A 56,434-nucleotide genomic window follows, 5' to 3' on the forward strand; every position below is an offset into this window, starting at 1 on the left:
GATCTTGATCTACAACCAGGAGCGCCCGCACCTGTCCTTAAAATACAAAACGCCCGATGCGGTGCATCGGGCGTTAGAGTGAAACAGGTGTAAACCTATTTCAGGACTAGACACTACAAACCCAGTCTTACAACTTAGGCCCGGCAGCCTTGATCGCGTCGCTCACTTCGAACTTCTTGAAGTTCTCGATGAACAGACCGGCCAGTGCTTTTGCAGCTTCGTCGTACGCAGCCTTGTCAGCCCAGGTGTTGCGCGGGTTGAGCAGGTTGGTTTCGACGCCCGGTACGGCCAGTGGCACGTCCAGGTTGATGGTGTCCAGGTGCTCGGTGGCTGCGCCGATCAGCGCGCCGCTCTGGATCGCTGCGATCACTGCACGAGTGGTCGGGATGTTGAAGCGTTTGCCGACGCCGTAGCCGCCGCCGGTCCAGCCGGTGTTGACCAGGTAGACCTTGGAGCCGAAACCGCGGATGCGCTTGATCAGCAGCTCTGCGTATTCGCCGGCCGGACGCGGGAAGAACGGTGCGCCGAAGCAGGTGGAGAAGGTCGACTTGATGCCGCTGCCCGAACCCATTTCGGTCGAGCCCACCAGAGCGGTGTAGCCGGACAGGAAGTGGTAGGCCGCTTGTTCTTCGTTGAGGATCGACACTGGCGGCAGCACGCCGGTCAGGTCGCAGGTCAGGAAGATCACAGCGTTCGGCTCGCCGCCCAGGTTCTTCTCGGAACGCTTGGCAACGTGCTCCAGCGGGTAGGCCGCGCGGCTGTTCTGGGTCAGGCTGACATCGGCGTAGTCGGCGTGCTTGGCATCGTCAATCACGACGTTTTCCAGCACCGCGCCGTGCTTGATGGCTTTCCAGATGACCGGCTCGTTCTTCTCGGACAGGTCGATGCACTTGGCGTAGCAGCCGCCTTCGATGTTGAAGACAACGCCTTCGCCCCAGCCGTGTTCGTCGTCACCGATCAGGTAACGGCTTTCGTCGGCGGACAGGGTGGTCTTGCCGGTGCCCGACAGACCGAAGAACAGGGTAACGTCGCCTTCTTCGCCGATGTTGGCAGCGCAGTGCATTGGCAGCACGTCAGCGGCCGGCAGCAGGAAGTTCTGCACGGAGAACATGGCTTTCTTCATTTCACCGGCGTAACGCATGCCGGCGATCAGCACTTTCTTCTGGGCGAAGTTGATGATCACGCAACCGTCGGAGTTGGTGCCGTCACGCTCAGGTACGCACTCGAAGTTGGCGACGTTCAGCACTTGCCACTCTTCGCGACCGGCCGGGTTGTACTGAGCCGGGTTGATGAACAGGCAACGACCGAACAGATTCTGCCAGGCAGTCTGGGTGGTCATCTTCACGGCCAGGTAGTGATCTTCGGCCGCGCCTACATGCACGTGGGAAACGAAATGCTCTTGCGCGTTGTTGAATGCTTCAACACGAGCCCACAGCGCGTCGAACTTGTCGGCCGGGAACTTGCGGTTGATCGGGCCCCAGGCAATGGCAGCCTGGGTGGAAGGCTCTTCAACGATGAAACGGTCGACTGGCGAACGGCCGGTGCGGTGACCAGTGCGAACAACCAGAGCGCCGGTATCGGCAAGCTCGCCTTCACCGCGGTTCAGGGCTTCTTTTACCAGATCATCAACACTCAGATCGGTGTACACGGCGTTATTGGCTTGCGTCATGAGGTTCCCCGTCGGCCAGTGGCCGAGTGTGCTCCAAACGTTTTGTAGTAGAAAGTCGTGCACTACTACCGCGAAAAAAGTGGGCCGGATTATGCCAGAAAAGCCCAAAAAGAGTAGGGCCCTCCCGTCGTAACGGCGTTATTCCGTCGTTGAGCAGTGAATTTACCTGCGCTGAACCGTTTTAGTGCCGGGTATCTGACGGCGTCTCGACGCCCGCGCCAGCGAACAATTGAGCGATATCTGCCGCGTCGAACAGGTAGCGCTGGTTGCAGAACTGGCAATCGATCTCGACTTTTCCACCTTGCTCGGCCACGAGCGCCTGCGCATCTTCCAGACCCAGGCTGACCAGTGCATTGCCCGAACGCTCGCGGGAGCAGCTGCAGTGGAAGCGCAGTTTCTGCACATCGAACAGACGAACCTGCTCTTCATGGTAGAGGCGATGCAGAACCGTTTCGTTGTCCAGGCTCAACAGTTCATCAGCGGTCAGGGTGTTGCCTAACGCGGTGATGTGCTGCCAGCTGGCGGCGCGTTCTTCTTCGTCTTTCAGGCGATCGGCCGGCAGTTGCTGCAGCAAAAGGCCACGGGCACGACGGCCATCGGCGCAGAGCTTGAAGCGAGTGCCGACCTGCTGGGACATGACGAAATAGTTGGTAAAGCAGTCGGACAGGGTTTCGCCGTCGAGGTCGACGATGCCCTGATAACGCTGGCCGGCGATCGGGTCGACGGTCAAGGCCAGGACACCGTTCGGCATCAGGTCGCCGAGGGTCGCGTCGGCCGGAATCTGCTCGGCGTGATAGCGCGCCAGGCCACGGATTTCGCGCTCGCTGGAGCATTCGATCATCAGCAGCGGGATCGGGCCTTCGGAACGGGCCTGAAGAATCAGCAAGCCATCGAATTTCAGGGTGCCCACCAGCAACGACGCGGCAGCCATCAGTTCGCCCAGCAATTGCGCAACCGGTTCCGGGTACGGGTGCTTGGCGAGCACTTCGGCATAGCTGCGCTCCAGCGACACCAGTTCGCCGCGAGTGTCGCTGTCATCGAAGATGAAGCGTTGGGTGTAATCGGTATCGAGGAAATCGGTCATAGGTCTGGGTATCTGAATGTGATGACAAAATGGTTACAAAGAATGAAAATTCCGCGCTTCTGGCATCCTTTTTGATGCCGATGTTCAGCCACGGGAGGCATTTTATGAACAATCCGGGTTTGTTCCAATCAAGGTGGAACCTCGGCCGGCTGGTTCTGTGCAACATCGTGCCATTGGCACTACTGGCTTTCTGGTTATGGCCTACGGGTCAGATGCTGTGTGTGATTTTCGACGAGTGGCTATTCCGCACACTCAACGCACCGCTGGCCAGCAACCCCATATGGCTCCACATCTGGGCAATTGCAAGTCTGCGACCGTTCGACATCGTCGTCGGCCTGATTCTGCTGACGCTGCTGATCAAGGGTGATTGGGTGTTCAGGGCGATTGACGTGCGTCGCGCCTTTTTCGGATTTTTCTCGATCCTGCTGCTGATGGTGGTGATCCGCGCGCTGTTTTCCAAGTTCTCCGATCACATGGGCTGGCAGCACAGCAGTCCGTCGATGGTGCTCGAAGGCGCGGTGCATATCAGCGATTACTTCCCGCATATGGAAAAAACCTGGGAACTGAAGGATCGCTCGAGCCAGAGCTTCCCCGGTGACCACGCTTCGGTGCTGCTGATCTGGGCGCTGTTCATGGGCGTGTTCAGTCGCACGGTTGGCCAGTTCCTGGTGATCTGGGGCCTGGCGCTGCTGTTCATGTTGCCGCGCCTGGTCGCCGGTGCGCATTGGGGCCAGGACGATTACATCGGCGGCATGCTGCTGGCGGTGTGGGCATTGGGCTGGGGTTACTACACGCCGTTTGCTTATCACGCGGCGAATTTCTGGCTGAAGGTCACGGCGCCGGTTTTCCGGCTACTGGGCAAGCTGCCGATGGTTTCGCGGATGAGTGTGGTGTCCGCGCAGTAATCACCGGTTACTGAAAAAAACGCAGCCGCCGGCGGGTCTTGAACCCAGGCCGGCAGGCTGCGTTTTTTTTATTCGCCGCTACTGTTCCCACGAAATTTAAACAGATCCCGACGCTGCTTCTTGCTCGGTTTACCGTCGGTGGTCACGCCCAGAGCGCCTGCCTTGCGCATCGCCGCAGCCGCTTCACGTTTGGCAATACTCGCCTCGGTCTCGGCATACAGCGTCTGCGCCTCAGGTGCACCGCGACGCACGATCGACAGGGCCTGAACCACAACGGTCTTCTCGTCGAAGCCCGTGCGGATCTCGAACTCATCGCCAATGCGTGGCTCTTTGCCAGGCTTGCAGCGCTCTCCCCGACAATGCACCTTGCCGCTCTCGATGGCAGCCTTGGCCAAAGCGCGAGTCTTGAAAAAACGCGCAGCCCACAGCCACTTGTCGAGACGGACCTTGTCGTCCTCTTCCTGTTTTTGCGCCATATGAATTCCTCGTTCAGCCAGTAGTCGGAACTGTACTACCGATTCTGTCGGGCGCAAGAATCCGGCCCTCCAGATAAACTGTGATCTTCGCCGGTTCAACGGCATGGAGTGATCGAGTGACCAAATTTCCGTCTTCATTGACCTCGCCCAAGTCCGGGTGCCTGGGCTGCCAGCAAAGCGAGCCGCTGGGCTTCGATTTTTCGTTCGCTTATCAGCCCATCGTGGATCTGCGTGACGAGTCGGTGTACGCCTACGAGGCACTGGTTCGTGGTGCGGCCGGTGAAGGCGCTTTAACCGTGTTGGATCAGGTTACAGAAGATAACCGCTACCGTTTCGACCAGCTCTGCCGGACTCGCGCCATCGAAGGTGCAGCCCAGCTTAATATGCAGACACACTTGTCGATCAACTTCATGCCCAACGCCGTCTATCGTCCAGAGTTATGCATTCGCAGCACCCTAGAAGCCGCTAGGAAACACAACTTCCCGATCGACCGGCTGATTTTCGAAACACTGGAAAGCGAGCACGTAGATAACTATCGCCATTTGACCAATATTCTGCGTGAATACCGCGAATTCGGCTTCAAGACGGCCATCGACGATTTCGGTGCCGGTTATTCGGGGCTGAATCTGCTGGCCGATTTCCAACCGGACCTGATCAAGCTCGACATGGCGCTGATCCGCGATATCGACCGTGACCGTGTTCGTCAGGCTATCGTTCGGGGGATTGTCACAATCTGTGCGGAGTTGGACGTTACAGTCATCGCCGAAGGCATAGAGAGTGCCGGTGAACGGGATTTCCTGGCGGACTGCGGAATTTTTCTGATGCAGGGTTACTGGTTTGCCAGACCCGCATTCAAAGCGTTAGCCCAGGTGTCCCCTGAAGCGTGGACGCGTTAATCGTTGGTTTTTTCCATTGAAGACATTTGACCATTTGACCGTTATCGGTCTGCGCGAGTGGGTGGCGCTTCCGGATCTGGGAGTCGCCGGCCTTCGGGCAAAAATCGACACCGGCGCCAGCACCTCCAGCCTGCATGCCACCGACATCGAGCCGTTCGAACGTGACGGCGAGAAGTGGGTGCGCTTCACCGCGCACCTGGGCACCGTCGTGCAGTTGCGTCATCGGCGATGCGAAGCGCCGCTGGTCGCCCGCAAGACCATCAAGAGTTCCAATGGCCAGGCCCAGGTGCGCTACGTGATCAGCACCACCCTGGCCCTGGGTGATCGGGTCTGGCCGATCGAGTTCACCCTCGCCTGCCGCAAGTCCATGCGCTATCGCCTGTTGCTCGGTTCCAAAGCCCTGATCGACGGCCAGCTGGTGGTCAATCCGGGCATCAAATATGTACAAGACAAGCCGGTGTTCCCGGTATCTACCTCCTCCACAGGTGTTGCATGAAGATCGCTGTGCTGTCGCGGAACCCGCGTCTGTATTCCACCCGCCGTCTGGTCGAAGCCGGAACCGAACGCGGGCATGAAATGGTGGTGATCGACACCTTGCGCGCCTATATGAACATTGCCAGCCACAAGCCGCAGATCCACTACCGTGGCAAGCCGCTGGAGGGTTTCGATGCAGTGATCCCGCGGATCGGTGCGTCGGTGACGTTTTATGGCTGCGCAGTGTTGCGCCAGTTTGAAATGATGGGCGTGTTCCCGCTCAACGAATCGGTGGCCATCGCCCGCTCGCGGGACAAGTTGCGGTCGTTGCAGTTGTTGTCACGTCGGGGCATCGGCCTGCCGGTGACCGGGTTCGCCCACTCGCCGGACGACATTCCCGACCTGATCGACATGGTCAACGGCGCACCGCTGGTGATCAAGGTGCTGGAAGGCACCCAGGGCATTGGCGTGGTGCTGTGTGAAACAGCGACGGCGGCAGAGTCGGTGATCGAGGCCTTCATGGGCCTGAAGCAGAACATCATGGTGCAGGAGTACATCAAGGAAGCCGGCGGTGCCGATATCCGCTGCTTCGTGGTGGGTGACAAGGTGATCGCGGCGATGAAGCGTCAGGCCAAGCCCGGCGAATTCCGCTCCAACCTGCATCGGGGCGGCAGCGCCAGCCTGATCAAGATCACCCCGGAAGAACGCATGACCGCGCTGCGTGCGGCCAAGGTCATGGGGCTGGCGGTGGCGGGTGTGGATATCCTGCGCTCCAACCACGGGCCGCTGGTGATGGAAGTGAACTCGTCACCGGGTCTGGAAGGGATCGAAACCACCACAGGCAAGAACGTGGCGGGGATCATCATCGAGCATCTCGAGAAGAATGGCGGGCCGAACATGACCCGCACAAAAGGCAAGGGTTGAACCTTGATTCAGGCGGCCGCAAGGCCGCCTGAAACTTAAACCGCGTCTCGCGGCAGCATCAATCCCAGCGGCAACCGAACCCGTGCTTCCAGCCCGCCACCGGAGCGGTTGCGCAGTTCGACATTTCCGCCGTGCATCGAAGCAATCCGCTTCACAATCGCCAGTCCCAGTCCGGTGCCCTTCCCGCCCCGGGCACGATCGCCACGGGTGAACGGGTTGAAGATCGCCTCAAGTTCGGAAGGATCGATCCCCGCCCCACGGTCCATCACGCTCAGCACTACGTACGGCGCACTGGTGTCACCGGACACATAGGCCGCGACGTCGACGCTGCCGCCGGCATGATTCAACGCGTTGCCGATCAGGTTGTTCAGCAGACGCTTCATCGACACCCGACGCAACGGGAACGGCTGGATCGGTTCCAGGCGCAGGCGCACTTTCTCTTCAGTCTGGTTGTAGGGCGCCGCCACTTCACGCACCAGATCGCTGAGGTCTACCTCTTCCACCGACTCGTCCCGACCATCGCGAATGAACGCGAGGAACTGGTCGAGAATCGCGTCCATGTCTTCGATGTCGCGCACCATGTCGTCGGTCAGGTCGGTGCGGTCGCCCATCAACTCCAGTGACAGCCGCAAACGGGTCAGCGGCGTCCGCAAGTCATGGGATACCCCCGCGAGCATCAGCTCACGCTCGCGACCGGCCTGCTCAACGTCTTCGGCCATCTGGTTGAAGGCACGATAAACCTCGGCCATCTCGCTGGGGGTGTCGCTGATCGGCAGGCGCACGCTGCGGCCCTGGCCGAGTTGCCGGGCGGCGTAGACCAAACGCTTCAGTGGTTGGTTGAGCTGGCTGACGAAAATCCACGCAGACGCCGTGGACAGCAGACCGATCGCCAGGAACCAGCCGAGCACGTTCCAGATTTTCTGGCCACGCAACGGGTGCGGGTACAACGGCACTTTCAACCAGCCATCACCGAGGCTCGGCGCGCGAACCCACAAGGCCGGTGGCGAGTGCATGCGCAAGCGCACTTCGGTGTCGGCACCCAGTTCCGCCTGCATCTGCCGCTGGTAGATTTCGCTGTACGGCCAGTGCTGTTCGCCTTCCGGCACACCGGCACCGACCACCCGGATCAGGGTCGCGGCATCGGCGATTTTCGCGCGGTTCTCTTCGTCGGCGGCCCAATAGGCGCGCAGCGTCAGGGCGACGCCGTGGCTGTATTGGCGATCCACCAGCACGTCCTCGTTCATCAACAGATAAACCAGGGTCAATGCCTTGGAAAACAATACGACGATGAGCACCAGCCACAGGGTGCGGGAGAAAAAACTTTGGGGGAACCAGACGGGGGTTTTCATGGATAACCGCTACACACTTGCAGGAGCGAGCAATGCTCGCATATTGCGGATTGCGAGTCTGCGCGGACGGCGTTTCCGACCGTTTCCCGCAGACCCGCTCCTACAAATCACCCATCACTTGGTGGAGTTGCCATCCGGCACGAACACGTAACCGACACCCCAGACAGTCTGGATGTAGCGCGGCTTGGACGGATCAGGTTCGATCATCCGGCGCAGACGGGAAATCTGCACGTCGATGGAACGCTCCAGGGCATCCCACTCACGGCCACGGGCCAGGTTCATCAGCTTGTCGCGGGTCAGCGGCTGACGGGCGTTCATCACCAGGGCCTTGAGTACCGCAAACTCACCGGTGGTGAGCATGTGCACTTCGTCGCCGCGTTTGAGTTCGCGGGTGGCCAGGGACAGCACGTAGTCGCCGAACGTGACGTTTTCTTCTTCACTGCCCGGCGCGCCTGGCACCGGCGCGGCCTGACGGCGCAGCACGGCTTTGACGCGAGCCATCAGCTCGTCCGGGTTGAACGGCTTGGCCAGATAGTCGTCGGCGCCCAGTTCCAGGCCCTTGATACGGCTCAGCTCGTCGCCCTTGGCGGTGAGCATGATGATCGGAATCTGATTGTTCGCGCCACGCAGGCGGCGGCAAGCGGTCAGGCCGTCTTCGCCCGGCAGCATCAGGTCGAGGACGACCAGGTTGAACACTTCACGCGACAGCAGACGATCCATCTGCTCGGTATTCGGTACGGCGCGGGCACGGTAGCCCTTGCTGACGAAAAAGCGTTCCAGCAGGCTGCTCAGCCCCGGATCGTCGTCAACGATGAGAATTTTTTCGCCTTCAGCAGTTTGTGCAGTGCTGCTCATTGGATGCTCCTTTTAGCTCGGCGCGCATTATGGCGTAGCTGTCGTTATACGCACCGTGTGCATTGTTAGCAGATTTTTCCTTCACTGCCAGAAAACCGGGGCTTGTGCCTACAGACTGCGTCGCCCCCGAATGACAGAACGCTGGTTATAATGCGCGGCCTTTTGTGTCAGGCAACGTCTGAATCGTTACCGCAGGTGGCCGTCCTTTATTTTCATGGGCGCCGCAGTAATTGTTCGATTTCACGGGTCAATGGGATGCCTTTTGACCCAGGCAGCGGCCAGCATCAAGCCGCCCCACCAGACTCCGGGCCTTCATTTACGCGCCTGCGAGCCTGCTTTCACAATTTGTCAGGTGGTTTTATGGACAGCATCAACAGCCGCATCGCCGAGGAACTCGGCGTACGCCCACAACAGGTCGAAGCGGCCGTCGCGCTACTCGATGAAGGCTCTACCGTTCCCTTCATCGCCCGTTACCGGAAAGAAGTGACCGGCAGCCTCGATGACACCCAATTGCGTCATCTGGAAGAGCGTCTGCGCTACCTGCGAGAACTCGACGAACGGCGCATCAGCATTCTTTCCAGCATCCAGGAGCAGGGCAAACTCACCCCTGAGCTGGAGCGCGAAATCAAACTCGCCGACACCAAGACCCGCCTCGAAGACTTGTACCTGCCGTACAAGCAGAAGCGCCGCACCAAGGGCCAGATCGCCCTGGAAGCCGGCCTCGGCGAACTGGCCGACGGCCTGTTCAACGACCCGAGCCTGGCCCCGGAAGCCGAAGCCGCACGCTTCGTCGACGCCGAAAAAGGTGTGGCCGACGCCAAGGCAGCGCTGGAAGGCGCCAAGTACATCCTCATGGAGCGCTTCGCCGAAGACGCCAACCTGCTGGAAAAACTGCGCACCTACCTGAAGCAGGAAGCCACCCTCAGTGCCCGCGTGATCGCCGGCAAGGAAGAGGAAGGCGCGAAATTCCGCGATTACTTCGAACACGACGAACCGCTGAAAAGCATGCCGTCGCACCGCGCGCTGGCGATTTTCCGTGGCCGCAACGAAGGCATTCTCAGCTCCGCGCTGAAAGTCGGCGAAGAGCTGCCGGGCACCCTGCACCCGTGCGAAGGCATGATCGGTCAGCACGTCGGCATCCAGAACCAGAACCGTCCGGCCGACAAATGGCTGGGTGAAGTGGTGCGCTGGACCTGGAAGGTCAAGCTCTACACCCACCTGGAAACCGACCTGCTCGGCGAGCTGCGCGACGGCGCCGAAACCGAAGCGATCAACGTGTTCGCCCACAACCTGCACGACCTGCTGCTGGCCGCCCCGGCCGGCCCGCGCGCCACTCTGGGCCTCGACCCGGGCCTGCGTACCGGTTGCAAGGTCGCGGTGGTCGACTCCACCGGCAAGCTGCTGGATCACGCCACGGTTTACCCGCACGTGCCGCATAACAAATGGGATCAGACCATCGCCATTCTGGCCGCTCTGTGCGCCAAGCACTCGGTCGACCTGATCGCCATCGGCAACGGCACCGCCAGCCGTGAAACCGACAAGCTGGCGATCGAACTGATCAAAAAATACCCAGCGATGAAAATGACCAAGGTCATGGTGTCCGAAGCCGGCGCATCGGTGTATTCGGCATCGGAGCTGGCAGCCAAGGAATTCCCGGATCTGGACGTATCGATCCGTGGCGCTGTGTCCATCGCCCGTCGCCTGCAGGATCCACTGGCCGAGCTGGTGAAAATCGATCCGAAATCCATCGGTGTCGGCCAGTACCAGCACGACGTGTCGCAGCTGAAACTGGCGCGCGGTCTGGACGCCGTGGTCGAGGACTGCGTGAACGCCGTGGGCGTGGACGTGAACACCGCGTCCGTGGCGCTGCTGGCGCGGATCTCCGGCCTCAATGCGACCCTGGCGCAGAACATCGTGACTCACCGTGACGAACACGGCGCGTTCAAGACTCGCGCCGCGCTGAAGAAAGTCGCGCGCCTGGGCGAGAAAACCTTTGAACAGGCCGCTGGCTTCCTGCGTGTGATGAACGGCGACAACCCGCTGGACTCCTCGGCCGTTCACCCGGAAGCCTATCCGCTGGTGCAACGCATCGCCGCTGAAACCGACCGCGACATTCGCTCGCTGATCGGCGACGCCTCGTTCCTCAAGCGCCTGGATCCGAAGAAATTCACCGACGAGACTTTCGGTCTGCCAACCGTCACCGACATTCTGCAAGAGTTGGAAAAACCGGGCCGCGACCCGCGTCCGGAGTTCAAGACCGCCGAGTTCCAGGAAGGCGTCGAAGACCTGAAAGATCTGCAACTGGGGATGATCCTCGAAGGTGTGGTGACCAACGTGACCGCGTTCGGTGCGTTCGTCGACATCGGCGTACATCAGGACGGTCTGGTGCACATCTCGGCGCTGTCGGAGAAGTTCATCAAGGATCCACGCGAAGCGGTGAAGGCCGGTGATGTGGTGAAAGTGAAGGTCATGGAAGTCGACATCCCGCGCAAACGCGTCGGCCTGTCGATGCGCATGAGCGACACCCCGGGCGAGAAGATCGACGGTGCCCGCGGCTCGCGTCCGGGCTCGGCGCCACGCCAGTCGCAGGGTTCGGCTCCGCGCAAGGAAAGCACCCCCGCGGCTCCGGCGAACAACGCCATGGCGTCGCTGTTTGCCAACGCCAAGCAGTTGAAGAAACGCTGATGGACATTCCGGCCGGGCTCGTCGAGAGCGCGTTTTTCAAGCTGTTGGGCTGCCGCCTGCACAGCCTGGAAACCGGGGTGGCGCAAGTCGCCCTGGCGCTGGAACCCGAACTGCGCAACCGCGGCGGCAAGCTGCACGGTGGCGCGCTGTTCAGTCTGGTGGATATCGCCATGGGGCTGGCCTGTTCCAGCACCCACGGTTTTGACCAGCAGAGCGCGACCATCGAGTGCAAGATCAACTACATCCGCGCCGTCTCCGAAGGCGAGGTGATGTGCACGGCGCGGGTGATCCACCCGGGCCGGCGCACGCTGGTGGTCGAAGCCGACGTGATGCAGGGCGACAAACTGGTCGCAAAAGCGCAAGGCACGTTCGCTGTCCTGTAGATGTTGTTCATCATTTTGAGTTAATTTCGGCGCTGTGATCGCAGCGTCGGAGTTTTCCTCGCCCGCGTCTGCCAGATTCAGGGACTGAAGTTGGCGTTTCCAATGGGGCTTTCATGGCCCGAAAACCAGGCGAAAACGCCAGTTTCAACTTCACCCTTGTAGACCGTCCTGCCCACCCCCATATTGGGGCGACTGACGCGTGAAGGAATCCAAATTGAGCGAACTTCTCAACCGCCGCCTGGCTCTGCTCGGCGAGCGCGCTAACCTCTCTCTGCTTGAGCAGTGCCTTCACGGTATCGAACGTGAATGCCTGCGCGTGACCGGCGAAGGCCGCCTGGCCCAAACGCCACACCCTGAAGCACTGGGTTCCGCGCTGACCAACGAACAGATCACGACCGACTATTCCGAGTCGCTGCTGGAGTTCATCACGCCCGCCCTGCCAGACCCGGCCGACACCCTGGCCAGCCTGGACAAGATTCATCGCTTTGCCTACAGCAAGCTCGGCAACGAGTACCTGTGGAGTCCATCGATGCCGTGCCCGTTGCCGGCCGAGGAAGACATCCCGATCGCCTATTACGGCACCTCCAACATCGGTCAGCTCAAGTACGTTTACCGCAAGGGCCTGGCCCTGCGTTACGGCAAGACCATGCAGTGCATCGCCGGGATTCACTACAACTTCTCCCTGCCGGAAAAACTCTGGCCGCTGCTGAAAGAAGCCGAAGGCTTTGTCGGCACCGACCGGGATTTCCAGTCGTCATCCTATATCGCGCTGATCCGCAACTTCCGGCGCTACAGCTGGCTGCTGATGTACCTGTTCGGTGCTTCGCCGGCGCTGGACGCGGGTTTCCTGCGCGGTCGTGCGCACCAGCTGGAACAGCTGGATCCGGACACCCTGTACCTGCCCTACGCCACCAGCCTGCGCATGAGCGACCTCGGTTACCAGAGCAACGCCCAGGCCGGTCTGACCCCTTGCTACAACGACCTGGCGAGCTACACCGACAGCCTGCGCAAAGCGGTGGCGACGCCGTACGCGCCGTACGTCGAAGTCGGCACGCATCAGGATGGCGAGTGGGTGCAACTGAACACCAACATCCTGCAGATCGAAAACGAGTACTACTCCAACATCCGCCCGAAACGCGTGACTTACACCGGCGAGCGGCCGATCCAGGCCTTGATGGCCCGTGGCATTCAGTACGTCGAAGTACGCTGCCTGGACATCAACCCGTTCCTGCCGATGGGCATCGACCTCACCGAGTCGCGCTTCCTCGACGCGTTCCTGCTGTACTGCGCGTTGAACGAAAGCCCGCTGCTGACCAACAATTCCTGCGGCAACGCCACCTCCAACTTCCTCAGCGTGGTCAAGGAAGGTCGTCGTCCGGGCCTGCAATTGCAGCGCGACGGGCAACCGGTCGAGCTGAAGGAATGGGCCGCCGAACTGCTGGAAAAAATCGCTCCACTGGCGGCGCTGCTGGATCAAAGCCATGGCGGCGATGCCCACAGCAAGGCACTCGATGCGCAGTTGGCCAAGGTCAAGGATTCGTCCCTGACACCTTCGGCCCAGGTGCTGGCGGCAATGGCTGCGCACAAGGAAAGCTTCGCGCAATTCTCCCTGCGCCAGAGTCAGGCTCACGCGGAGTTCTTCCGCAGCGAGCCGTTGGCGGCTGAGGAACAGGCGAAGTTCGAAGAACTGGCGCGGTCTTCGCTGGCGCAACAGGCTGAGCTGGAGCAGAACGAGGTGGGCGATTTCGACGTGTTTGTCGGGTCGTATCAGGCGAGTATTCTGGCGATCAGCAACTGATCGTTTGTCCTTGATCGTTCCCACGTCGAGTCGTCGAACCGTCCGCGTGGTAACGCCTCCCGACGATGATCGTTCCCACGCTCCGCGTGGGAATGCCTCAAGGGACGCGGAGCGTCACAAGCCGAATTCCCACGCAGAGCGTGGGAACTATCACCTTCTCTCCCAACTATCACGTTCTCTCCCTTAGATTTTTCCGCTCATAAGCTCATTCTAAAAAGTTATTTATTTTTAGATTCTTAGATCATTTAGTCTCCTTTCACGCCGACGCTCGGTCGCCTGATATGGAGCTCTTCAATGAAACTGAATTTCCCGCTTCGCCTGCTGGCCGTGGCCTCTCTGGCTGCCGCGAGTTTCCTGGCTCAGGCCGCCGACCTCACCGTCGCCTACCAGACCACCGTTGACCCGGCGAAAGTCGCCCAGGCCGACGGCGCCTATGAAAAAGCCACCAAGGCCGACATCAACTGGCGCAAATTCGATAACGGTGCCGACATCATTGCCGCCATCGCCTCCGGCGACGTGCAGATCGGCTACCTCGGTTCCAGCCCGCTGACCGCCGCGATCACCCGCAAAGTCCCGGTGGAAACCTTCCTCATCGCCACCCAGATCGGCGCCGCCGAAGCGCTGGTCGCCCGCGACGGCTCCGGCATCAAGACCCCGCAGGATCTGGTCGGCAAGAAAATCGCCGTGCCGTTCGTGTCCACCGGTCACTACAGCCTGCTCGCTGCGCTGAAGCACTGGAACATTGATCCGTCGAAAGTCACCGTCCTCAACCTCGCCCCGCCAGCGATCATTGCCGCGTGGAAACGCGGTGACATCGACGCCACTTACGTTTGGGATCCGGCGCTGGGTGTGGCCAAGGAAAACGGCAAAGTGCTGATCACTTCCGGCGAGCTGGCCAAGTTCGGCGCACCGACCTTCGACGCCTGGATCGTGCGCAAGGACTTCGCCGAGAAGCACCCGGAAATCGTCACCGCATTCGCCAAGGTCACCCTCGACGCCTACGCCGACTACCGCAAGGATCCGAAAGCCTGGCTCGCCAACCAGAGCAACGTCGAGAAGCTTGTGAAGCTTTCGGGCGCCAAGGCCAGCGACATCCCATTGCTGCTGCAAGGCAACGTCTACCCGCTGGCGGCGGATCAGGTCAGTGACCTCGGCGCGCCGACCACCAAAGCCATCACCGACACCGCTGCGTTCCTCAAGGAGCAAGGCAAGGTCGAAGCGGTACTGCCGGACTACGCGCCGTACGTCAGCGCCAAGTACATCACCAACTGATCGGGAGTTAATTGCGATGGCCTTGCTACAGCTGGAGCGCATCAGCGCACAGTATCCCGGCAGCCCGGAACCGGTACTGTCCGACATTTCCCTGACCCTCGGCCCTCAGCAATTGCTGGTGGCCCTCGGCCCGTCCGGCAGTGGCAAGACTTCGCTGTTGAACCTGATTGCCGGCTTCGTCGAACCGAGTGCCGGCCGTATCACCCTCGACAATGTGCCGGTCAAAGGCCCGAGTGCCGAGCGCGGCGTGGTGTTCCAGGACGATGCCCTGCTGCCCTGGCAGGACGTGCTGGCCAACGTGGCTTTCGGTCTGGAACTGGCCGGTGTGGCCAAGGACAAACGCGAACAGCGCGCGCGGGAAATGCTCGCGCTGGTCGACCTTTCCGGTTTTGAACATCGTCGGATCTGGCAGCTTTCCGGCGGCCAGAAGCAGCGCGTTGGCCTGGCCCGCGCCCTCGCAGCCGATCCGCGTGTGTTGCTGATGGACGAGCCATTCGGCGCCCTCGATGCCTTCACCCGCGAGCAGATGCAGGAGCTGTTGCTGCAAGTCTGGCAACGCACCGCCAAACCGGTGTTCCTGATTACCCACGACATTGAAGAAGCGGTGTTCCTCGCCACTGACCTGATTCTGCTGGCACCGAATCCGGGGCAGATCGTCGAGCGTCTGCATCTCGACTTCGGCCAGCGCTACGCCGCCGGCGAATCGGCGCGCTCGATCAAGTCCGATCCGCGCTTCATCGAAACCCGCGAACACGTGCTGGCCAAAGTGTTCTCGCAACGCAGCGCCGTTCAGCGGCAGGAGCGCGCATGAGCAGTTACGACGTTTCCGCTACCGCCGTGAAACCCGCCGCCACGTCGGTGGTGATTCCCGTGCGCCGCAGCCTCAGCACCCGCTGGATCAGCCTGCTGACCCTGTTCGCGTTGCTGGTGATCTGGTGGGCCGTCACGGCCACCGGCCTGATCGAACCGCTGTTCCTGCCGCCACCGTCCGCCGTGCTGCAAAAAGGCTGGTTGCTGGCGACCACGGGCTACATGGATTCGACGCTGTGGCAGCACTTGGGTGCGAGTCTGAGCCGCATCGGTCTGGGCCTCGGTTTTGCGATTCTGACCGCGGTGCCGGTGGGCATTGCCATCGGCGCCAACCGCATCGCCCGTGGCGTGCTCGATCCGCTGATCGAGTTCTACCGGCCGATTCCGCCGCTCGCCTATCTGCCGCTGATCGTGATCTGGTGCGGCATCGGTGAGTTGTCGAAAGTGCTGCTGATCTACCTGGCGATTTTTGCCCCGATCGCGATTGCCACTGCCACCGGCGTGCGCACCGTCGACCCGGCCAAATTGCGCGCCGCGCAGTCGCTGGGCGCCACTCGCGCACAACTGATCCGCCATGTGATTTTGCCAAGCGCCCTGCCGGATATTCTGACCGGTGTGCGCATCGGCCTCGGTGTGGGCTGGTCGACTCTGGTCGCTGCCGAATTGATCGCGGCCACCAGCGGCCTGGGCTTCATGGTGCAGTCGGCCGCGCAGTTCCTGGTCACCGATGTGGTGGTACTGGGGATTCTGGTCATCGCCCTGATCGCCTTCGCCATGGAAATGGGCCTGCGCGTCCTGCAACGCAAACTGGTGCCGTGGCACGGCCAGGCCCACTGATTTTTCAGCACTGACTACCCCGACAGTTTCGGGGCCCCGGAATTGAAGAGAACCACCATGAGCAGCCTGAACATCACCCCTCTAAGCTCGGCCCTCGGCGCACAGATCAGCGGCGTCGACATCAGCCAGCCGCTGAACCTGGAACAGCGCGACGCCATCGAGCAGGCACTGCTCAAATATCAGGTGCTGTTCTTCCGCAACCAGCCGATCGAGCCGGCGCAGCAGGCGCGTTTCGCCGCCTACTTCGGGGACCTGCACATTCATCCGATCTACCCGAACGTGCCGGAACAGCCGGAAGTGCTGATCCTCGACACCGCCGTTACCGACGTGCGCGACAACGCGATCTGGCACACCGACGTGACCTTCCTGCCGACCCCGGCCATGGGCGCGGTGCTCAGCGCCAAGCTGCTGCCGGAGTTCGGTGGCGACACATTGTGGGCTAGCGGGATTGCTGCGTATGAGGCGCTGTCGGCGCCGATGAAAGCGCTGCTTGAAGGGCTGACTGCGACTCACGATTTCACCCGCTCGTTTCCGCTGGAGCGCTACGGCAACACGCCGGAAGCACTGGCGCAGTGGGAAGCGGCACGGCGCAAGAATCCACCGCTGTCGCACCCGGTGATTCGCACGCATCCGGTGAGCGGACGGCGTTCGCTCTTCGTCAGCGAAGGGTTCACGTCGAAGATCAATGAGCTGTCGGAGACCGAGAGCGAAGCGGTGTTGAAGTTCTTGTTCGCGCATGCGACGCGGCCGGAATTCACCATTCGCTGGCGCTGGCAGAAGGATGACATTGCGTTCTGGGACAACCGCGTGACGCAGCATTACGCGGTGGATGACTACCGGCCGGCGCGGCGGGTGATGCAGCGGGCTACGGTGTTGGGGGATGTACCGTTTTTTCGCTGAACAACTGAGCGTTCCCACGCACTGCGGACGCGGAGCGTCCCGGGCTGCATTCCCACGCAGAGCGTGGGAACGATCAGTGTGTCGTTTATTCCGCCGTCGAAGGCTTCTCCCAAAGATTAATCCCGCCCTCCTGGGCAAACCGGTCAATCTCCGCCAGCTCTTCCGCACTGAAGCTCAGATTTTTCAACGCCCCGACGTTCTCGATAATCTGCTCCGGCCGACTCGCGCCGATCAGCGCCGAAGTCACTCGCGGATCCCGCAGCGTCCACGCCAATGCCAGTTGCGCCAGGCTCTGGCCACGGCGTTTGGCGATTTCATTCAACGCCCGCACATGAGCAATGTTCGCCTCGGACAAGTGCGAAGCCTGCAACGAACCACCGCCCGGACGATTGATCCGCGCATCCGCCGGCACGCCGTTGAGGTATTTGTCGGTCAGCAAACCCTGCGCCAGCGGGGTGAACGCAATCACGCCGGTGCCGAGTTCGTCAGTGGTGTCGAGCAGGTCCTTTTCCACCCAGCGGTTGAGCAGGTTGTAGGCCGGTTGGTGAATCAACAGCGGCACTTTCCACTCTTTGAGCAACGCGGCGATCTCGCGGGTTTTCACCCCGGAGTAAGACGAGATGCCGATGTACAACGCTTTGCCCTGCTGCACCGCAGTGGCGAGGGCGCTCGCGGTTTCTTCCAGCGGGGTGTCCGGGTCGAAGCGGTGCGAATAGAAGATGTCCACATAGTCCAGGCCCAGGCGTTGCAGGCTCTGGTCTAGGCTGGCCAGCACGTATTTGCGCGAGCCGCCGCCCTGGCCGTAAGGGCCGGGCCACATGTCCCAACCGGCCTTGCTGGAGATGATCAGTTCGTCGCGATATTGCTTGAAGTCTTCGCGCAGCAAACGACCGAAATTGGTCTCGGCGCTGCCGTAGGGCGGGCCGTAGTTGTTGGCCAGGTCGAAGTGGTTGATCCCCAGATCGAACGCTGTGCGCAGCAACGAGCGCTGGGTGTCGATCGGCGTGCTGTCGCCGAAGTTGTGCCACAGGCCGAGGGACAGCGCCGGCAGCACCAGACCGCTGCGTCCGACGCGGCGGTAAGGGATGGAGTTGTAGCGATTCTTGGCAGCGGTGTAAGTCATCGAATCCTCTCTTGTCGGTCTTGAATCGGGTGTCGATTGCTACGCAAATCTGTTGCCGGGCCGGGCGAGGCCAAGGTTCTGGCGCAAGGTCCGGCCCTCGTATTCGGTTCTGAACAGCCCGCGCCGTTGCAGTTCCGGGACCACGCCATTGGCGAAGTCTTCGAGCCCGCCGGGCAGGTGCGGCACCAGCACGTTGAAGCCGTCCGCCGCGCCCTGCTCGAACCATTCCTGCAAACGGTCGGCAATCTGCGCCGGTGTGCCGACGACGCTGTAATGCCCGCGACCACCGGCGATTCTGCGGCCCAGTTCGGCCAGGGTCAGATGCTCCCGGCCGGCCAGTTCGGTCAGCAGTTTCTGTCGGCTTTGCTGACCGCTGTCAGTCAGCGGCAACTCCGGCAGCGGCCCGTCCAGCGGGTACTTCGACAGATCGAAGTTGCCCAGCATACGCCCAAGAAGGGCAACGCCAACCTCGGGTTCGACCAATTGCTGAAACGTTTCAAATTTTTCCTGTGCTTCGGCTTCCGTCTGCCCGACCACGACGAACACGCCGGGCATGATTTTCAGCGAATCGGCGCTGCGTCCGTACTTCGGCAAGCGCCCCTTGAGGTCGGCGTAAAACGCCTGGGCGTTGGCCAGCGAGGTCTGCGCGGTGAACACCACTTCGGCCGTCTGCGCCGCCAGTTCACGCCCGGTTTCCGACGAGCCGGCCTGCACGATCACCGGCTGCCCCTGTGGCGAACGCGCGACATTCAGCGGGCCTTTGACCTTGAAGTGCTCGCCGACATGATTCAGCACGTGCAGCTTTTCCGGGTCGTAATACGCGCCGCTGGCCTTATCGCGGATGAAGGCGTCGTCCTGCCAACTGTCCCAGAGCCCGGTGACCACCTGATGAAATTCCCGGGCGCGGCTGTAGCGTTCGGCATGGCCGATGTGTTCATCGCGGCCGAAGTTCTGCGCTTCGGCGGCGTTGTCCGAGGTCACCAGGTTCCACCCCGCTCGCCCGCCGGACAGGTGATCGAGCGAAGCGAACTTGCGCGCCACGTGGTACGGCTCGTTGTAGCTGGTGGTGGCGGTGGCGATCAGGCCGATGTGCTCGGTCACTGCGCTCAACGCCGAGAGCAGCGTCAGCGGCTCGAAGTGATCCGAACGGGCCATGCGGCTGGCGATGTCCTGGGTCGGCGCGGCGACGCTGTCGGCGACGAACAAGGTGTCGAACTTCGCCGCCTCGGCAATCTGCGCCAGGCGTTTGTAGTGGGTGAAATCCAGTCCGGCGTTGGCCGGCACATCCGGATGGCGCCACGCGGCGACGTGGTGCCCGGTGGCCATGAGGAACGCGCCGAGTTTCAGCTGTCTGCTCATCTCAGAAGTCCTTGCGCAGTTGCACGCCGAAGTAGCGCTCGTCGTCGCGTGGCACAGCGCGGTAGATGTAGTTGCCACCGCTGGCGAGCAATGGCGAATACGACTTGTCGGTGAGGTTCTTGCCGAGCAATGCCACGCGCCAGCCGTTGGTGTAATCGGCCAGAGCGACGCTGGCGTTCCAGAGGCCGTAGGCGCCCTGCTTGGTGTCGGCGTTCTGGCTGATGTCGTACTGCACTTCGCTCTGCCAGCTGTAATCGGTGCCGAGTTCGATATCCAGGCCGTTTTCCAGCGGGATCGTGTAGTCGGCCCGCACGTAGCTTTTCCAGTCCGGGCTGAACGGCAACGGTTTGCCGTTGACGTTGCACGACGCCGCCGCGCCCGCCGGGCAGGCGAACTCGTCAATGCGGGCGCGGGTGTAGGCCAGCGCGCCGGAGAACTTCAGTTGCTGGGTCGCCTGCAAGGCGTAGTCGAGCTCCACGCCCTCGGTGCTGACGCTGCCGGCGTTGATCAGGCGCGTTACGACTTGCCCGGCGACGGTGTCGAAAAAGTTCGCCTGATAGTTGTCGTAGTCGCTGTGGAAAACCGCGAGGTTGGTGGTGAGGCGATTGTTCCAGCTTGAGGCTTTGATCCCCGCCTCCCAGGTGTTGGAGGTTTCCGGTTTCAAGGCTTCGGTATCACGCGGCTGCATGTTGAAGAACACGTTGTAGGCAGGGCCTTTGTAGCCACGCGAGTAGGTCAGATAAGTGGTGACGGTATCGCTCAGGTCGTACTGCAAACCGAGCCGGCCGGACCAGCCGTCCTCGTCCACCGAGCCGGAACTGCTGGTCGCCGGTTGAATGCCGCTGACGGTGGTGGCGGAAGTGGAGACGCGACGGTGATCGTATTCGAGATCGTCGTGGGTGTAGCGCAGGCCGGCGATGCCACGGAAGTCCGAAGTGAAATTCAGCGTGCTCTCGCCGAACACTGCGTAGCTGTCGCTGGTGGTGCTGTAATCGGCGACGCCGCGGTCAGTTCGTGTGGTGGTGGTCAGCGTGCGCTGATAGGTTTCCTCGTCCTTGCCGTGCATGTAGAACAGGCCGCCGACGTATTCGAGGAATTCACCTTTCGGCGACGACAGACGCAGCTCCTGCGAGTACTGGTCGAAGGCCAGATCACCTTTGTCCGCCGTGCCGGGGAACGCCGCCGTCACCGTGCCGAGGCGATCGCCGTCCTGATACTGAGTGTTGTCCCAGCCGCGCCACGCGGTGATCGAGGTCAGGGTGTAATCGCCCAGTTTCCAGTCGAGCTGGCCGGACAGGCCCTTGTTGGTGTCCTCGACGTGGGTGCGGGTGTCGGTGTTGATGTCGCGGTTGTGGCCGGTGGCGCTGACCGGGCTCAACGCATTGGCGAAGGCCGGGGTCAGAGCCTTGGTCACGACGCCGTTGGGGCCGTCATCGTGGGACTGCATGTAGTCGGCGATCAGGGTGAAGGTGATGTCGTCGTTCGGGGTGAATTCCAGTTTGCCGCGCACGCCGCGATGGTTGTAGCCGTTGAGCTCCTGACCGTTGTGCTTGTTGTCGACGTTGCCGTCGTAAGTGCCGAACAAGGTGCTGATCGAGCCCTTGAGCGTGTCCGGAATCAGGCTGCCGCCGATGCCGAAACGGGTGCGGCTTTCGTTGCCGCTGTAGTACGACTGATCGATGTAGCCGTGGGTCTCGGCGGTCGGCGCCTTGCTGGTGATGTTGAGCACGCCGGCCGAGGCGTTTTTGCCGAACAGCGTGCCTTGCGGGCCCCGCAGGACTTCGACGCGTTCCAGGTCCAGCAGATCCAGAGTGGATTGGCCGGGGCGGGCATAAACCACGCCATCGATTACTGTGGCCACGGTTGGCTCGACGCCCGGCGAGGTGGAAATCGTCCCCACGCCACGCACGAATAGCGAGGTGTCCTTGTTCGACGCGCCAGTGCGGAAATTCAGCGACGGCACTTGCTGGACGATGCTCGCCACGCTGTTGCGGTTGTCGCGTTCCAGCTGCTCGCCGTCGATCACCGACACCGCCACCGGGACCTTTTGCAGCGACTCTTCGCGGCGGGTAGCGGTGACCGTGACGGACTTGAGTGTCGGCTCCTGATCGGTGCTGTCGGCGGCGAACGCGGCAGGCAGCGGCAGCGCGGCCAGCCCGGTGAGTAGCCAGCCCGCAGCGCGGATCGATTGCGCCAGTTTGTGTGTCGCCCCAGGAATGTTGTGCATGTTTGCCCGCTCGAAAAGTTGCCCTGAACCGCTGCCGTTCTGCGACGACAGCGCCTGTCTCGGTGTCTTGGGCATTCGCTCGAGCGAGTAGCAGACAACGCGCTTTGTTAGCGCTAACATCGCCAGTATTGGCAAGCCGGACATAGACCGTCCAATACTGAAAAATTACTTTTATATGCGTTTTGGTTTTTAAGAAGGATCGAGCCTTGAGCGAAGAAAAGCCCCGCAAACGCCGTGGCGCCGGTCGCGTGACCCTCAACGCGGTGGCGCGCCAGGCCGGTGTTTCGGCGATTACCGTGTCGCGTTACTTCAACCAGCCGGAACAGGTCTCGCCCGAACGCCGCGAACGGATTGCGGCGGTAGTCGCCGAACTGGGTTACGTGCCGAATCTGGTGGCCGGCGGGCTCGCCTCGGCGCGGGGGAAAATCGTCGGCATGGTGATCCCGAACATCTCCGGGCCGATCTTCGCCAACACCATTCAGGGCTTCAGCGACACCCTCAGCCGTCACGGTTATCAGTTGCTGCTGGCCTCGAGTTACTTCAGCACCGAGCAGGAAGAAAACGCCGTGCGGGCGTTCCTCGGCTGGTCACCGGCGGCACTGGTGGTGACCAGTCACTTCCACAGCCCGGGCACGGAAAAGATGCTCGCCGAGGCGGATATTCCGGTGATCGAAACCTGGGATTACCAGCCCGATCGAGAGCCGATGCAGATCGGCTTTTCGCACTTTGAAGTAGGCGTCAGCGCCGCTCGTTATCTGCACGACAAAGGCTATCGGCGCATCGCCTTCGTGCAGAACAGCGCACCCGGCGACTTCAGCGCACTGGAACGCCGCGACGGTTATGCGGCGACCGTGCGCGAGTTGGGCCTGGAACCGTGGGTATTCGCACCGGATGCCGATCGCGCCCCGTTCGAGGCCGGCAAGCAAGCGATGGAAGCGCTGATGAATGCCTCACCGCGCCCCGACGCCATCATCTTCGCCAACGACAACCTCGCCGCCGGCGGCCTGCTCGCCGGGCAACGGGCCGGCCTCAAGATCCCCGAAGACTGCGCCGTCCTCGGCTTCGGCGACTACCCGTTCGCCGAGATGCTGCTGCCAAGCCTGAGCACCATCAAACCGCCGGCGCTGGAGATTGGCGTGCTGGCGGCAACGCGGGTGCTGGAAAGCCTGGGCGTATTGCCGAGCGATGAGGTGCAGCGACTTAATTTGCTGCAGTGCCAAGTCATCGAGCGGGAAAGCACCTGACGAATGTGGCGTGGGCTGGTTTGGCTATGCTCTAAATGAAACCGAGGTGGCGCCTTCGCGGGCAAGCCCGCTCCCACAGGTTCTGTGTTGCGTACAAAATCTGTGGACGACGGAGAACCCTGTGGGAGCGGCGGTGCGACGATTCGACTTGCCCGCGAAGGCGCCCGACCAAACACCGACTATGCCGCAGGCCTCCCCATGCACACCGCAATCATCATCTTCTTCGGCCTGATCCTGCTGGCGCTGATGTTTTACATCGGCGAGCGCATCGGCTTCAGTCGGCAGACGCTGGCCTACGGCTTCGCGGCGTTGTGGCTGGCGTTGACGGTGATCAATGGTGCGGTCGGCGTGGTGCATGCCGGGCAGCCGTTGGGGTCGGAGATTGCGATCGGCAGCGCCGTGTATGGCGTGCCGCTGGCGGCGATGGTGTTGTTCATGGTGCTGAGCGCCGAGACCTGAAGCCGTCCCGGCGCCCTGCCCCGATCAACGCACCAGATGCAGAAACTGCATGTGCCGTTCGTACTGGTCGAGGATGTCGTTGATGATCTGCTCTTTCGTGTAACCGACCAGATCGTAGTCCTGACTGCCCTCGCTCAGATGCACTTCGGCGCGATAGTAACGACGATTGTTGAGCTGCTTGGAGCCCATACCGCCACGAGCAAACGACGGCGTGAAGTAGCCGCGCATCTGCACTTGGTAGATGAACGGGTGCTGCTCGCCGTGACCGATTTCCAGACTGACGCTGTCGTGCGCCGGATCCGGTTGGGTGACCACGTTCAGCCCTTTCTCGGCGAACACCGCCGTCACTTCTTCGATGGCCGGTTTCACCGTGGTGTCCATGAAGCGGTACACCTCGTCGCGCGACGGGAAGTGCACGGCCTGGCTCAGGCGCTGGCGCCAGCCGCCCTTGCCCCGCCGTGAACCGGAGACCGGTGCCAGCGAATGCAGTTGCGCGATCTGCTTCTGCGACTCCAGGTAGAACGCCTTGTGCAGACCCCACATCATCAGCAGCAGAATCAGCGAGAACGGCAGCGAGGTCAGCACCACCGCCGACTTCAGCGCATCGATGCTGCCGGAGAACAGCAGCGCACTGGTGATCAGCGCGGTCATCGCGCCCCAGAACACCCGCAGCCATTTCGGCCCGTCTTCATCCGGGTTGCCGCCCTTGGCCGACAGGGTCGAGAGCACCACGGTGCCGGAGTCGGCGGAGGTGACGAAGAACACGAAGCTGATAAACACCGTCACCGCGATGACGGTTTTGCTCCACGGATAGGTTTCCAGCAGCAGGTAAAGGGTCATCGACGGGTTGTCGAGGGCCGACATGCCCAGGGCCGACATACCGTGATTGAGCACCTGGTCGATGGCGCTGTTGCCGAAGATCGACATCCACGCCAGCGTGAAACCGAGTGGAATCAGCAGCACGCCGAAGACGAATTCGCGAATGGTCCGGCCACGGGAAATCCGTGCGATGAACAGGCCCACGAACGGCGACCACGCGATCCACCAGGCCCAGTAGAAGACTGTCCAGCCGCCGAGCCAGTCGCTCGGTTTGTCGTAGGCGTAGAGGTCGAAACTCTTCATCGGCAACGCGCCGAGGTAATCGCCAAGGTTCTGGATCAGGGTGTTGAGCAAATGCTGGGTGGGGCCGGCGAACAACACGAACAGCAGCAGCGCACAGGCCAGCAGCATGTTGATGTCTGACATGACCCGCACACCTTTATCCACGCCGGAGACGGCGACGATGATCGCCGCGCCCATCATCAGCGTGATCAGGCCGACCTGAATCCACTGGGTGTGGGCGATGCCGAACAGGTAGTCGAGACCGGAGTTGAGATGGAGCACGCCGAAGCCCATGTCCGCACCGAGGCCGAACACCGTGGCGATGATGCCGAAGCCGTCCACCGCGTAGCCGATGGGCCCGTTGATGCGTTTGCCGATCAGCGGGTACAGCGCCGAACGCAGGGCCAGCGGCAGGTTATGCCGGTAGGCGAAATACGCCAGCGCCATGCCGACAAAGGCGAACACGCCCCAGCCATGCAGGCCCCAGTGCAGAAACAGAATCTGCATCGCCTGACGCGCCGCCTCCGCGGTGCCGGGCTCGCCTTGCGGCGGTTGGAGCATGTGGGTCAGCGGTTCGGACACGCAGAAGAAGAACAGCGTGATGCTGATCCCGGCGGCGAACAGCATGCCGGCCCAGGACAGGTAACTGAATTCGGGTTCGTCGTGGTCGGCACCGAGTTTGATCTTGCCGTAGCCCGATAACGCGGTGACCACCACGAAGACCAGATACAGGGTCATCGCGAGCATGTAGTACCAGCCGACCGTGTTGGCCGCCCAGTTTTGCGCTTCGAGAAGCCAGGCGCCGGCCTGTTCCGGCATGGCGATGACCGTCAGGCCGAACAGCAGGATCACCGTCGCGGCGAACCAGAACACCGGCGGATTCATGCGCACCAGACCGCTGGCGGGGGTGGACGATGCACTCATGAACGGTGCACCTCAAGGGGTTGGAAAATGGCTGAAATGATCGGACTCAGCAAAGGCAAGCCTCCTGTTGTGAGCGGGCAGCGAACCGCCGGTTTAACTTGAATGAACGTTCAAGTTAAACATGGATAGTACGCTCAGGACTAATCGCAGGGCTCAGCGGTACCTTTCGTACGCTAGCTCAAGGTTGGGTATGACGGGGGTTGGGGCGGATTCGTTCAGTGGAAAAATCAAAGTCAAAAGCGCCCTCACCCTAACCCTCTCCCGGAGGGAGAGGGGACTGATTGGGGGATGCTTGAGAGTTTCGCCGACCTGATCTTGCTGTACCGAATCCATAATCGACTGATTCTTTCAGGTCGATGTATAGGCCCCGCTCCCTAGGGAGCGGGGGAACTGATTGGGGGATACGTGAGAGTTACGCCGACCCGATTTTGCTGCACCGAATCCATAATCGACTGCTTTTTTCAGGTCGATGTACAGCGCCAGACACCTCAATCGGCTCCCTCTCCCTCCGGGAGAGGGCTGGGGTGAGGGTGGCTTTTGATGTCTTACTTCTGCGTCCCGTCATCATGCTGCAGATTGGCCTGGGTCAGGTTGCACCCGGCCGGCACGCTGCGGGTCAGCCACACGTTGCCGCCGATGGTCGAGCCCTTGCCAATGGTGATCCGTCCGAGGATCGTCGCCCCGGCGTAAATCACCACATCGTCCTCGACGATCGGATGGCGTGGATGGCCCTTCTGCAACTGGCCGTCCTCGTCCGCCGGAAAGCGTTTGGCGCCGAGGGTCACCGCCTGATAAATCCTGACGCGCTCGCCGATGATCGCGGTCTCGCCGATCACCACGCCGGTCCCGTGGTCGATGAAGAAACTGCGGCCGATCTGCGCGCCCGGGTGAATATCGATGCCGGTCGCCGAGTGGGCGATTTCCGAACTGATCCGCGCCAGCAGCGGCAGGCCTGCGCGATACAAATGATGCGCCAGACGATGGTGAATCACCGCCAGAATCCCCGGATAGCACAGCAGCACTTCATCAACGCTGCGCGCCGCCGGATCGCCGTGATACGCCGCCAGCACATCGGTATCGAGCAGGCTGCGCAGGCCCGGCAGTGCGAGGGCGAAATCCTGGATGATCCTGATCGCCTGCGCCTCGACTTCGGTATCGGCCTGGGCGCTGTGACGGGCGACGTAACGCAGTTCGAGTCGTGCCTGGGCCAGCAATGCATTCAGCGCGACGTCGAGGGTGTGACCGACGTAGAAATCCTCGCTTTCCTCACGCAGATCCACCGGCCCCAGCCGCATCGGAAACAGTGCGCCGCACAGGGCTTCCAGGATCTGCGCCATCGCATCACGGGACGGCAACTCGCGTCCGCCCTGCTCGCCGGAAGCACGGCCATTTTGTGCCCGCCACTGATCCCGCGCAGTACGCAGCTGGCTGACGATGGTCTGCAATTGCCAATGGCTGGAACGCTCGCTCACGGTAAAGACTCCTCACGGGCGGCCGGACTGTCTGGCCGCGTCAACGGCGACTACTTTACGGCAACCCCACCGGGGCGAATTAAGAACCGATAGTGCTGGCTTAAGCACATTTGGCTATAAGCGATTGGCGGTTGCCCCGGTAAATCGGCGTGCCTATAGTCCTGACATCTCCTTGCATCAGTACGGAACCATGTCCACACAACCGATCAAACAAAAGCTGGATCGCTTTAACCGCCTCAACCTGCTCGGCCAACCAACCCCACTGGAAAAACTCGAGCGCCTGTCCACCTGGCTCGGCCGCGATGTCTACATCAAACGCGATGACCTGACGCCGCTGGCCATGGGCGGCAACAAACTGCGCAAGCTCGAATACCTCGCCGCCGATGCCCTAGCCCAAGGCGCCGACACCCTGATCACCGCCGGCGCACTGCAATCGAACCACGTTCGCCAGACCGCCGCGCTGGCCGCGAAACTGGGGCTGGGCTGTGTGGCCCTGCTGGAAAACCCGCTGGGCACCGATGACAGCAACTACACCGGCAACGGCAACCGCCTGTTGCTGGACCTGTTCGACACCAAGGTCGAGCTGGTCGACAACCTCGACAACGCCGACGAACAACTGGCCGCCCTCGCCGTGCGCCTGCGCAGCAACGGCAAGAAGCCGTACCTGGTGCCGATCGGTGGCTCCAACGCCCTCGGCGCGCTGGGTTACGTGCGCGCCGGTCTGGAGCTGGCTGAGCAGATCAAGGACACCGGCCTGCAATTTTCCGCCGTGGTGCTGGCCTCGGGCAGTGCCGGCACTCATAGCGGTCTGGCGCTGGCCTTGAGCGAAGCCCTGCCGCAACTGCCGGTAATCGGCGTGACCGTCTCGCGCAGCGAAGAAGACCAGCGTCCGAAAGTCCAGGGCCTGGCCGAACGCACCGCCGACCTGCTGGGCGTGGCGCTGCCGGACAGCTTCAAGGTCGAGTTGTGGGACGAATACTTCGGCCCGCGCTACGGCGAGCCGAATGCCGGGACACTGGCGGCGGTGAAACTGCTGGCCAGCCAGGACGCCGTGCTGCTCGATCCGGTCTACACCGGCAAGGCCATGGCCGGGTTGCTTGACGGCATCGGTCGCGGGCGTTTCGACGACGGCCCGATCATCTTCCTGCACACCGGCGGCGCCCCGGCGTTGTTCGCGTACAAGGACTTTCTGTAGGCCTGAGCGCGTTCCCGCGCCCGACGTGGGAACGCTCAGCGTCAGCTCGAACACATATTCATTAAAAGAATAACAAATGGAAAATTCATTATTTTCCATTCTAAAAGAACCGTCATATAGTCTCGCCGCAGGCGAATTTCGCGAGAGACGCATAAGCTGCTTTAAGGCAGGATAGCGCTGTCGTCCAATTCCCGGATTCGCCAACTTTCCTTAAGCGTCTTCCATAAGAAAACACAGGGGCTTGTCATGATTCTTTCCGCACTACGTCGAAATCTGCTGGTAGGTTCGCTGGGCCTGGCACTGAGCGCCGGTCTGCTGGGGCAGGCGGTTGCCGGTGAGCAACTGCAACAGATCAAGGACAAAGGCGTTATCAACGTCGGCCTGGAAGGCACTTACCCACCGTTCAGCTTCGTCGATGCCGACGGCAAACTGTCGGGTTTCGAAGTCGAGCTGTCCGAAGCCCTGGCCAAGAAGCTGGGCGTGAAGGCCAAGATTCAGCCGACCAAATGGGACGGCATCCTTGCGGCACTGGAATCCAAGCGTCTGGACGTCGTGGTCAACCAAGTGACCATCTCCGAAGAGCGCAAGAAGAAGTACGACTTCTCCGAGCCGTACACCGTTTCCGGGATTCAGGCGCTGGTGCTGAAAGACAAGGCCGCCGCGCTGAACATCAAATCCGCCGCCGACCTGTCCGGCAAGAAAGTCGGCGTGGGTCTGGGCACCAACTACGAACAATGGGTCCGCGCCAACGTGCCGGGTGCCGACGTGCGCACCTACGACGATGATCCGACCAAGTTCGCCGACCTGAACAACGGCCGTACCGACGCGATCCTGATCGACCGTCTGGCTGCGCTGGAATACGCCAAGAAAGCGCCGAAAACCGTCGCTGCCGGTGAGGCCTTCTCGCGTCAGGAAGCCGGTGTTGCCCTGCGCAAAGGCGAGCCTGAACTGCTGGCCGCCGTGAACAAGGCCCTCGACGAACTGCGTGCCGACGGCACCCTTGAGAAGCTGTCCACGAAATACTTCAACGCTGACGTCACCAAATAATGGAAGAAGCTTTCCAACTCGCACTGGACTCCGCGCCCTTCCTGTTGAAGGGCGCGTACTACACGGTAATCCTTAGCCTCGGCGGCATGTTCTTCGGCCTGCTGCTGGGCTTTGGCCTGGCGTTGATGCGCCTGTCGCGTTTCAAGTCGGTCAGCTGGCTGGCCCGCATCTACGTGTCGTTCTTTCGCGGCACGCCGTTGCTGGTGCAACTGTTCGTGATCTATTACGGCTTGCCGCAATTGGGCATGGAACTCGACCCGCTGCCGGCGGCACTGATCGGCTTCTCGCTGAACATGGCCGCCTACGCCTGTGAAATCCTGCGGTCCGCGATCGGTTCGATCGAACGCGGCCAGTGGGAAGCCGCTGCGAGCATCGGCATGACCCGCGCGCAGACCCTGCGCCGGGCCATCCTGCCGCAGGCGATGCGCACGGCGTTGCCGCCGCTGGGCAACAGCTTCATTTCGCTGGTCAAGGACACCGCACTGGCCGCCACCATTCAGGTGCCGGAGCTGTTCCGTCAGGCACAGCTGATTACCGCCCGGACTTTCGAAGTCTTCACCATGTATCTTGCCGCCGCGCTGATCTACTGGATTCTGGCCACGGTGCTGTCGCACTTCCAGAACAAGTTGGAAGAGCGGGTCAATCGGCACGACCAGGAGTCCTGACCCCATGATTGTCGTGGAAAAACTGACAAAGCAGTTCAAGGGTCAAGTCGTGCTCAACGGCATTGATCTGGAGGTGAAGGAAGGCGAGGTCGTGGCAATCATCGGCCCCAGCGGCTCGGGCAAGACCACGTTCCTGCGCTGCCTGAACTTCCTCGAGCAACCCACCAGCGGCCGGATAAAGGTCGGCGATATCGAAATCGATACCAGCCGCCCGCTGAACCAGCAGCAGAGCCTGGTGCGCAACCTGCGCCAGCACGTGGGCTTCGTGTTCCAGAACTTCAACCTGTTCCCGCACCGCACCGCCCTGGAAAACGTCATCGAAGGCCCGATCGTGGTCAAGAAGACGCCCCGCGATGCAGCCATTGCCCTGGGCAAGAAGCTGTTGGCCAAGGTTGGCCTGGCGGGCAAGGAAGACGCCTATCCGCGGCGCCTGTCCGGTGGCCAGCAACAGCGCGTGGCGATTGCCCGGGCGCTGGCGATGGAGCCGGAAGTGATCCTGTTCGACGAGCCGACCTCGGCCCTCGACCCGGAACTGGTAGGTGAAGTGCTGGCGACCATCCGCGGCCTCGCCGAGGAGAAACGCACCATGGTGATCGTCACCCACGAAATGGCGTTCGCCCGTGACGTGGCCAACCGCGTGGTGTTTTTCGATAAAGGCGTGATCGTCGAACAAGGTGAAGCGAAAGCGTTGTTTGCCAATCCGAAAGAAGAACGCACTCGACAGTTCCTCAGCAAGTTCAGAAACAACGGCTGATCCGTAAACTTTCCTGAATACAAACTTCCATGGATGGAAGTTTCGCTTACACCCTCCCCACTAAAAAACCTAATCAAGCGACTGCACTACATATATATGTCCTGCAACAGTCTCGCCGCGATTAAAGTTCGCCCCCTGCAAATTTCCAGCTGTACAAACCGACCGACGACAGAACAATAAAATCCGGCAAAAGCTGTGGCCCGATTCGCTACGCAGAATAGGTAGAGTGCCTAATCCGCGTAGGAAGCTTCTGATAAATCCGTAATTCTTCAATTAACTAACCCTCTCCGTTGACACGCCATTCAGCGAACTTTTATCTAGTCACTCATCGCGCCCCACAACATTACCCAGACCCGATAACGAATGGCCGAACGACCCTGTTTTTATTACCGGGCAATTCACGCCATTTAAACTTTCAGAAACGGATTTCGCTGCAAGGCTTCAAGGAGAGGACTTCATGACCCGCACTTCGCACATCCCCGAACTGGCCGCGCCGAGCCTGGCGCCCTCGCAAACCAACGGCATCAATCTCACGGCAGCGGCTCGCCTGCGGGTCGATGTACCGCCCTATCCGGACATGGACTCCGGCGATCTGATCGAACTGTTCTGGAACAACTGCTACGTCGCTTCTCACGTGCTGACAGTGCAGGACGTCGCGGCTCCAGTCAGCCTCCGAGTGCCGGAAAGCTTCATCGCCAGCGGCTCGTCACGCATCCACTACCGGGTAATGCGGGTGGGTCATGGACCATCGCTGTCGGCAGCCGCGCGGGTCACGGTCAAACTCGACTGCCCCGGCGGACAGCCACCGGCAGTGTGCGGTGACGAAAACCAGCAACTCGCCCCCGTGACCCTGCCCGACACCATTCGCCGTCAAGGCGTCAACGCGAGCCAGATCAAACGCGGCGTGCCGCTGACCATCGAACCGTATCTGAACATGGACGAAGGCGATGCCATCACCCTGCGCTGGGGTGATGTACGGATGGACCTGGCGCGCGTTTCCCCGGCCGATATCGGCAAGCCGATTCAGGTCTGGGTGCCGCCGGCGATCATTACCGAGGCCGGCGAGGACCTGCGGCTGGACGTGACCTATTGCATCCTCGACCGGGTCGGCAACAACTCGCGCTGGGCACCGCCGCGAACGCTGAAGATCGGTTGCGTGAACCCCTACCTCAAGGTGCCGCTCAAGGAAACGCTGAAGGCAGCAGAGCCGCAAAAAAAATGAGCATCGACGGTCGGCGAGGGACGAATTCCTTCGCCACCGCACGCTTAACCAGACGGACCACGCCCCCTTCTATACATATTCCTAAAAGTTAGTTTATTTAAATTTTATACGCGCTTAGGGTATATGAACCGGACCACCGGACATTCTTTCGTTCGCCGCACTTTTGCGGCGTTTTTCATGAGATGTGAGGTAGGTAACATGGTCCGGAACACAATCACCCCAGTGCAGATCGCCAGGGCATTGCGTGCAGCCAAGGAGCGGCACTGATGTCCAGTCTGGCAGACGCAAACGTCCAGAGTGACCTGGACATCGCCCCGTTGTTGTTGCCCGCGCAAGTGCTGCGCAACGACGCTCAAGCCATCAAGGCCGCCCATGAGCTGGCGCAAGTCGCCCGCGTGCAGGCCGCCAAACGTGACCGTCAGCGCAAGCTGCCGTGGTCGGAAATCGAACAGTTCACCCGCAGCGGCCTCGGCAGCATCGCGATTCCGCGCGAGTACGGTGGCCCGCAGGTTTCCTTCGTCACCCTGGCCGAGGTGTTCGCGATCATTTCCGCGGCCGACCCGGCACTGGGGCAGATCCCGCAGAACCAGTTCGGCATCATCAACCTGATCCTCGGCAGCGCCACCGAACAGCAGAAAAAACTGCTGTTGCAGAGCGTTCTGGAAGGCTGGCGCATCGGAAACGCCGGGCCCGAACGCGGCACCAAGGACACTCTGGAACTGAAGGCGCGCATCACCGCTGACGGCGATGACTACGTGATCAACGGCCAGAAGTTCTACTCCACCGGCGCCCTGTTCGCCCACTGGGTCGCGGTCAAGGCGCTCAACGATGATGGCAAGCAAGTCCTGGCCTTCGTCCGTCGCGGCACGCCTGGATTGCGCATCGTCGATGACTGGTCGGGTTTCGGCCAGCGCACCACCGCCAGCGGCACGATCCTGTTGAACAACGTACGGGTCGATGCCGGCCTCGTGGTGGACAACTGGAAGATCAACGAAAAGCCCAACACCCAAGGTGCGGTGTCGCAGCTGATTCAAGCGGCGATCGACGCCGGCATCGCCCGTGGCGCCATCGATGACGCCATCGAGTTCGTCAAGACTCGCGCCCGGCCGTGGATCGACGCCAACGTCGAGCGCGCCAGCGATGACCTCTACGTGATCGCCGACATCGGCAAACTGAAAATCGAACTGCACGCTGCCGAAGCGCTGCTGCGCAAGGCCGGGCAAGTGCTGGATCAGGTGCATGCCGCACCGCTGACCGCCGAGTCCGCCGCCCGCGCTTCGATTGCCGTAGCCGAAGCCAAAGTGCTGACCACCGAGATCTCGCTGCTGGCCAGCGAAAAGCTCTTCGAGCTGGCCGGCAGCCGCGCCACCCTCGCCGAATTCAACCTCGACCGTCACTGGCGCAACGCCCGGGTGCACACCCTGCACGACCCGGTGCGCTGGAAGTACCACGCGGTCGGCGCCTATCGCCTCAACGGAAAACTTCCGGCTCGCCATTCCTGGATCTGACGACCAGAACACTTTTGACCAGATCTCTGGAGAAACACATGACTCTTTCCCATCCCGTCGCGGTCATCACCAGCGACGAGCAAGCCCTGATCGTCGCCAGCGACCTGGCCGAAGACTTCCAGCGCGACAGCAACCTGCGCGACCGCGAACGCCGCCTGCCGCTGCCGGAACTCGACGTGTTTTCCCGCTCCGGCCTGTGGGGCATCAGCGTGCCCAAGGAGTACGGTGGCGCCGGCGTGTCCAACGTGACCCTGGCCAAAGTCATCGCCCTGATCGCCCGGGCTGACGGTTCACTGGGGCAGATTCCGCAGAACCATTTTTATGCCCTCGAAGTGCTTCGGGTAAACGGCAGCCACGAGCAGAAACAACGGCTGTACGCCGAAGTTCTCGCCGGCCAGCGCTTCGGCAATGCCCTGGCAGAACTGGGCACCAAGACCGCCCACGACCGTGTCACCCGCCTCAATCGCGACGGCAGCGGTTATCGCATCAACGGTCGCAAGTTCTATGCGACCGGTGCGATCTATGCCCAACGGATTCCAACGTCCGTGGTCGATGAAAACGGTGTGCAACAACTGGCCTTCGTCCCGCGCGACAGCAAAGGCCTGAGCGTGATCGACGACTGGAGCGGCTTCGGCCAGCGCACCACCGGCAGCGGTTCGGTGGTGTTCGAAGACGTGTATGTCGCTGCCGAAGATGTCATCCCGTTCCAGAGTGCTTTCGAGCGCCCGACCCCGGTCGGCCCGCTGGCGCAGATCCTTCACGCCGCCATCGACACCGGCATCGCCCGCGCCGCTTACGAAGATGCGCTGCACTTCGTGCGCAGCAAGACCCGGCCGTGGATCGATTCGGGTAACGACAAGGCCACCGAAGATCCGCTGACCCTCAAGAGCTTCGGCCATTTGAGCATTCGCCTGCATGCCACCGAAGCCCTGCTCGAACGCGCCGGCGAATTCCTCGACGCAGCCCAGGCCGAGACCAACGCCGATACCGTTGCAGCAGCCTCGATTGCCGTCGCCGAAGCACGAGCCATCAGCACCGAAATCTCCTTGGCCGCCGGCAGCACCCTGTTCGAACTCGCCGGCAGCCAGGCCACCCTGATCGAGCACGGCCTCGACCGCCACTGGCGCAACGCTCGGGTGCACACCCTGCATGACCCGGTGCGCTGGAAGTATCACGCGGTGGGCAATTACTACCTCAACGATGAAAACCCTCCGCTGCGAGGGACCATCTGATGAGCAAGAAAAAGATCCTGCTCAATGCGTTCAACATGAATTGCATCGGCCACATCAACCACGGGTTGTGGACGCATCCTCGCGACACCTCGACCCGGTACAAGACCATCGAGTACTGGACCGAACTGGCGCAACTGCTGGAGCGCGGGCTGTTCGACGGGCTGTTTATCGCTGACATCGTCGGCGTGTACGACGTCTATCAGAACTCGGTGGACGTTACCCTGAAAGAGTCGATCCAGCTGCCGGTCAACGATCCACTGTTGCTGGTATCGGCGATGTCCGCGGTGACCAAAAACCTCGGTTTCGGCCTGACCGCCAACCTCACCTACGAGCCGCCGTATCTGTTCGCCCGGCGCATGTCGACGCTCGATCACCTGAGCCGTGGGCGGGTGGGCTGGAACATCGTCACCGGTTACCTGGACAGCGCCGCCAAGGCCATGGGCCTGAGCGAACAGGTCGAGCATGACCGGCGTTACGACCAGGCCGACGAGTACCTCGAAGTGCTCTACAAACTCTGGGAAGGCAGCTGGGAAAACGGCGCGGTGCTCAACGATCCGCAGCAGCGGATCTACGCGCAGCCAGACAAGGTGCACAAGGTCGAACACAAGGGCGAGTACTATCAGGTCGAGGGTTATCACCTGTGCGAGCCGTCGCCGCAGCGCACGCCGGTGCTGTTCCAGGCCGGCAGTTCGGATCGCGGTCTGCTGTTCGCCGGACGTCATGCCGAGTGCGTGTTCATCAGCGGCCAGAACAAGCCGTCGACCAAAGTACAGGTGGACAAAGTCCGCGCCAGCGCCGTCGAAGCGGGTCGCAACCCCGAGGATATCAAGGTGTTCATGGGCCTGAACGTGATCGTCGGCGAGACCGAAGAAGCGGCCTGGGCCAAGCACGCCGAATACCTGAGCTACGCCAGTGCCGAAGCGGGCGTGGCACATTTCTCGGCGTCCACCGGGATAGATTTTTCCCAGTACGAAATCGACGAACCGATCCAGTACGTGAAGAGCAACGCGATCCAGTCCGCCACCAAAAACCTGCAGAACAACGACTGGACCCGGCGCAAGCTGCTCGACCAGCATGCCCTCGGCGGGCGCTACATCACTGTGGTCGGCTCGCCGCAGCAAGTGGCGGATGAACTGGAATCGTGGATCGCCGAAACCGGTCTCGACGGCTTCAACCTGACTCGCATCGTCACCCCGGAAAGCTATGTGGATTTCATCGATCTGGTGATTCCGGAACTGCAACGGCGCGGCTCGTACAAGACCGCGTACGACACCGGCAGCCTGCGGGAAAAACTGTTTCACGGCGAAGCGCATCTGCCGCAGCAACACACCGGCGCCCACTACCGACACTCCTCCTCGCACTGACTGGAAAACCACCATGACCAAGAAGCTCCTGTCCCACCCAGTCAAAGCACTGGCCCTGGCCTTCGGCCTGTTCAGCTCGGCGGTATTCGCCGCCGATGCTCCGTTGAAAATCGGCACCACCGCCGCCTTCGCGATTCCGCTGGAAGCCGCCGTCGAAGAGGCCTCCAAACAAGGCCTGAAAGTCGAGCTGGTGGAGTTCACCGACTGGATCGCGCCGAACGTCAGCCTCGCCGCCGGTGACATCGACGTGAACTACTTCCAGCACATCCCGTTCCTGGAAAATGCCAAGGCGGCTTCCGGTTTCGACCTGGTGCCGTTTGCGCCGGGGATCATCAACAACGTCGGCCTGTACTCGAAAAAATACAAAAGCTTCGACGAGCTGCCTGAAGGCGCCAGCGTCGCCATCGCCAACGACCCGATCAACAGCGGACGCGGCCTGCAACTGCTGGCCAAGGCCGGTCTGATCACCCTGAAACCGGGCGTTGGCTACAAGGCCACCGAAGACGACATCGTCGCTAATCCGAAGAAGATCAAGATCCTCCAGGTCGAAGCCGTGCAACTGGTGCGCGCCTACGATGATGCCGATCTGGTGCAGGGCTACCCGGCCTACATCCGTCTGGCGAAGACTTTTGATGCCGGTTCCGCGCTGCTGTTCGACGGCCTCGATCACAAGGAATACGTGATTCAGTTCGTGATCCAGCCGAAGAGCAAAACCGACCCGCGTCTGATCAAGTTCGTCGACATCTACCAGCATTCGCCGGCCGTTCGCGCTGCACTGGATAAGGCCCACGGCAAGCTGTACCAGGCCGGTTGGGAAAGCTGAGGATGACCGCGGCCATTCAACGGCGACTGGATCTTCCAGAGCCACCCGCGCTGGCACAGCGCACCGAACTGCATCCCGAACTGAACCGCGCCCATGTGCGTTTCGTCGGGCTCGGCAAGACCTACGACGGCAAACAAGGCCCGGTCGCCGCCCTGCAAGGCATCGACCTGGCGATCCAGCGCGGTGAAGTGTTCGGCATCATCGGCCGCAGCGGCGCCGGCAAGTCGTCGCTGATCCGCACCATCAACCGCCTCGAACAACCGACCTCGGGCCGGGTGCTGATCGATCAGGTGGACATCGGCGAGTACGACGAGGATCGCCTCGTCGCCCTGCGTCGGCGGATCGGCATGATCTTCCAGCACTTCAACCTGATGTCGGCGAAAACGGTGTGGCAGAACGTTGAACTGCCGCTGAAAGTCGCCGGCGTCCCAAAGGAACAGCGGGAGAAAAAGGTTCGCGAACTGCTGGAACTGGTCGGCCTGCAAGCCAAGCACAAGGCGTATCCGGCGCAGCTTTCCGGCGGGCAGAAACAGCGTGTCGGCATCGCCCGCGCGCTGGTGCATGACCCGGACATTCTGCTGTGTGACGAAGCCACTTCGGCCCTCGATCCGGAAACCACCCAGTCGATCCTCGGCCTGCTGCGCGAGATCAACAAACGCCTGGGCCTGACCATCGTGCTGATCACTCACGAGATGGCGGTGATCCGGGAAATCTGCGACCGCGTCGTCGTGCTGGAACATGGCCGCATCGTCGAACAGGGCCCGGTCTGGGAGGTGTTCGGCAATCCACAGCACGAGGTCAGCCAGACCTTGCTCGCACCGTTGCAACACGCCTTGCCCGAAGAATTGCAGAGCCGTTTGCACGCACAGCCTTTGTCGGCGGACGCGGCCGTGGTGCTGCGCTTGCAGTTCACCGGCAGCCAGCAGGATGAGCCGGATCTGGCCGCACTGTTCGCCGCGCTCGGTGGCCGGGTGAAATTGCTCCAGGGCGGCGTGGAACGGATTCAGGGCCACGCGCTCGGGCAATTGCTGCTGGCGGTGACGGGCTCAAAGCTGAACGCCGAGGAATTGCGTCAGCGTGCCAGCCAGTGGGCACAACGCACGGAGGTGCTGGGTTATGTGGTTTGATCGCTTGCTGCAGGGTTTTATCGACACGTTTCTGATGGTCGGCGTTTCGTCGCTGATCGCACTGCTGGCGGGTATCCCGATGGCAGTGATTCTGGTCACCAGCGACAAGGGCGGCATCTACGAAGCGCCGGTGCTCAATCGCGCTTTGGGTGCGTTCGTGAACCTGTTTCGCTCGATTCCTTTTCTGATTCTGATGGTGGCGCTGATTCCGTTTACCCGGCTGATCGTCGGCACCACCTACGGCGTCTGGGCGGCCGTCGTGCCGTTGACCATTGCGGCCACGCCGTTCTTTGCGCGGATCGCCGAGGTGAGCCTGCGTGAAGTCGACTACGGCCTGATCGAAGCTGCGCAAGCCATGGGCTGCCGGCGCTGGCACATCGTCTGGCATGTGCTGTTGCCTGAAGCGCTACCGGGGATTGTCGGTGGGTTCACCATCACCCTGGTGACGATGATCAACTCCTCGGCCATGGCCGGCGCGATTGGCGCCGGCGGTCTGGGCGACATCGCGTACCGCTACGGCTATCAGCGTTTCGACAGCCAGATCATGCTGACCGTGATCGTGCTGCTGGTGGCGCTGGTGGCGGTGATTCAACTGGGCGGTGATCGTCTGGCGCGGGGGTTGAACAAGCGCTGAATGGCATGGCGTATAGTCGGCAAAATCCTTTGCCGGCGCAGTTCGACCATGAAGCAGACCCCCACCGATCTGGAACAGATCACCTCTACCACCCTCGGCCACTACAACTCGGTGGCCGAGGATTTTCGTGAAGGCACCCGCGATCACGATGTCAGCCAGAACATCGACGCCCTGTTGCGGCACATCCAGGGTGAAGCGCCGTTTTCCATTCTCGATTTCGGCTGCGGGCCGGGGCGGGATTTGCAGACTTTCACCCGGATGGGACACGTCGCCGTTGGCCTCGACGGCGCGGAGAAATTCGCGCAGATGGCTCGGGAAGGCAGTGGCTGTGAGGTGTGGTGCCAGGACTTTCTGAAGCTGGATCTGCCGGCAGAACGCTTCGACGGGATCTTCGCCAATGCAGTGCTGTTTCATGTGCCGTTGCAGGAATTGCCCCGGGTCTTGAAACAGCTGCACGGGACATTGAAACCGGGCGGCGTGCTGTTCAGCTCCAATCCGCGCGGCGATAACCGTGAGGGCTGGAACGGGCCGCGTTATGGCTCGTACCACGATCTTGAAGCCTGGCGCGGGTTGCTGACCAATGCCGGGTTCGTCGAGCTGGAACATTACTACCGGCCGGCGGGGCTGCCGCGTGAGCAGCAGCCTTGGCTGGCGAGTGTCTGGCGCAAGGTTTGAGCATCAGGGCCTCGCCTCAACCTGAAAGTAAACTGGCGCTTGCTCGGGCGAGCGCACAGTGATGCTCCGTCCGGGCAATGTCTGCCCCTGTACTTCACGCCTCTGCACATCAAAATTGGCCAGCAATCGCGTGCCGTCTTCAAAGGATGTCTGCTGAACCAGCCGGTCCGCACTCAACCATTCGAAACCGGTGAGCGCCTGGTTTGCCAGACGTTCATGCAAAGGCCGGAAGAACGCATCCTGACGGGCAATCTGCGGTAATCGCTGCGCAAGCGTGTCGGCACTGAGGTGATACAGCGGCGCAACGTTGTAGAGCAACTGAGCGAGTTCGTTGTCCGCCCGTACATTGGTCAGTTTCAGGCTATCGAACAGCCAATGATGGGACGTGATGACCGAGCCATGGAACACGGCCTGATACAACGGCAGACGGCTGGCCGGATCAAAGTGAATACGCCGCAACGACTCTTTGATCGGCACAGGTTTGAAGAAAACCTCTGGCTGCTCCGGCGGATACCACTTGCCTGCAAAGTACTTCGACTTGGGGTTCTTGCTCATTTCGACATCACCCCAACCGATCACCGGCGTCTGCATGCCATGGGCGAACAACACGCCTTGTGCGGTCGTTGCGTTGCCATCCTCGGAGCCTGCGGGCAGTTTCAGCACTTCATTGATCCAGCGTGATGCGCCGATGTTGCCTTCGGCATTCTGTGCCTGGGTCATCGTTGCCCCGGAACGGTAGCTGTCGAACAGCATGCCCGTGGCATAGGCATCGAGAAACCAGCTGTTGAAACCGGCGGCGTTGCGAATCGCCGCGACACGTTGCTCAAGCAGCGGCCGCACGCAGCGAGGATCGGTGTAATGCCCTGACTGCTGGAAACCGCTTTTCAGCGCTCCGTCGATCTTCACGATTGCGCAATCGAGATTCGCCTTGTCCCCGAGGTGTGCCGTGGTCCAGTCAGGGTTTTCACTGCGGCTCAGCGCCGTCTCATAAGAGTCGTACGGCGCGATCAGATAACCCGCTGCCACGCCTGCCTTGATTGTCTCGGGGTGCCATAGGCCACCCTCCCAACCCTCACCCAGTCCCAACCACAAACGGGACAGCCCGGCGTTCTGTAATTGCTTGATCGTATCCAGCGACAAGGTGCTGCCCCAACGCTCAGGTTCAGGCATCAGCGCCTCACCGAGGCCGGTTGCCACTTGAACGCGAACATCAGCGTAACCGTTGACCAGAGCCTGCATATCCGGCACTGCACGGGCCTGCCAGGCCTCGCGAGCCAGGGTGTTCAGGGCGTGGTTGAGACCGCGCAAAAGCACTTTTTTCTGATAGCCGTTCAACTCCCTGCCAGTGGCAAGGATCTGCAACGCCTCACGATCCATTTCCCCTTTCAGCTCACTGGCCAGTGAGCCACCACCGCGCAGGGTTTCGAGCAGCACAGGCCAGCTGCGCACATCTTTGCGCCCCAGCAGGTCGTTGCCCCACAGGTACAGATGAGTGGCGCCCAACAGCCGCTTCGCCTCAGGTGTTTTCACGAATTTGCTGTTCAAGGTTTCATAGCGACCGTTATCGATCAGCCATTGCCGGTAGCGTTTGGCGCCGGCCAACGGATCGGCCGCCCCGAGGAACAGCGTAAACGTCAATGGAGCTGACGGATTGAGTGGCGTGAAGTGATGCCGCGCGGACAATGCCAAGGTCTTGTCTTCGGCGCTGAACAACAGCCGATTGTTAAAGGGATTGGTCATCAGCCAATGCAGGCTGAATCCATCCTGTTCAACGCCCCAGAGCGGCAGACTCAGATCCTGAGTGGTATTGAATTCGCCCTGACTCAAAAGGAATTCCTGCCACACCGGATCGCCACGCGGCACATAGTGCCCTTCGGCCAGGGGCCAGATCAGTCCCTTGCCCATCACGCTGGCGGGCTGACGAAGAAATTCCAGTTCCGCGGGTTCACGCGCCGTGATCGAGAAGGACAGATCACGTTGATCCAGGCTCGCGCTGAGGGTCCAGGCCCCGTCATCCCATTGCCAATCGATGCGATCATCACGCCTGATCAAGTGGCTGACCTTATGTGCGGCAACGCCCGCCGAGACCTGCACCGTCGCATCGTTTGCAGGCGTGACACGAACAGCCAGCGTTGCCGGGTCGAGCTGCACGTGCCACAGCGAGTTTTCCAATACCGTATCGGCCTGTGACAGGGACGAGAGGGATAAACCGGCAATCAGCAATAGCGCGCGCAGCCAGCGGGTAACGGTGAGCATCAGAAATCCCTTCTCCTGGAGGAGAAGGGACGGTAACCGAATACTCCGGTGCTGTAAGTCAGACACTTCGCAAAAATGTAACAAGCGCACTCAATCTGCCGATGGCGAAGCGTCCTTCTTCGGCTCGCGAATCTTGTACCAGGCCACGTACAGCGCCGGGAGAAACAACAGCGTCAGCAGGGTCGCAATCACGATCCCGCCGATCATCGCGTAGGCCATCGGCCCCCAGAATACTTCCCGGGCAATCGGGATCATGCCCATGCTCGCCGCGGCGGCGGTGAGCAGGATCGGGCGACGGCGGTGTTCGGTGGCTTCCACCACCGCATCCCACGGCGCATAACCTTTGCGCTCGAACTCGTCGATCTGGGTCACTAGGATCACCGAGTTACGGATGATGATGCCGATCAACGCCAGAATCCCGAGGATCGCCACGAAGCCCATCGGCGTGCCGGTCGGCACCAGCGCCAGCACCACGCCGATCAGCCCCAGCGGCGCGACACTGGCCACCAGAAACAGCTTCTGCACGCTGTGCAACTGGATCATCAGGAAGGTCGCCATCAGGAACAGCATCAGCGGCAACACCTTGGCAATCGGCCCCTGCGCCTTGCCACTCTCCTCGACCGTACCGCCGGTGGCGACTTTGTAGCCCACGGGTAGTTTGGCGGCGAAATCATCAATGGATGGCTTGAGGATTTTCACCAGATCGGTCGGCTGAATCTCGTCACGCACCGACGCCTTGATGGTGATAGTAGGCAAGCGGTCACGGCGCCACACCAGCGGCTGCTCCAGCTCATAACGAACCGTGGCGAAGGCCAGCAGTGGAATCGACGTGCCGTTGGGCGTGACGATCTGCAGGTTCTGCAGGGTTTCCGGCGTGCCGCGTTCCGAACTCACCGCGCGACCGACCACGTTGATCAGGTAGATGTCGTCGTTGACCTGGGTCAGCGGCGCGCCACTGACGATGCTGTTCATCAGATTCGCCACGTCTTCGGACGACAGCCCGAGCTGGCGTGCCTTGTCCTGGGCGATGTCGATACGCAGGACTTTGCCCGGCTCGTTCCAGTCGTAAATGATCTCGCCGATGTGCTCGTTCTTGTCCAGTTCAGTCGCCAGGTCGATGGCGTGTTTGCGCACCTGGTCGATGTCCTTGCCGCTGATCCGGTACTGGATCGGGCGCCCCACCGGCGGGCCCATTTCCAGCGCCTGCACGTAACTGCCGATGCCGACGAAGTCCTTGTGCAGCCGTTCGCGCAGGCGCTGACTCAGGGCCTCGCGGGCTTCGAAGTCTTTGCTGACGATCACCAGTTGCGCGTAGTACGGGTTCTGCAATTGTTGGTCGAGCGGCAGGTAGAAACGGATCGCACCCTGACCGATGTAGGTGCTCCAGCGCACGATGTCCGCGTCGCCCTTGAGCGTGGCCTCGAGTTTGTCGACAGCCTTGCGGGTCTCGTCGATCGAAGCGTTTTGCGGCAGGTTGAGGTCGACCAGGATTTCCGGTCGATCCGAGGACGGGAAAAACTGATTCTGCACGAAGCGCATGCAGAACACCGCCAGCACAAACAACAGCACGGTGATGCCGATGGCCCACCAGCGATTACGCATGCACCACAGCAAACCGCCGTTGAATGCGCGGCCAACACGCCCCGGTTCGGCTTCATGGGGTTTCACGTTGGTGCTGAGAATGTGCACGCCGATCACCGGGGCGAAGAACACCGCCACGATCCAGGACACGATCATCGCCACGGCAATCACCGCGAACAGCGTGTAGGTGTACTCGCCGGCAGAACTGGCGTTGAGACCGATGGGGACGAAACCGGCGACCGTCACCAGCGTACCGGTAAGCATCGGGAATGCGGTCGAGGTGTAGGCGAATGTCGCGGCCTCTTCCTTGCTTTCGCCCATTTCCAGGCGCGTGACCATCATTTCCACGGTGATCATCGCGTCGTCCACCAGCAGGCCGAGGGCAATGATCAGAGCGCCGAGGGAAATCCGCTGCATGGTGATGCCGCTGTATTCCATGAACACGAACACCATCGCCAGCACCAGCGGGATCGAGCACGCCACCACCAGCCCGGCGCGCACGCCAAGACTGATGAAGCTGACCACCAGCACGATCACCACCGCCTCGAACAAGGCACTGGTGAAGCCGCCGACGGCTTCCTCCACCACCACCGCCTGATCGGACACCGTGTGCACACCCACGCCAACCGGCAGATCTGCCGTCAGCTCATCGATGCGTTTATGCAGGGCCTTGCCGAACTCTTGTACGTTGCCGCCCTTCTGCATGGCAATCGCCAGACCGATCGCCGGCTTGCCGTCGAAGCGGAATTCCGGTGTGGCCGGGTCGACGTAACCACGGGTGATGTCGGCCACGTCAGCCAGGCGATAGAAGCGGTCGTTGAGTTTGAGATTGACCTCGGCCAGGTCTTTCTCCGAAGCGAACTGCCCCGAAGTCCGCACGGAAATCCGCTCGGGGCCGGCCTCGATGACACCGGCCGGGGTCACGGCGTTCTGCGATTGCAGGCTCTGCACCACCTGGCGCTGATCGATGCCCAGCGCCGCGAGTTTGCGGGTCGAGAAATTCAGATAGAGCACTTCGTCCTGCTGCCCGATCATCTCGATCTTGCCCAGCCCCGGCACATTGCGGATCTCGGCCCGCGCCTGTTCCACGTAATCGCGCAACTGGCGCATGGTCAGGCCGTCGGCGGTGAAGGCGTACACCGAGCCGAACACGTCACCGAATTCGTCGTTGAATCCTGGCCCCTGAATGCCTTGCGGAAACTGCCCGCGAATGTCGTTGATCTTCTTGCGCACCTGGTACCAGATTTCCGGAATGTCCTTGGCGCTGGTGGTGTCGCGCAGGTACACGTACACCGTCGATTCGCCGGGGCGCGTGTAGCTTTTCACGTAGTCGAGGGAATCGAGTTCTTCGAGTTTTTTCTCGATGCGGTCGGTGACCTGCTTGAGGGTTTCTTCCTGGGTCGCACCCGGCCATTTGGTCTGGATCACCATGGTCTTGATGGTGAACGACGGGTCTTCCTCGCGCCCCAGATTGAAGTAGGAGAACACCCCCATGAGCAATCCGACGAACATCAGATACCAGACGAAAGACTGATGCTTGAGGGCCCATTCGGAGAGATTGAAAGAGCCTTTCATTGACTGTCCTCGTCAAGTTTCACGGATTGTCCGGGTTTGAGACTGTTGACGCCGGCGCTGACCACACGCTCGCCGTTCTTCACGCCCCCTGCGAGCACCACGCTGCTGTCGGTGCGGCTGATGACGCTGACGTCGCGCGGGTTGACGGTCTTGCTTTGGGTGTCGATGACCCAGATTCGCGGTTTGCCATCGACCTCCTGCAACGCCGTGGCTGGCAATTCGATACGCGGCTTGATCGCCGAGCTGAGGGTGACGCTGATCGCGGTGCCGAGGCGGAAGCCGTCGGGCGTATTGGCCAGGGTCAGCCGTGCACGTCGGGTGCGCGTGGCACTTTGGGCCTGGGGTTCGATCTCGCGCAGGGTGGCCGTGGTGTTGATGCTCGGGTCGAGTTGCCCGGCCACCAGAAACACCACGTCGGACGGGATCTCATCGACCAGGGTGTCCGGCAGATCGATCACCGCTTCCTTGATGTCCGGTTGCGCCAGGGTCACCACTTGCTGGCCCGCCGTCACCACTTGCCCGGCCTCGGCGTTCCACGCGGTGACCACGGCTTTGTGATCGGAGCGCAGCTCGGTGTAGTCGAGTTGATCCTTGCTTTGATTGACCGCCGCCCGCGCCTGATCCAGCGAAGCCTGGGTGGTTTTCAGGTCCGTCATCGCAATGTCCAGTTGCGCCTGCGCACCCACGCCACGGTCGAACAGCGCTTGCTGACGGCGGGCATTGGCCTGGGCGTTGATCAGTTGTGCCTGAACCTTGGCCAGGTCGCCCTGGGCCGAACGCAGCTGGTTTTGCTGATCGGACGGATCGAGGGTGGCGAGTAGCGTGCCCTTCTGCACCTCGGTACCGACGTCGACGTTACGGCTGGCAATGCGCCCGCCGACGCGGAAACCGGTGTTGCTTTCATAGCGCGCCTGAATGCTGCCGGCGAAACGCCCGAGGTTTTCCTCGCTCAACGCTTCGACCTTGACCGACAACACCGGCCGTACCGGCTCCGGCGGTGGCTCGCTTTTCGAGCAGGCGGCCAGCAACACGCCAATGGATAACAGCCCCAGACGCTTCATGGCTGTGCTCCCGGTTGCAGATCCTTGTAGGTGTTTTCGGCAATTTCGACCTTCATGCCCGGATGCAGCAACTGCCCACCCGCAACAATGACTTTTTCCCCGCCCTTGAGGCCCTCGCTGATGATGACCTTGCCGATCAGGTAGCGGCTGACGGTGACGTTGTGCAACTGCGCTTCGCCTTTATCGTCGACCATCCACACCGCCGGATCGCTGATGTTCTTGGTCAGCGCCGACCACGGTAATTCAACGGCCGACTTGCCGGTGCCCTTGGCCGTGGCGCTCACAACCGATCCCAGTTGCATCCCCTGCGGCAGGCTGTCGAGGCTGACCTTGACCTGCACCGTTCCGGACTGCGCAGACACCGCCGGGGTGATTTCGCGCACGGTGCCGGTGGTCTTGATGGCGGGGTTGTCGAGCAGGCTGACGACGATCGAACGCTCCGCCGGCCGTTCGGCCAGCAGGGATTCGTAAACGTTGAATACGGCGTCGCGGTCGCCGTCCCGGGCCAGGCTGAATATCGGCGCTGTGGCCTGAACCACCTGACCGACTTCGGCCTGACGCTCGGTGATGACGCCCGGCGCATCGGCGATCAGCGAGGTGTAGCTCAATTGATCCTTGGCGTTGGCCAACTGCGCCTGGGCCGCGCTCAAGGCACTCTGGCTGCTGCGCAAGGCAGCCTGCGCGGAATCGTATTCGCTCTGGCTGGTGTAGCCCTTGGGCAACAGTTTCTGCTGGCGGACGAACGCGGCGGCGCTCTGCTTGACCCGTGCCTGCTCGGCCAGCACCTGGGCTTGGGCAGAATCGACGTTGGTCTGCAAATCCTTCGGATCGAGCTTGGCCAGCACTTGTTTGGCCGATACCCGGTCACCGACATCGACCATGCGCTGGATGATCTTGCCACCGACCCGGAACGACAGTTCGGTCTGCACGCGCGCCTGAACGTCGCCGGTGAGGGTCACGGCGGCGGCGTAATTGGCGGGGTTGACCTCCTGCACGAAGACCCGGGGCAGGTATTCGGCGGGGGCCTTTTTCTCGCCGCACGCGCTCAACAAAGCGAACAGACTCAGCATGACCGCTGTTTTCAATCCGGGACTCGCCATGCAGACTCCTTCCTGTGTACGAACGTGCAAGTGACGATACGACTGTGAGCTTAGAACAGGGTTCAACCTTCGTCCGGGCGATATATGCATTTCTGTGCAGCGAGTATCCTGACCCGGATTTCGGGGCACTCAAGAAGGATTTTCATGCTCAAGACCCTCGCGGTGGCCAATTACCGCTCGATCAATAAATTGGTAATCCCGCTGGGCCGTCTGAATCTGATCACCGGCCCAAACGGCAGCGGCAAGTCCAACCTGTACCGGGCGCTGCGATTGCTGGCGGAAACCGCTCAGGGCGGCGTAGTCAATGCGCTGGCCCGTGAGGGTGGTCTCGACTCGACATTCTGGGCCGGGCCGGAAACCATCAGTCGGCGCATGCGCAACGGCGAGGTGCCGATCCAGTCCACCGTGCGCCAGGGTGTGAAACGCCTGCGCCTGGGCTTTGCCGGGGAAGATTTCAGCTATTCGATCGCTCTGGGATTGCCGGAGCCAAGCCTCTCGTTCTTTTCCCTCGACCCGGAAATCAAAAAGGAATGCATCTGGGCCGGGCCGCTCTATCGTCCGGCCAGTCTGCTGGTGGATCGCGACGGGCCGATGATCCGCACCCGTGAGGGTCGCAGCTGGGACGTGCTGGCCCAGCACACGCCGAACTTCGACAGCCTGTTCGATCAGGCCGGCAGCCTGCGCACCTCGCCGGAAGTGTTCCAGATGCGCGAGTTCATCCGCCGCTGGCGCTTCTACGATCACTTTCGCAGTGACGCCGACGCCCCGGTGCGCCAGCCGCAACTGGGCACTCGCACGCCGGTGCTGCATCACGACGGGCGGGATCTGGCGGCCGCGTTGCAGACCATCCGCGAGATCGGCGATCCCGAGGCGCTGCAGGCGGCGATCAGCGATGCGTTTCCCGGTGCACGACTGAACATTGCGCCGCTGGCGGGCGGACGTTTTGCCATCGAGTTTTTTCAGGAAGGATTGCTGCGGCCGTTGTCGGCGGCGGAACTGTCGGATGGCACGTTGCGCTATCTGCTGCTGGTCGCCGCGCTGCTGACGCCACGCCCGCCGTCGCTGATGGTGCTGAACGAGCCGGAAACCAGCCTGCATCCGGATCTGCTGCCCGCGCTGGCGCGTTTGATCATCCGCGTGTCGGAGCAGTGTCAGGTGTGGGTGGTGTCCCATGCCCGGCGATTGATTTCGGCGTTGCAGGAAGACCCGGAATGCAATTGCATCGTGCTGGAAAAAACCCTCGGCCAGACCGGGATCGTCGGGCAGAGGGTTCTGGATGAGCCGGCGTGGAACTGGCCTGATTAGCCTCACACTCTCGATCCCACACCGTATCTGATCGTTCCCACGCTCTGCGTGGGAATGCCTCTGGGGACGCTCCGCGTCCAGTGACGCGGAGCGTCACGGGCTGCATTCCCACGCGGAGCGTGGGAACGATCAACCGCCGACCTGTCAGGCAATCAGCCCTGCCACTTCCCGCCTTCAACAATCACGCTCTCTGGCTTGGTGTCATCGCTCAGCTCTTTACGTACGTATTGGTCATACAGCTTGAGCAGGTATTTCTCTTCGCCCAGCTTGGCCAGCTCCGTATTCACCCAATCGCGCAGCTCAATGTTGCCCTTCTTCACCGCCGGCGCAATCGGCGCTTCGGCGCCAAGTTTTTCGTCCAGCACGCGGTAGCCCGGGTTCTGCTTGGCCCAGCTGAACAGCACCAGATTGTCCTGCGCGTAGGCATCGCCACGGCCGTTGGCCAGGGCTTGCAGGGACTCGGAGTTTTTCTCGAACTTCAGCAGTTTCCAGTCCGGGTGGTTTTTGGTCAGCCAGATATCGGCGGTGGTGCCGGTGGTGACGATGGTGGTGCGGGTCGCCAGGTCATCCAGCTTTTTCACTTCACTGCCCTGCGGCACCAGCGCCTGCACTGCGACCTTGAGGTTCGGGTTGGTGAATTCCACCGCTTCCTTGCGCTCCGGGGTCACGGTCATGTTGGCGAGGATCAGGTCGACCTTGTCGCTTTGCAGGAACGGAATGCGGCTCGCCGGTTCCACGGCCACGAACTCGACCTTGTTTTCATCGCCCAGCAGATCCTTGGCGAATTGACGGCCGATGTCGGTATCGAAGCCGACGTAGCGCCCCGCTTCGTTGACGAAACCGAACGGCGGCTTGTCGGTGAAAACGCCGACGATCAGTTTGTCGCGGGCCTTGATCTTGTCCAGGTAACCGGCCGGCGCGGTGCTTTCGCTGGCGACTTTCGGCTTGGCCGGTTCTTCGGTCTTGTTGCAGCCGGCCAGCAGCGCGAGGCTGATCAGCGGTAAAGCAAATAGGGCTTTGGCAGTTTTCATGGCAGTTCCAGTTCCTTGGTTTGAGACGTTGTGGGCGAAGTCGTTGAAGTCAGCGCTTCGACGTAGGAGAACTTCTCCAGGAACTGCTGCGCGCGTGCGGTTTGCGGGTTCGTAAAGAAAAGCTCGGGCGGGTTCTGTTCAAGGATGCGCCCGGCATCCATGAACACGATGCGATCGGCCACCGCGCGGGCGAAGGCCATTTCATGGGTGACGATCAACAGGGTCATGCCTTCGCGGGCCAGGCCCTGAATCACCTCCAGCACTTCCTTGACCATCTCCGGATCAAGGGCGGCGGTGACTTCGTCGAAGAGCATGACCCGCGGGTTCATGCACAACGAACGGACGATGGCGATGCGTTGCTGCTGGCCACCGGAGAGCTGGCGCGGGAAGGCGTCGCGCTTGTCCGACAGGCCCACGCGTTCAAGCAACGCTTCGGCTTGCTCCTGTGCTTCGCGGCGTTCGCGTTTCTGCACCTTGAGCGGGCCGAGCAGCAAGTTGTCGAGCACGCTCATGTGCGGAAACAAGTGATAACTCTGGAACACCATGCCGATCTGCTGGCGCACTTCGCGCCAGTCGGTGGCCTTGTCCAGCAATTCGCGACCGGCGAATTTCAAGTGGCCGCTGTGGGCGGTTTCCAGACCATTGAGGCAACGCAGCAGGGTGCTTTTGCCGCAGCCGCTGGGGCCGAGGATGACGATGACTTCGCCGGACTTCACTTGCAGGTCGATGCCCTTGAGCACCTGCTGTTCGCCGAAGAATTTGTTGAAGCCCTGAAACTCGATCAATGCGCTCATGCTTGCGTCCAGCGCCGCTCCAGCACGCGCGAGGCGGCCGACAGCGGGTAGCAGATGAAAAAGAAAAACAGAAACAGCGCGCCGTAGATCAGCACCGATTCGTAGGTGCGCTCGATGATCTGCTGGCCGACCTTGATCACATCGACGACGCCGATCAGCACCGCCAGCGAACTGGTCTTGATGATCCGCGTGTAGACGTTGATGGTCGGGGGCGTCATGCGTTTCAGCGCCTGGGGCAACAGTACGTATCCGTAGAGCTGCGCCGCGTTCAGGCCGATCGACAGCCCCGCCTCACGCTGCCCGCGCGGCAACGAATGCAGCGCACCGCGCGCCACTTCGCCGACCTCGCTGGCGCCCCACAGCGACAGCACCAGCACCGCGCACCAGAAGCTCAGCAGGCTCAGGCCGAAGAAAATCGGCAGGCCGAAAAACAGCAGGTACAACCAGACCAGCACCGGGATCGCCCGGAACAGTTCCAGATAGATTCGCAGCAGCGCGTTCAGCCACGTCACGTTGAGCGTGCGCAGCACGCCGTAGAGCACGCCGCCGACGGTGCTGATGGCGATGCTGAGGAACGAGATCGACAGGGTTTGCCCGGCGCCTTTTGCCAGTTGCGGCAACGACACCCAGAGCAGTTCAAGACCCGAACTGGCCATGCTGGAGCCTCCTTTCCAGACGACTCAACAGCAGCGACAGCGGCAGGAACAGCAGCACGCAGATCAGCGTCAGCACGGCGAGCATTTCGTAGGTTTTGTAGTAGAGCGCGATGTAGCTCTTGGTGGTGTAGAGAATCTCCGGCACCGCCACGGCCGAGACCACGGTGGTTTCCTTGAGCAGGAAAATGAAGTTGGCGAACAGCGACGGCAGGCTGAGGATCCCCGCTTGCGGCAGGATCACGTAACGCAGCAACTGGCCGTGGGACAGGCCGATTGAGCGGCCCGATTCAAGCTGCGCCTGAGGCACCGCATCGACACCGGCGCGCAGTACTTCGGTGAGGTAGGCGCCGCCGAGGAACGTCATGGTGATGATCGCCGCAGTGAAACCGGAAACCTTGATCCCCAGCGCCGGCAGCGCGAAGTAGACGAAGAACAACTGGATCAGCAGCGGCGTGTTGCGCGCCAGCTCCACATACAGCCCGACCAGTTTTTGCAGGTAAGGCGTGCGGAACACCAGAATCGTTGCATTGAGCAGCGCCACCAGCAGCGAGGTGCCAATGGCGATCAAACCGACCTGCAGCGTCACGCCCACGGCTTTGAGAAACGCCGGCAGGGTGCTGAGGATAAATGCGTAATCGAAGGTCATGAAACATCCTGACGCCGCTCGGTAAGCGACGGTGGTGCAGTCCATGGACAGCGGGTAACTGTCCGGCAGGCACCGACTTTAAAGGTATAAGAAAAAGAATTTAAATACCGTTAAAGCATATTGATATCACGCAAAAAACTATCCTGCGGGTTTGCCCCGACAGAATAAGAAGGCTATTTTTCCTTTCGCTGTAGGACGGATCTTTTTTTCGTAAAAGCCCTCCAAGGACGAACAGCTTTTGGCCAGACTCCCCCGGCCAACCCCATAACAAGGAAGAGAACATGGACGTAAAAGTGCCGCAGCGACTGGACCCGCAGGATTTCATGAAATGGCTGGTGGCTTTGCGCAGGGCGCTGAAAACCAGCGCTGCCTGAGTTATCCACACCAAGAAAAAACGCCGATGACCATCACTGGCCATCGGCGTTTTTTCAACCTTGAAGGGGGTTGCTGTTGCGTCGGATCAGAACGCCGGCAGTACCGCGCCGTTGTACTTCTTCTCGATGAACGCTTTGACTTCAGGGCTGGTCAGGGCAGCGGCCAGTTTCTTGATGGCGTCGCTGTTCTTGTTGTCTTCACGGGCAACCAGGAAGTTCACGTAAGGCGAATCAGCACCTTCGATCACCAGGGCGTCCTTGGTCGGGTTCAACTTGGCTTCCAGCGCGTAGTTGGTGTTGATCATGTCCAGATCGACTTCTTTCAGAACACGCGGCAGCAGGGCCGACTCCAGTTCCTTGAACTTGAAGTTGTGCGGGTTCTTGGCGATGTCTTTCGGCGTGGCCAGGGCGTTCTTCGGATCTTTCAGCTCGATCAGGCCGGCCTTCTGCAGCAGGATCAGTGCGCGACCGCTGTTGCTGCCTTCGTTCGGAATGGCGATGGTGGCGCCGTCCGGCAGTTCGGCCAGGGTCTTGTACTTGCTCGAGTAGCCACCGAACGGTTCAACGTGAACGCCTTGCACGGTCACCAGGTACTTGGCTTTGTCGTCCTTGTATTTGCCCTGGTTGAAGCTGTTCAGGTACGGCAGGGTCTGGAAGTAGTTGGCGTCCAGACGCTTTTCGCCAACCTGTACGTTCGGCTGAACGTAGTCGGTGAAGACCTTGATTTCCAGATCCACGCCTTCTTTGGCGAGGGTCGGCTTGATCAGTTCGAGGATCTCGGCGTGCGGTACCGGCGTCGCAGCAACCACCAGTTTCTCGCCGGCCTGGGCCAGGGAAGCAGTCAGAGCAGCCGCCAATGCGGTAAACAACAGAACCTTTTTCATGCAGTGTCCTTATCGAAAATCGGTCGTCATCGACGACGGCATTAATACGTGTGCCAGCGATGTGCTACTGCTGGCGTGAAGCGGACAATACCGGGATTTTTTATTCCCGGACAATAACGTTTATTCAGCTTCATATTCCATTTTGTTCATGTTGAATAAAATGGTTACAACGCCTCGCTCAGGCTCAACAGCAATTCTTTCAATGCCTTACGTTCGTCGACGGTGCCGTTGAGGCTCACGCTCGCCACTTGACGCTCGATCTGAACCTGCGGCCCAGACACCTCGGGCAGGTTCAAGTGTTCCGGCAGGATTTCGTCGCCGGTACTCACCAGCAGCGCAAAATGAATGACGTTTTCCAGCTCCCGGGTGTTGCCCGGCCAGCTGTGTTGTTCGAGCACCTGCTGCGCCGCTTCGCTGATCAGCGGCACCGGCAGATCCAGGCGCTGGCTGTAGATGCCGAGGAAGTACTCGGCCAACGACAGAATGTCGCCAACCCGCGCGCGCAATGCCGGCAGTTCCAGATGCCCTTCGCTGAGATAGTGATAAAGCCGCTCGTGGAACTTCCCCGCTGCTACTGCTTGGGCCAGATCGATGCTGGTCGCAGCGACCAGCCGCACGTCCACCGGGCTCGGTTGATGCGCACCGACGCGGGTGACTTCGTGGTTTTCCAGGGCGGAAAGCAATTTGATCTGGATCGGCAGCGGCAGGTCGCCGATCTCGTCCAGGTACAAGGTGCCGCCGTTGGCCGAGCCGAACCAGCCGGCGCGACTGCTGGCCGAACCGCTGTAGCTGCCGGCGGCGTAGCCGAACAACTCCGCATCGGCGTAGGTAGGGCTGATCGCCCCGCAATTGACCGAGACAAACAACCCGCTGCGATCACTGGCGCGGTGGATGTGGCGGGCGAGCAATTCCTTGCCGGTGCCGGTCTCGCCGCGAATCAACACCGAGATCGAGCGCGGTGCGAGCTGGGCCATTTCTTCGCGCAACTGGCGCGAGCGCGGATCGACGAACACCAGCGCCTTGGCGCGAATGCTCAGAGGACTTTTTTCCGCATCGGGAAAGGTCAGCAACGGCTGGCCGAAGGTTTCAAAACTCATGGCAGACTCCCGCCCCAAATCGCCGGGAGACGGGGGCGTTGAAAAAATAAAAGTGGTCAGGCACGGCGCCGGGCGTGGTGTTCCATGCGGTTTTGCAGGCGATACAGATAAGCGAATCCCTGCTCCCAGCGTTGATGCCCGGACTTCACGTTGATATGGCCGGCGCCTGCGAGAATCCCCGCCTCGGCGCCCCAGTTGCGCGCCAGTTCCAGCGCACGCGGCGCACTGACGGCGGCGTCGTTGTCGGAGCTGACGACCTGGCTCGGGAACGGCAGCAGATCGGTCGGGATCGGTGCGAAATTGCGCAGCGCCGGCACGCAGGCCGGACGCTCGACATCCGCTGGCGCAACCAGCAGCGCCCCGCGTACCTGACGCAAATGATGCAGCGGCGCGGTGGCCGCCCAGTGCGCCACGGTGATGCAGCCGAGGCTGTGAGCGATGAGAATCACCGGTGAGCTGTCGGCGGCAATCGCCTCGGCCAGCGCCGCGACCCAGTCTTCACGACGCGGCGTCAGCCAGTCGGCCTGCTCCACCCGCGCGCTGTTGGGCAGGCTGTTCTGCCAGTGGGTTTGCCAATGATCTTCTGGCGATCCTTGCCAGCCCGGCACAATCAGATAACGGATTGATTCGTTGCGCATGGGGGAGCTCTCCTGCGTCGTGTCTGTTCCTGAACGAGTATAGGGACGGGATTTATATTCGTTAAGGAATAAGAAGCTATTTATTAAGACCTGAAAAGAATATTAAGCATTGGGCAAAAAAAGGGGCCGCACCCTGCCAAGGAGACGGCCCCGGAAAAACGTGAAACCCTTATCGGGCAGTGATCACCGACAGCCTGGTGATGCCCGCCCGCTCAATCGAAGCCATGGCTCGCGCCACTTCGCCGTAATTCACCCCGTCGTCGGCCTGCAATTGCACGCGCACTTCCGGGTCCTTGGCCTTGGCCGACTTGAGGTTGAACTCCAGCAGATCCGGCTGGATTTCGTCCTTGTTGATAAACAGTTTTCCAGCACCGTCGATGCTCACCACCAACGGGTCTTTCTGCTCGACCGGCGCCACCGCTTCGGTCTTCGGCAGGTTGATCGGTATCGCGTTGGTCAAAAGCGGCGCGGTGACGATGAACACCACCAGCAGCACCAGCATCACGTCCACCAGCGGCGTCACGTTGATCTCGCTCAGCACCTCGTCGCTGTCTTGCGTGGAGAAGGCCATATCAGGACGCCTCCTTCACTTTTGTTGCGTTGCCCTGGGCCGCTGCCTTGTGCGCGGTAGGGTGGATCAGCACGCGGAACGCGCTCTTTTGCGCCAGGCTGTAGAAGTCGTGGGCAAAGTCGTCCAGGTCCGCTGCCGTCAGTTTCAGACGACGCAAAAAGTAGTTGTAAACCAGCACCGCCGGCACCGCGACCGCGATCCCCACACCGGTGGCGACCAGCGCCGCACCGATGGGCCCCGCGACCGTTTCCAGGCTCGCCGAGCCCGCCGCGCTGATGCCTTTCAACGCTTCCATGATTCCCCACACCGTGCCGAACAGACCAATGAACGGCGAGGTGCTGCCAATACTCGCGACCACCGCCAGACCGGTTTCCAGCGAACGACGCTCGCGGACGATCTGCTGGCGCAAGGCACGTTCGAGGCGATCCTGATGATTGATCGCCTGGCTCAGGTCATTGGCCTGCGGCGCCTCGCCCACTTGTATCGCCGCATAACCGGCCTGTGCCACCCGCGCTGCCGCGCCGGGCTGGGTTTCGCTCAACTCGGCAGCGGAGTCCAGACTCGACGCCGCCCAGAAGCGCTTGTGAAATTTGCGGTCCTGCGCCTTCAACCGGCCGAACTGCAGCGCCTTGAGCAATGCCAGGCCCCAAGTGGCGACAGAGAAGACCACCAGCAGCCAGATCACCGCGCTTTCGATGGATTCCAGTGGAGATGCCAGTAACGTCATGATGTGTTCCCTCGTGTAAACGTTTAGCGCGAAATTGGTTTCGGTTTAATGAATCTTGAAATCGATGGGTACGCTGACCCAGCCGTCCTGGGCGACATCACCCTGCTTGGCCGGCACGAAGCTCCAGCGCTTCACGGCATCCAGCGCCGCGTCGTCGAGCTGTTGCCGGCCACTGCTTTTCTGAATCTGGATCTCACCCGGTTTGCCGCTGGCCAACACGTGCACCCGCAGCAACACCGTGCCTTCCCAACCGCGACGCTGGGCCAGCGACGGATACTCCGGCGCCGGGTTCTTCAGGTACGCGGCGTTGGCCGAGGCCGGCGTCACCGGAGCAGGCGCCGGTGGTGCAGGTGGCGCTGGCGCGGCGACCGGAGCGGCCGGTTGTGGTGGAGCCGGTGGTTGCTCGACCGCTTTTGGCGCCGGTTTCGGTACGGGTTTGGCGACCGGTTTCGGTTTGGGAACCGGCTTCGGTTTCGGTGGCGGCTTGGTTGCCAGTTCGTCTTCCACCGGCGGCGGAGGCTCGACCACCGGTGCCGGTGGCGGCGGTACAACCACAGGTGGTGCCGGTGGCGCCGGGCGCGAAAACTCGATGGTCATCGGTGGAATTTCCGGCGGCACGATCGGCAGCGCCGGTGTCGGATGCTGGTTGATCCAGTAGATCACCGC

General features: G+C 61.4%; 50 protein-coding genes (1 of these 50 cut by a window edge). 26 read left to right on the top strand and 24 right to left on the bottom strand.

What is annotated here, in order from left to right; all coding sequences use genetic code 11:
• Positions 1-127: 127 nt before the first annotated feature.
• Both AC1Q9F_RS23945 and hslO read right to left on the bottom strand, forming a co-directional pair.
• Positions 128-1,669: a phosphoenolpyruvate carboxykinase gene (locus AC1Q9F_RS23945; protein ID WP_007952682.1), complete on the bottom strand. Its 1,542-nt coding sequence runs from the start codon at positions 1,667-1,669 to the stop codon at positions 128-130.
• Positions 1,670-1,850: 181 nt separating this feature from the next.
• Positions 1,851-2,753, bottom strand: a complete 903-nt coding sequence (gene hslO / locus AC1Q9F_RS23950) for an Hsp33 family molecular chaperone HslO (protein ID WP_085608616.1) — start codon at positions 2,751-2,753, stop codon at positions 1,851-1,853.
• 104 nt (positions 2,754-2,857) lie between these two features.
• Between hslO and AC1Q9F_RS23955 the strand changes: the two genes are divergently transcribed.
• On the top strand, positions 2,858-3,658 hold the full coding sequence (locus AC1Q9F_RS23955) for a phosphatase PAP2 family protein (RefSeq protein ID WP_492621121.1): 801 nt from the start codon (positions 2,858-2,860) through the stop codon (positions 3,656-3,658).
• A gap of 68 nt (positions 3,659-3,726) precedes the next feature.
• Here AC1Q9F_RS23955 and AC1Q9F_RS23960 read toward each other — a convergent pair whose 3' ends face one another.
• Positions 3,727-4,134, bottom strand: coding sequence for an RNA-binding S4 domain-containing protein (locus tag AC1Q9F_RS23960; RefSeq protein WP_007952687.1), 408 nt, complete (start codon positions 4,132-4,134; stop codon positions 3,727-3,729).
• A gap of 116 nt (positions 4,135-4,250) precedes the next feature.
• Between AC1Q9F_RS23960 and rimA the strand changes: the two genes are divergently transcribed.
• The 3 genes from rimA to rimK are packed head-to-tail and all read left to right on the top strand — an operon-like array spanning position 4,251 to position 6,428.
• Entirely contained in the window at positions 4,251-5,030 is a 780-nt protein-coding gene (gene rimA, locus AC1Q9F_RS23965; RefSeq protein WP_492621120.1) for a S6 modification regulatory phosphodiesterase RimA, read from the top strand.
• A gap of 16 nt (positions 5,031-5,046) precedes the next feature.
• Positions 5,047-5,526 (top strand): retropepsin-like aspartic endopeptidase RimB, encoded by a 480-nt coding sequence (rimB, locus tag AC1Q9F_RS23970; protein ID WP_011331964.1) that lies wholly within the window; start codon positions 5,047-5,049, stop codon positions 5,524-5,526.
• On the top strand, positions 5,523-6,428 hold the full coding sequence (gene rimK, locus AC1Q9F_RS23975) for a 30S ribosomal protein S6--L-glutamate ligase (protein WP_007949201.1): 906 nt from the start codon (positions 5,523-5,525) through the stop codon (positions 6,426-6,428). The genes rimB and rimK overlap by 4 nt, the downstream gene beginning before the upstream one ends.
• Before the next feature lie 35 nt (positions 6,429-6,463).
• On the opposite strand, the gene AC1Q9F_RS23980 is transcribed toward rimK, so the two are convergent.
• Both AC1Q9F_RS23980 and ompR read right to left on the bottom strand, forming a co-directional pair.
• A complete protein-coding gene (locus tag AC1Q9F_RS23980; protein ID WP_007952691.1) occupies positions 6,464-7,777 on the bottom strand; it encodes an ATP-binding protein in 1,314 nt (437 codons plus the stop codon).
• A 114-nt stretch (positions 7,778-7,891) separates the two neighbouring features.
• Positions 7,892-8,632 (bottom strand): osmolarity response regulator transcription factor OmpR, encoded by a 741-nt coding sequence (gene ompR, locus AC1Q9F_RS23985; RefSeq protein ID WP_007952694.1) that lies wholly within the window; start codon positions 8,630-8,632, stop codon positions 7,892-7,894.
• Between the two features lie 360 nt (positions 8,633-8,992).
• On the opposite strand from ompR, the gene AC1Q9F_RS23990 reads away from it, so the two are divergent.
• From AC1Q9F_RS23990 to tauD, 7 genes are all read left to right on the top strand, one after another.
• Complete coding sequence (locus AC1Q9F_RS23990) at positions 8,993-11,317, top strand: Tex family protein (protein WP_115076179.1); 2,325 nt, start codon at positions 8,993-8,995, stop codon at positions 11,315-11,317.
• Positions 11,317-11,700 carry a PaaI family thioesterase gene (locus AC1Q9F_RS23995; RefSeq protein ID WP_007952699.1) on the top strand — a complete coding sequence of 128 codons (384 nt, stop codon included), beginning with the start codon at positions 11,317-11,319 and terminating at the stop codon, positions 11,698-11,700. Before AC1Q9F_RS23990 ends, AC1Q9F_RS23995 begins: the two co-directional genes overlap by 1 nt.
• A 214-nt stretch (positions 11,701-11,914) precedes the next feature.
• Entirely contained in the window at positions 11,915-13,498 is a 1,584-nt protein-coding gene (gene gshA, locus AC1Q9F_RS24000) for a glutamate--cysteine ligase (protein WP_007952700.1), read from the top strand.
• A gap of 294 nt (positions 13,499-13,792) precedes the next feature.
• Positions 13,793-14,770: a taurine ABC transporter substrate-binding protein gene (gene tauA / locus AC1Q9F_RS24005; RefSeq protein ID WP_375744887.1), complete on the top strand. Its 978-nt coding sequence runs from the start codon at positions 13,793-13,795 to the stop codon at positions 14,768-14,770.
• Between the two features lie 16 nt (positions 14,771-14,786).
• Complete coding sequence (tauB, locus tag AC1Q9F_RS24010) at positions 14,787-15,581, top strand: taurine ABC transporter ATP-binding subunit (RefSeq protein ID WP_007952704.1); 795 nt, start codon at positions 14,787-14,789, stop codon at positions 15,579-15,581.
• On the top strand, positions 15,578-16,417 hold the full coding sequence (gene tauC, locus AC1Q9F_RS24015; protein ID WP_492621119.1) for a taurine ABC transporter permease TauC: 840 nt from the start codon (positions 15,578-15,580) through the stop codon (positions 16,415-16,417). The genes tauB and tauC overlap by 4 nt, the downstream gene beginning before the upstream one ends.
• A 57-nt stretch (positions 16,418-16,474) precedes the next feature.
• Entirely contained in the window at positions 16,475-17,317 is an 843-nt protein-coding gene (gene tauD / locus AC1Q9F_RS24020; RefSeq protein WP_273901335.1) for a taurine dioxygenase, read from the top strand.
• An 85-nt stretch (positions 17,318-17,402) separates the two neighbouring features.
• On the opposite strand, the gene mgrA is transcribed toward tauD, so the two are convergent.
• The 3 genes from mgrA to AC1Q9F_RS24035 are packed head-to-tail and all read right to left on the bottom strand — an operon-like array spanning position 17,403 to position 22,026.
• Entirely contained in the window at positions 17,403-18,440 is a 1,038-nt protein-coding gene (mgrA, locus tag AC1Q9F_RS24025) for an L-glyceraldehyde 3-phosphate reductase (RefSeq protein WP_207984702.1), read from the bottom strand.
• 39 nt (positions 18,441-18,479) lie between these two features.
• The gene (locus AC1Q9F_RS24030) at positions 18,480-19,799 is read right to left on the bottom strand and encodes an LLM class flavin-dependent oxidoreductase (RefSeq protein WP_492621118.1); all 1,320 of its coding nucleotides are present in this window, start codon (positions 19,797-19,799) and stop codon (positions 18,480-18,482) included.
• 1 nt (position 19,800) lies between these two features.
• Complete coding sequence (locus tag AC1Q9F_RS24035) at positions 19,801-22,026, bottom strand: TonB-dependent receptor (RefSeq protein ID WP_492621117.1); 2,226 nt, start codon at positions 22,024-22,026, stop codon at positions 19,801-19,803.
• 206 nt (positions 22,027-22,232) lie between these two features.
• Here AC1Q9F_RS24035 and AC1Q9F_RS24040 point away from each other — a divergent pair, with 206 nt between their 5' ends.
• Together AC1Q9F_RS24040 and AC1Q9F_RS24045 are read left to right on the top strand one after the other, a co-directional pair.
• On the top strand, positions 22,233-23,270 hold the full coding sequence (locus AC1Q9F_RS24040) for a LacI family DNA-binding transcriptional regulator (RefSeq protein ID WP_492621116.1): 1,038 nt from the start codon (positions 22,233-22,235) through the stop codon (positions 23,268-23,270).
• A gap of 198 nt (positions 23,271-23,468) precedes the next feature.
• Positions 23,469-23,729 carry a hypothetical protein gene (locus AC1Q9F_RS24045; protein ID WP_007952727.1) on the top strand — a complete coding sequence of 87 codons (261 nt, stop codon included), beginning with the start codon at positions 23,469-23,471 and terminating at the stop codon, positions 23,727-23,729.
• A 24-nt stretch (positions 23,730-23,753) separates the two neighbouring features.
• Here the strand turns inward: AC1Q9F_RS24045 and betT are convergent, their stop codons facing one another.
• Positions 23,754-25,715 (bottom strand): choline transporter BetT, encoded by a 1,962-nt coding sequence (gene betT, locus AC1Q9F_RS24050; protein WP_492621122.1) that lies wholly within the window; start codon positions 25,713-25,715, stop codon positions 23,754-23,756.
• Between the two features lie 584 nt (positions 25,716-26,299).
• Positions 26,300-27,226: a serine O-acetyltransferase EpsC gene (gene epsC / locus AC1Q9F_RS24055; protein ID WP_007952730.1), complete on the bottom strand. Its 927-nt coding sequence runs from the start codon at positions 27,224-27,226 to the stop codon at positions 26,300-26,302.
• A gap of 190 nt (positions 27,227-27,416) precedes the next feature.
• Here epsC and AC1Q9F_RS24060 point away from each other — a divergent pair, with 190 nt between their 5' ends.
• The 12 genes from AC1Q9F_RS24060 to AC1Q9F_RS24115 all read left to right on the top strand — a co-directional run bounded on the left by AC1Q9F_RS24060 (position 27,417) and on the right by AC1Q9F_RS24115 (position 39,472).
• Positions 27,417-28,421, top strand: a complete 1,005-nt coding sequence (locus tag AC1Q9F_RS24060) for a D-cysteine desulfhydrase (RefSeq protein ID WP_492621115.1) — start codon at positions 27,417-27,419, stop codon at positions 28,419-28,421.
• 246 nt (positions 28,422-28,667) lie between these two features.
• Positions 28,668-29,468, top strand: coding sequence for a cystine ABC transporter substrate-binding protein (gene tcyJ / locus AC1Q9F_RS24065; protein ID WP_230734714.1), 801 nt, complete (start codon positions 28,668-28,670; stop codon positions 29,466-29,468).
• Positions 29,468-30,133 (top strand): cystine ABC transporter permease, encoded by a 666-nt coding sequence (tcyL, locus tag AC1Q9F_RS24070; RefSeq protein WP_007952735.1) that lies wholly within the window; start codon positions 29,468-29,470, stop codon positions 30,131-30,133. The genes tcyJ and tcyL overlap by 1 nt, the downstream gene beginning before the upstream one ends.
• 4 nt (positions 30,134-30,137) lie before the next feature.
• Positions 30,138-30,887, top strand: a complete 750-nt coding sequence (gene tcyN / locus AC1Q9F_RS24075) for an L-cystine ABC transporter ATP-binding protein TcyN (RefSeq protein ID WP_007952738.1) — start codon at positions 30,138-30,140, stop codon at positions 30,885-30,887.
• A 457-nt stretch (positions 30,888-31,344) separates the two neighbouring features.
• Complete coding sequence (locus tag AC1Q9F_RS24080) at positions 31,345-32,109, top strand: hypothetical protein (protein WP_492621114.1); 765 nt, start codon at positions 31,345-31,347, stop codon at positions 32,107-32,109.
• Between the two features lie 266 nt (positions 32,110-32,375).
• Entirely contained in the window at positions 32,376-33,617 is a 1,242-nt protein-coding gene (locus AC1Q9F_RS24085; RefSeq protein WP_492621113.1) for an SfnB family sulfur acquisition oxidoreductase, read from the top strand.
• A gap of 38 nt (positions 33,618-33,655) precedes the next feature.
• A complete protein-coding gene (locus tag AC1Q9F_RS24090; RefSeq protein ID WP_492621112.1) occupies positions 33,656-34,849 on the top strand; it encodes an SfnB family sulfur acquisition oxidoreductase in 1,194 nt (397 codons plus the stop codon).
• Complete coding sequence (locus AC1Q9F_RS24095; RefSeq protein WP_492621111.1) at positions 34,849-36,213, top strand: LLM class flavin-dependent oxidoreductase; 1,365 nt, start codon at positions 34,849-34,851, stop codon at positions 36,211-36,213. Before AC1Q9F_RS24090 ends, AC1Q9F_RS24095 begins: the two co-directional genes overlap by 1 nt.
• 13 nt (positions 36,214-36,226) lie before the next feature.
• Positions 36,227-37,036, top strand: a complete 810-nt coding sequence (locus AC1Q9F_RS24100) for a MetQ/NlpA family ABC transporter substrate-binding protein (RefSeq protein WP_007952748.1) — start codon at positions 36,227-36,229, stop codon at positions 37,034-37,036.
• Positions 37,037-37,038: 2 nt separating this feature from the next.
• Positions 37,039-38,163, top strand: coding sequence for a methionine ABC transporter ATP-binding protein (locus AC1Q9F_RS24105; RefSeq protein WP_492621110.1), 1,125 nt, complete (start codon positions 37,039-37,041; stop codon positions 38,161-38,163).
• Positions 38,153-38,797: a methionine ABC transporter permease gene (locus tag AC1Q9F_RS24110; RefSeq protein ID WP_102718558.1), complete on the top strand. Its 645-nt coding sequence runs from the start codon at positions 38,153-38,155 to the stop codon at positions 38,795-38,797. The genes AC1Q9F_RS24105 and AC1Q9F_RS24110 overlap by 11 nt, the downstream gene beginning before the upstream one ends.
• Positions 38,798-38,845: 48 nt before the next feature.
• Positions 38,846-39,472 (top strand): class I SAM-dependent methyltransferase, encoded by a 627-nt coding sequence (locus AC1Q9F_RS24115; protein ID WP_492621109.1) that lies wholly within the window; start codon positions 38,846-38,848, stop codon positions 39,470-39,472.
• A gap of 3 nt (positions 39,473-39,475) precedes the next feature.
• Here the strand turns inward: AC1Q9F_RS24115 and AC1Q9F_RS24120 are convergent, their stop codons facing one another.
• From AC1Q9F_RS24120 to AC1Q9F_RS24135, 4 genes are all read right to left on the bottom strand, one after another.
• Entirely contained in the window at positions 39,476-41,728 is a 2,253-nt protein-coding gene (locus AC1Q9F_RS24120) for a glycoside hydrolase (RefSeq protein WP_492621108.1), read from the bottom strand.
• Between the two features lie 90 nt (positions 41,729-41,818).
• Entirely contained in the window at positions 41,819-44,884 is a 3,066-nt protein-coding gene (locus AC1Q9F_RS24125; RefSeq protein ID WP_492621107.1) for an efflux RND transporter permease subunit, read from the bottom strand.
• Positions 44,881-45,945 (bottom strand): efflux RND transporter periplasmic adaptor subunit, encoded by a 1,065-nt coding sequence (locus AC1Q9F_RS24130; protein ID WP_492621106.1) that lies wholly within the window; start codon positions 45,943-45,945, stop codon positions 44,881-44,883. The genes AC1Q9F_RS24125 and AC1Q9F_RS24130 overlap by 4 nt, the downstream gene beginning before the upstream one ends.
• Positions 45,942-47,045, bottom strand: a complete 1,104-nt coding sequence (locus tag AC1Q9F_RS24135) for an efflux RND transporter periplasmic adaptor subunit (protein ID WP_115076155.1) — start codon at positions 47,043-47,045, stop codon at positions 45,942-45,944. Before AC1Q9F_RS24135 ends, AC1Q9F_RS24130 begins: the two co-directional genes overlap by 4 nt.
• A 144-nt stretch (positions 47,046-47,189) precedes the next feature.
• On the opposite strand from AC1Q9F_RS24135, the gene AC1Q9F_RS24140 reads away from it, so the two are divergent.
• Complete coding sequence (locus tag AC1Q9F_RS24140; protein WP_492621105.1) at positions 47,190-48,350, top strand: AAA family ATPase; 1,161 nt, start codon at positions 47,190-47,192, stop codon at positions 48,348-48,350.
• 152 nt (positions 48,351-48,502) lie between these two features.
• Here AC1Q9F_RS24140 and AC1Q9F_RS24145 read toward each other — a convergent pair whose 3' ends face one another.
• From AC1Q9F_RS24145 to AC1Q9F_RS24190, 10 genes are all read right to left on the bottom strand, one after another.
• Positions 48,503-49,381, bottom strand: coding sequence for a transporter substrate-binding domain-containing protein (locus AC1Q9F_RS24145; protein WP_007952765.1), 879 nt, complete (start codon positions 49,379-49,381; stop codon positions 48,503-48,505).
• Positions 49,378-50,175, bottom strand: a complete 798-nt coding sequence (locus AC1Q9F_RS24150) for an amino acid ABC transporter ATP-binding protein (RefSeq protein ID WP_207984688.1) — start codon at positions 50,173-50,175, stop codon at positions 49,378-49,380. Before AC1Q9F_RS24150 ends, AC1Q9F_RS24145 begins: the two co-directional genes overlap by 4 nt.
• Positions 50,172-50,831 (bottom strand): amino acid ABC transporter permease, encoded by a 660-nt coding sequence (locus AC1Q9F_RS24155; RefSeq protein ID WP_492621104.1) that lies wholly within the window; start codon positions 50,829-50,831, stop codon positions 50,172-50,174. The genes AC1Q9F_RS24150 and AC1Q9F_RS24155 overlap by 4 nt, the downstream gene beginning before the upstream one ends.
• Positions 50,812-51,477, bottom strand: coding sequence for an amino acid ABC transporter permease (locus tag AC1Q9F_RS24160; RefSeq protein ID WP_007918712.1), 666 nt, complete (start codon positions 51,475-51,477; stop codon positions 50,812-50,814). Before AC1Q9F_RS24160 ends, AC1Q9F_RS24155 begins: the two co-directional genes overlap by 20 nt.
• Positions 51,478-51,937: 460 nt before the next feature.
• The gene (locus AC1Q9F_RS24165) at positions 51,938-52,735 is read right to left on the bottom strand and encodes a MetQ/NlpA family ABC transporter substrate-binding protein (protein WP_007952772.1); all 798 of its coding nucleotides are present in this window, start codon (positions 52,733-52,735) and stop codon (positions 51,938-51,940) included.
• A gap of 164 nt (positions 52,736-52,899) precedes the next feature.
• Positions 52,900-53,832: a sigma 54-interacting transcriptional regulator gene (locus AC1Q9F_RS24170; protein WP_039764514.1), complete on the bottom strand. Its 933-nt coding sequence runs from the start codon at positions 53,830-53,832 to the stop codon at positions 52,900-52,902.
• A gap of 56 nt (positions 53,833-53,888) precedes the next feature.
• The gene (locus AC1Q9F_RS24175; protein ID WP_007952774.1) at positions 53,889-54,470 is read right to left on the bottom strand and encodes an alpha/beta hydrolase; all 582 of its coding nucleotides are present in this window, start codon (positions 54,468-54,470) and stop codon (positions 53,889-53,891) included.
• A 169-nt stretch (positions 54,471-54,639) separates the two neighbouring features.
• Positions 54,640-55,041, bottom strand: coding sequence for an ExbD/TolR family protein (locus AC1Q9F_RS24180; protein WP_085702758.1), 402 nt, complete (start codon positions 55,039-55,041; stop codon positions 54,640-54,642).
• A gap of 1 nt (position 55,042) precedes the next feature.
• A complete protein-coding gene (locus AC1Q9F_RS24185) occupies positions 55,043-55,768 on the bottom strand; it encodes a MotA/TolQ/ExbB proton channel family protein (protein WP_085608585.1) in 726 nt (241 codons plus the stop codon).
• Between the two features lie 45 nt (positions 55,769-55,813).
• Positions 55,814-56,434: the 3' portion of an energy transducer TonB gene (locus AC1Q9F_RS24190; protein ID WP_492621103.1), read on the bottom strand. The gene runs 192 nt beyond the window's last position; 621 of the gene's 813 nt are visible here — the last part of the coding sequence; its start codon lies off the right edge, out of view — the gene reads right to left on this strand; the stop codon is at positions 55,814-55,816.

Source organism: Pseudomonas sp. GW823-FHT04A03, assembly GCF_058796615.1.

What these genes read in the sequence shown, in the direction of transcription:
- AC1Q9F_RS23945 (WP_007952682.1), bottom strand. Translation starts at nt 1,669, where the DNA reads ATGACGCAAGCCAATAACGCCGTGTACACCGATCTGAGTGTTGATGAT.
- hslO (WP_085608616.1), bottom strand. Translation starts at nt 2,753, where the DNA reads ATGACCGATTTCCTCGATACCGATTACACCCAACGCTTCATCTTCGAT.
- AC1Q9F_RS23955 (WP_492621121.1), top strand. Translation starts at nt 2,858, where the DNA reads ATGAACAATCCGGGTTTGTTCCAATCAAGGTGGAACCTCGGCCGGCTG.
- AC1Q9F_RS23960 (WP_007952687.1), bottom strand. Translation starts at nt 4,134, where the DNA reads ATGGCGCAAAAACAGGAAGAGGACGACAAGGTCCGTCTCGACAAGTGG.
- rimK (WP_007949201.1), top strand. Translation starts at nt 5,523, where the DNA reads ATGAAGATCGCTGTGCTGTCGCGGAACCCGCGTCTGTATTCCACCCGC.
- AC1Q9F_RS23980 (WP_007952691.1), bottom strand. Translation starts at nt 7,777, where the DNA reads ATGAAAACCCCCGTCTGGTTCCCCCAAAGTTTTTTCTCCCGCACCCTG.
- ompR (WP_007952694.1), bottom strand. Translation starts at nt 8,632, where the DNA reads ATGAGCAGCACTGCACAAACTGCTGAAGGCGAAAAAATTCTCATCGTT.
- AC1Q9F_RS23990 (WP_115076179.1), top strand. Translation starts at nt 8,993, where the DNA reads ATGGACAGCATCAACAGCCGCATCGCCGAGGAACTCGGCGTACGCCCA.
- AC1Q9F_RS23995 (WP_007952699.1), top strand. Translation starts at nt 11,317, where the DNA reads ATGGACATTCCGGCCGGGCTCGTCGAGAGCGCGTTTTTCAAGCTGTTG.
- tauA (WP_375744887.1), top strand. Translation starts at nt 13,793, where the DNA reads ATGAAACTGAATTTCCCGCTTCGCCTGCTGGCCGTGGCCTCTCTGGCT.
- tauB (WP_007952704.1), top strand. Translation starts at nt 14,787, where the DNA reads ATGGCCTTGCTACAGCTGGAGCGCATCAGCGCACAGTATCCCGGCAGC.
- tauC (WP_492621119.1), top strand. Translation starts at nt 15,578, where the DNA reads ATGAGCAGTTACGACGTTTCCGCTACCGCCGTGAAACCCGCCGCCACG.
- tauD (WP_273901335.1), top strand. Translation starts at nt 16,475, where the DNA reads ATGAGCAGCCTGAACATCACCCCTCTAAGCTCGGCCCTCGGCGCACAG.
- mgrA (WP_207984702.1), bottom strand. Translation starts at nt 18,440, where the DNA reads ATGACTTACACCGCTGCCAAGAATCGCTACAACTCCATCCCTTACCGC.
- AC1Q9F_RS24030 (WP_492621118.1), bottom strand. Translation starts at nt 19,799, where the DNA reads ATGAGCAGACAGCTGAAACTCGGCGCGTTCCTCATGGCCACCGGGCAC.
- AC1Q9F_RS24035 (WP_492621117.1), bottom strand. Translation starts at nt 22,026, where the DNA reads ATGCACAACATTCCTGGGGCGACACACAAACTGGCGCAATCGATCCGC.
- AC1Q9F_RS24045 (WP_007952727.1), top strand. Translation starts at nt 23,469, where the DNA reads ATGCACACCGCAATCATCATCTTCTTCGGCCTGATCCTGCTGGCGCTG.
- betT (WP_492621122.1), bottom strand. Translation starts at nt 25,715, where the DNA reads ATGAATCCGCCGGTGTTCTGGTTCGCCGCGACGGTGATCCTGCTGTTC.
- AC1Q9F_RS24060 (WP_492621115.1), top strand. Translation starts at nt 27,417, where the DNA reads ATGTCCACACAACCGATCAAACAAAAGCTGGATCGCTTTAACCGCCTC.
- tcyJ (WP_230734714.1), top strand. Translation starts at nt 28,668, where the DNA reads ATGATTCTTTCCGCACTACGTCGAAATCTGCTGGTAGGTTCGCTGGGC.
- tcyL (WP_007952735.1), top strand. Translation starts at nt 29,468, where the DNA reads ATGGAAGAAGCTTTCCAACTCGCACTGGACTCCGCGCCCTTCCTGTTG.
- tcyN (WP_007952738.1), top strand. Translation starts at nt 30,138, where the DNA reads ATGATTGTCGTGGAAAAACTGACAAAGCAGTTCAAGGGTCAAGTCGTG.
- AC1Q9F_RS24080 (WP_492621114.1), top strand. Translation starts at nt 31,345, where the DNA reads ATGACCCGCACTTCGCACATCCCCGAACTGGCCGCGCCGAGCCTGGCG.
- AC1Q9F_RS24085 (WP_492621113.1), top strand. Translation starts at nt 32,376, where the DNA reads ATGTCCAGTCTGGCAGACGCAAACGTCCAGAGTGACCTGGACATCGCC.
- AC1Q9F_RS24090 (WP_492621112.1), top strand. Translation starts at nt 33,656, where the DNA reads ATGACTCTTTCCCATCCCGTCGCGGTCATCACCAGCGACGAGCAAGCC.
- AC1Q9F_RS24095 (WP_492621111.1), top strand. Translation starts at nt 34,849, where the DNA reads ATGAGCAAGAAAAAGATCCTGCTCAATGCGTTCAACATGAATTGCATC.
- AC1Q9F_RS24100 (WP_007952748.1), top strand. Translation starts at nt 36,227, where the DNA reads ATGACCAAGAAGCTCCTGTCCCACCCAGTCAAAGCACTGGCCCTGGCC.
- AC1Q9F_RS24105 (WP_492621110.1), top strand. Translation starts at nt 37,039, where the DNA reads ATGACCGCGGCCATTCAACGGCGACTGGATCTTCCAGAGCCACCCGCG.
- AC1Q9F_RS24110 (WP_102718558.1), top strand. Translation starts at nt 38,153, where the DNA reads ATGTGGTTTGATCGCTTGCTGCAGGGTTTTATCGACACGTTTCTGATG.
- AC1Q9F_RS24115 (WP_492621109.1), top strand. Translation starts at nt 38,846, where the DNA reads ATGAAGCAGACCCCCACCGATCTGGAACAGATCACCTCTACCACCCTC.
- AC1Q9F_RS24120 (WP_492621108.1), bottom strand. Translation starts at nt 41,728, where the DNA reads ATGCTCACCGTTACCCGCTGGCTGCGCGCGCTATTGCTGATTGCCGGT.
- AC1Q9F_RS24125 (WP_492621107.1), bottom strand. Translation starts at nt 44,884, where the DNA reads ATGAAAGGCTCTTTCAATCTCTCCGAATGGGCCCTCAAGCATCAGTCT.
- AC1Q9F_RS24130 (WP_492621106.1), bottom strand. Translation starts at nt 45,945, where the DNA reads ATGAAGCGTCTGGGGCTGTTATCCATTGGCGTGTTGCTGGCCGCCTGC.
- AC1Q9F_RS24135 (WP_115076155.1), bottom strand. Translation starts at nt 47,045, where the DNA reads ATGGCGAGTCCCGGATTGAAAACAGCGGTCATGCTGAGTCTGTTCGCT.
- AC1Q9F_RS24140 (WP_492621105.1), top strand. Translation starts at nt 47,190, where the DNA reads ATGCTCAAGACCCTCGCGGTGGCCAATTACCGCTCGATCAATAAATTG.
- AC1Q9F_RS24145 (WP_007952765.1), bottom strand. Translation starts at nt 49,381, where the DNA reads ATGAAAACTGCCAAAGCCCTATTTGCTTTACCGCTGATCAGCCTCGCG.
- AC1Q9F_RS24150 (WP_207984688.1), bottom strand. Translation starts at nt 50,175, where the DNA reads ATGAGCGCATTGATCGAGTTTCAGGGCTTCAACAAATTCTTCGGCGAA.
- AC1Q9F_RS24155 (WP_492621104.1), bottom strand. Translation starts at nt 50,831, where the DNA reads ATGGCCAGTTCGGGTCTTGAACTGCTCTGGGTGTCGTTGCCGCAACTG.
- AC1Q9F_RS24160 (WP_007918712.1), bottom strand. Translation starts at nt 51,477, where the DNA reads ATGACCTTCGATTACGCATTTATCCTCAGCACCCTGCCGGCGTTTCTC.
- AC1Q9F_RS24165 (WP_007952772.1), bottom strand. Translation starts at nt 52,735, where the DNA reads ATGAAAAAGGTTCTGTTGTTTACCGCATTGGCGGCTGCTCTGACTGCT.
- AC1Q9F_RS24170 (WP_039764514.1), bottom strand. Translation starts at nt 53,832, where the DNA reads ATGAGTTTTGAAACCTTCGGCCAGCCGTTGCTGACCTTTCCCGATGCG.
- AC1Q9F_RS24175 (WP_007952774.1), bottom strand. Translation starts at nt 54,470, where the DNA reads ATGCGCAACGAATCAATCCGTTATCTGATTGTGCCGGGCTGGCAAGGA.
- AC1Q9F_RS24180 (WP_085702758.1), bottom strand. Translation starts at nt 55,041, where the DNA reads ATGGCCTTCTCCACGCAAGACAGCGACGAGGTGCTGAGCGAGATCAAC.
- AC1Q9F_RS24185 (WP_085608585.1), bottom strand. Translation starts at nt 55,768, where the DNA reads ATGACGTTACTGGCATCTCCACTGGAATCCATCGAAAGCGCGGTGATC.